Below are 49,908 nucleotides of genomic sequence, written 5' to 3'. Positions count from 1 at the left end.
TACACGCCGAAAGTACTTGGATGGAAACGTCCTGGGAGGTTAGGTAGATGCCAGTTATATTCCTTGATAGCTCAGTTGGTAGAGCAATCGGCTGTTAACCGATCGGTCGTAGGTTCGAGTCCTACTCAAGGAGCCAAAATTTTGCCTAGCTTTTGCTAGGCTTTTTATTTTATTAATTTGACTCATTTATAAATTTTTGCTATGATATAAAGCAATATAGTTTTAATGCAATGATTAAGAGAAGTAAAATGAATTTGTTTTTCAAAGATTTGACTGCATTCTTAGTTGCCACCGTAAAATAAAATGGTGGAAAAACGGTGCTTTAATAATAAAATACAGGTCAGCGACGATGGCGGTTATTCATTTATTTGGGTAACTGCTTTTTTATGTTATAAAAACAGCAACAGATGAAGCTGTAAAAGAAACACTGGGCGAGGTAGAGAATGAATTAGTTGATTATGCAAAGAATATATTAGTTAGTCAGCTAATTAATCGTAAAGATTTATTGGTTGAAAGATTAACGAATGAAATTGCGGAAAGTAATAATTATTGGATTAAGGCAAGGGATGCATTATATATATTAGTTGTTGAGATTGTAGAGAAAATCTTTAGTAAAATCGAAAAACAAGTAATAAATTTATAAAGAATAAAGCACCTGTAAAATTGCAGACGCTTTTATTTTATCTATTAAATAGGAGTTGTTATTATATGAAAATTTGTATTAATGCAGGTCATTGTATTGGATTAGATTCTAGGGCAGTAGGATCTTTTTTATCTTTAACGATGTATATTTTTTTAAACATTTGTAAACAATTTAAAGAGACATAAAAAAGGGTTTACAAAGGGTTTTGAAACCGTTATAATGAAGACATAAAAAGAAGCGAACCACAATGATGGTCGCCACAAACAATTTTTCTAAAAAACAAAGATTTTATTTTTCAAGACTGTCCGCTTCTGGCAAAGCGGATGGTCTTTTTCGTTCTGAACTTCTTTCTCCTGTGATACTAATTTTCATTCCACTACCCCAATTAGCGTTCATTTCACAAGAAATCTTATCTGCTGGTGTAGCTTTATCTACATATAGTAAAAACGCACATCCTACAAGAAGTATCGCTATACCAACAGTACATAATACGAAATTTTTCATATGAATATCACCTCTTTCCCCGACTGTTAATAGAAGGTTGCAAAGATAGGATGATATTTTATGAACGACCATCACGCATAAATCATTTATCAATCTATCAAGAAATAGATTGTGTTCGCTTTAATATTTTTATTATAACATATAATAAAACAATTTTTACATTAATTGATAATAAATATAATATTTTTTCCAATAATCCTACTTATATTGGTAGGACTATTTTTTTATTCAAATTTATTTTTACATTAACTTTATGTGCTATAATAATAGTATTATTTGTAGAATGAGGGATAAATTTAAATATTTTAATTATAGGAAATGGTTTTGATTTAGCGCATGGATTACCAACTAAATATAAAGATTTTTTAGAGTTTATAATGATATTAAAAAATTCATATGAATATGAATATAATAAGATTTATAAAGATATCCTTTTAAGTGATGATAAAAAAGTAATATTAAAAGAGTTTATAAAAAGTGAAAAATTATCATATGAATATTATGCGAAAAATGGACAAAATTTAAAAGCAGAATATCTTTATATTAAAGAAGAATTAAACCCAATAGATTTATGTATAAACCTATTTAAAAAGAAATGCGAGAATCAATTTAATCTGGAAATTAAAGATTCAAATCAGAATTTATACAATAAATATAAAGAATATAATCCGAAGTTAGAATGGTTATTTTTTAAAGAAAATTTATGGTTGGAATATTTCTACAGTAAAATTAAGCCTAAAACAACTATAGGGGAAAATTGGATTGATTTAGAATCTGAAATTGCAAAAGTTATAAAATGTTTAGAAGAAAATGAAAAAAATCCAAAGCAACCTTTGATATCTTTTAAAGATTTGAAAAAGATTGGAGAGTTGTTTAAATATAATAATGCTATCAATATTGAAGGTAGAGAAAAATATATAAAAAAACTGGAAGATGATTTAAATAATTTTATAGATTGCTTAGAGTTATATATATTATTATTTGATGATAATATTTTATTAAATGATATTTCTATAGAAAAGATTATTTTTAGTAAAATTATCGATACGGTAATAAGTTTTAATTATACTAATACTTATTGTAAAATTGTAAAGAATGTAGATGTTGATTTTATTCATGGGAAAGCAGGAGAACATAATCTAGTTTTAGGGATAGATGAAACAATAGAAAAAGATGAAGATATTAAAAAAGATATTTCCTGTATTCGATTTAAAAAATATTTTCAACGAATACACAAGAAGACTGGTTTAAAATATAAAGATTGGTTAGAAAATGCCAACGACAAAAAACCTGATGGATTTTTCAATAATTCAACGGCTGATAAAATAAAGCATAATATTTGTATTTTTGGACATTCTTTAGACGTTACAGATAAAGATATTTTAAACTATATAATATTACATAAGAATGTAGGTAAAACAACTATTTACTATCATAATGAAGAAGCATATGCCCAACAAATAGCGAATTTGGTTAAGGTTATAGATAAAGATAAATTAATAGAATTTGTTGGAGATAAAAAGATAGAATTTATTAAACAATCGGATGATAAAGTGAAAATATAATATTTGTTAAAATACTCCTGCCTTATTATTAGGGCAGGTTTTTTTGTCTCCCTAGAATCAATTCTAAGCAGTTTATTTTTATATACACTTATCATTTTATCAGAAATAAGATAAAAATAAATATAGAGGAAGTGAGAGTGCTTTAAATTAATTTTTGCTATATCCACATAAAAAGATGGATTTATATACTCACCTATGGTATGGTGGTGGTGTCGCGAACCTGTCTTATGTTGGAGGGCATAGAAAAATGACAGGAAAAGAAAATATGAAATATATAACCTACAGGGAAAATAGGGAAATCTATCAGATAAAAATAAACATTCGATTAGGCGATATAAAAAAGCAAGTAGTCAAACAAGCTAAGACATTAGATAAGGCTATATTAATTAGGAAAGAATTATTAGAAATCTACAAAATGACGGATAAGTTACAAGAGGATAAACCTCAACAAACAGAACCGCCAATCGTAAAAAAGTCAGCAAAGCAAACTGTTAAAAAAGAACCTACTAATAACATAGAACCAAATAATTTTCCTACTCTAGGACAGGGTATGCTTCTATGGCATGAACAAGAAAGAAAACCATTCACCGAAATACAAACGCAGATTAAAAACGAAGCTATGATGACCAATCATATATTTCCTACGCTTGGACATTTGAAGGTGAATGAAATAACAAAGGCAGATATAAAAAGCCTTGCCTTGAAAATGCAAAGTGTAGGAGGCAATAGGCGGAATAGAAAGTCCTTGTCCGCACGTTATACAAAATCAACGATTGGGCAGATTAAACTCTATTTCGATTATTTAATTGATAATGGAGTAATAGAAAAAAATCCATGTTTTAATATTAAATGTAAGCCGACTATACCAAAGCAAAAAGATGTATTTAATGAGATGGAAAAGCAAAGATTTTTAAAGTACGTTAAATCAAAAAGCTATGATTACTATTTACTATTTAAAATATATTTTGAGTCGTGCAGTAGAAGATCAGAATTAATAGGACTGCCTTGGCGCAATGTTGATTTTAAAAAGAGTGGTATTCTGATTCAGCAAACAATCGTAAAGGCTAGAAAAGGAAAATATGAAGTAAAGCAATATCCGAAAAATAAAAATATCCATTTTGTTTATTTATCTGATAAAACTATGTTTTCGTTAAGGATGAAATATGAATCAGTGAAGCGTAAGGATAACTTTGATTTAAATGATTTTGTTTTTCAACAAGAAAATAAACAACACCTTTTTCCTGATACAATTACGAAGTCATTTAAATCATATGTTGACGAATTAAATATAAAAGGAAATATAACACTTCATAGTATAAGGCATACAACTGCAGCAGAGTTAATTATGAAAGGCATTCCTGTGCCAGTAGTACAAGCAATAGGCGGTTGGAAAAATCCAGATACATTAATGAAAATATATACTCACGTACAGACGGAAAACATTAAAGAAGCACAAGAAAAGCTATTTAGCACCCATATATAAAATGGTGGCAAGTGGACAAAATAGGGTGGCAAAATCAAATCTATAATAAAGATTATCTAATGTAAGTGGGCAATCTAATAATAGTATAGTAAAATTATAGTATAAATTTGACTATACTATTATAATATGATACATTATTAGCAATATAGTTTTAATGCAATGATTAAGAGAAGTAAAATGAATTTGTTTTTCAGAGAGCTACGGGAAGGTGAAACGTAGTAAACGATTTATTTGAAGTACACTTATGAGCAAGAAATCGAAAGTTATTTTTATTGAGTAATGAGTAGATGGATTCGGTTGGCTCCGTTACAGGCTGCAAAGTCGTATTTGTAAAAATACTATTTGGGTGGTACCGCGGGTGTTATTTATCTCGTCCCTTTTTAGGGGCGAGTTTTTTATTTTATTAAGGGACTAGGGGCTGAATGAAGAAAATCTTAATTCCTAAATAAAATCTTATTTATAAAACTTTGGAGGGTTTATTGATGAATGTAATTAATGTATTAAAAGAACGTGGCTTTATTGCACAAATGACGCATGAAGACGAGATTATTGAGCTATTTGATAAGGAAAAAGTTACGTTTTATATAGGTTTTGATCCAACAGCGGATAGTTTACATGTTGGTCATTTTCTTGGTATGATGGTTATGGCACATATGCAACGTGCGGGGCATAGACCTATTTGCTTAGTTGGTGGAGGGACAGGGACTATCGGAGATCCATCAGGAAAGTCTGATATGCGTAGAATGTTAACGGATGAAGTTATTCAACATAATTGTGATTGCTTTAAAAAACAAATGCAACGTTTTATTGATTTCTCTGACGATAAAGCATTTATTGTAAATAACGGAGACTGGTTAAGAAATTTGAATTATATTGAATTATTACGCAGTGTAGGAACTCATTTTACTGTCAATCGTATGTTGGCAGCAGAATGTTATAAACAGAGAATGGAAAAAGGTTTAACATTTTTAGAATTTAATTATATGATTATGCAAGCTTATGATTTTTGGGAATTAAATAATCGTTATAACTGTAAATTAGAAATGGGTGGAGATGATCAGTGGTCAAATATCATTGCCGGAGTTGAACTGATTAGACGTAAAGAAAGCAAACCTGCATTTGGTTTAACATTTACTTTACTTACGACAAGTGAAGGTAAAAAAATGGGAAAAACAGAAAGTGGAGCATTATGGTTAGATGCGGAAAAAACTTCTCCATATGAATTTTACCAATATTGGAGAAATGTGAATGACGCAGATGTAGAAAAATGTTTATCCTTATTGACATTTTTACCAATGGATGAAGTTAGACGACTGGGTGCATTAAAAGATCAAGAAATCAATGAAGCTAAAAAAGTTTTAGCTTTTGAGGTAACAAAATTAATTCATGGGGAAGAGGAAGCGCTTAAAGCCGAAGAAGCGGCAAAAGCTTTATTTTCTGGACAAGGAAATTTAGAGAATGCACCAACAATTGAGATCACTAAAGCAGATATAGGTGCAAAATTATTAGATGTTTTAACAAGAGAGTCAGTTTTTGCGTCAAAAGGGGAAGGTCGTCGCTTGATTACGCAAGGGGGGCTGTCCATAAATAATGAACGAGTAAATAGTATTGAATTAGAAATTGCGGAGAATATGTTTACCGATAATACGGCATTGATTAGAAAAGGAAAGAAAAATTACTTTAGATTAGTTATTGTTGAAAAATAAGAAATTTTGCGATTGATTCTATAGTATGGTAAAATATATCTTGCAATTTTATTAAAGGAGTGCGTATTTATTTATGTCAGGACATTCTAAATGGGCAAATATTAAACATAAAAAAGGTAAAATGGATGCTGTACGTGGGAAAATAACAACGAAAATAGCTCGCGAAATCACTGTTGCTGTTCGCATGGGAGGCAGCGATCCAACAGGGAATATGAAATTAAAACTTGCTTTAACAAAAGCAAAAGCGAACAATATCCCAAAAGAAAACATTCAAAGGGCAATCCAGAAGGGGTTAGGAGCTTTAGAAGGCAGCAACTATGAAGAAATGCTTTATGAAGGGTACGGCCCTGGTGGTAGCGCGGTTATGATCGAAGTCATGACAGATAATCGCAATCGTACAGCGGCTGATGTACGTCATATCTTTTCAAAAAATGGCGGTAATTTAGGCGAAACCGGATGCGTAGGGTGGATGTTTAAAAAGAAAAGTGTATTTGTTGTCGAGAAAGAAAACTTTGCAAATGAAGAAGAGTTGATGATGCTGGCTTTAGAGGCTGGTGCTGATGATTTTCAAGTCGAAGAAGATTCCTTTGAAATTACAGGTGAACCAGAAGTATTTGATGAGATTGAAAAAATGCTAGAAGAAAACAATATTGAATCTTCCGTAGCCGAAATTAGCATGGTTCCTGATACCACAGTAAAATTAGAAGGCACGGATGCGACTAAAATGTTAAAATTAATTGAAGCCCTTGAGGATCATGATGATGTACAAGAGGTTTATGCAAATTATGATATTGATGAAGATTTAATGGATTAATTTTATTCAACAATTAAAAGATCATCTAGCGAAAGTACGTAACTGACATACAATCAAAACCTTTGTTTTTATGTGAATAAGCCTACAGTTTTTATAAGTGGAACTTAAGAGGGCTTGAGTCTTTAAAGTAGTTGGACTAGAATGAAGATAGAGTTAAGTTTCTATTTGAATTCTAGTCTTATTTTATCAATGATTTGTATAAAATTAATATTTTTGGTAATAATTATTGCAATATACTTTATAATGAGGTGTTTATGTTGGATGATATTACCTTAAATAAGAAAAAATATATGATGATGGCGGGTATAAGCATTTGTTTTCTCTTATTGCTTGGGATCGGTTACCTTTTTATGACAAGAACAGCTGAGCATAACGATCAAGTTGTAAGTAAATTTGATAATGATATTCGCGTAAAGCAATCGACACAAATAGAGCAAGTATATTTTTATACAAAGTGTAAGGATGAACTTGTTCAAGAAATAATTCCTAACAGTGAATGTATTGGGATAGATTATAAAAGTTTTCAACAAGTTTATCCGCAATGGAATATTGAATTATTTACAGAGGATAAAATAAGAATGAGTTTGCAGGTAAATGATTATTGTGAATGGCATAAGAATAATAATTTCATTGGTATTCATGAGGGGCGTATCGCTATTTTTTCTGGAATGCCAGATAATAAGCCTTTGCTACGTGAACAAACAATGATTTCTGTCGATCAACTGCACCCACAGGCGCTGGAGGAAATTAAAAATGGTTTAGTATTTTCATCGAAAGAAGAAATGCTTCAATTTTTAGAAGGTATACAGTCTAAATAATAAAAACAGTTAACAGCATCACGTTTTATTAGCTATCTGATAGATATTGACATTAACTGAAGAATGCAATAGTTTACACAAAAATTAAAGATTTTGTAAATTTCTAGATTATGCGTCTGATTTTCGGAAAAGTTAAAAATTTTTCGGAAATCAGGCTCGTTTTTTTGTTGTACTAGTTTGTGATGATAAAAAGGAATAGAACATATATTTGTCGAAGTAATATCTTTTGGTAGGGGGATAAGAAATGTTAGTATTAGGAATTGATCCTGGAACTGCAATTTGTGGTTACGGGTTGGTAGAAATGCGGGGAAATCATTTAAAAGCGATTCATTATGGTGCAGTTATTACAAGCCCTAAGAGTAAACCACAGGATAGGCTGTTAAAAATACATACAGAAATAGATACTTTAATAAAAGAATATCAACCTGATATTATGGGAGTAGAACAACTATTTTTTAATCGAAATATTACTACGGCAATTCCTGTAGGACAAGCAAGAGGGGCTGTGCTTTTGACTGCGGCAGCAAATAATCTTGAAGTCGTAGAGCGAACGCCTCTACAAGTAAAGCAAGCTGTTGTTGGCTATGGTAAAGCAACAAAAGAACAAGTAATTTATATGGTAGAAAAATTGTTGAATTTACCGAAAAAACCTCATCCTGATGATGTAGCTGATGCTTTGGCAGTTGCTATTTGTACAACCCATTGTGTAAATAATATAGTTTGGAGAAATAAATTATGATTGGATATTTAAGAGGTACGGTAAATCAGTTGTTTATTGATTGCTGTTTTATAGATGTTCAAGGGGTAGGATATAGGGTTTTTATCGCTACAACTACCCGTAACCAATTGATCATAAATAATGAGGTTACTTTATTTACATATTTAAATGTACGTGAAGATGCTATGCAGTTGTATGGATTTTACACACAGATGGAGTATGATATATTTATCAAGTTGATTTCAGTATCTGGTATTGGCCCTAAGGTTGCATTGGGAATTTTATCTGCGATAACGGTTGAAAAGCTTTGTCAGGCACTTGGACAAAAACAGGTAAGCATTTTAACTAAGTTGCCTGGTATTGGTAAAAAAACGGCGGAACGTCTTATTTTAGAACTGGCAGATAAAATTGGAGCAATTGCTGAGCAAAAAGATGCGTTGGAAAATGTAGATTCTTTAGAATTTGAAGGAAAAGAAGACGTTGTAACAGAGACAACACAGGCATTGATTTCTTTGGGGTATACACAAGCTGAATTTATGCCAATTTTAAAAAATTTAAAATCGATAGATTCTGTAGAATCTGCGATAAAATTTGTACTTAAGGAGTTTGCTAAAAGGTAATGATGGATTTACAAGAAGAACGAATAGTCATTGGCGAAGAGCAAAGTGCTGATCAATGGCAGTATAGTCTAAGACCACGATATTTACATGAATATATTGGGCAGGATAAAGTAAAAGACAATTTATCCATATTTGTACAAGCTGCATTATCGCGGAAGGAAGCTTTAGATCATGTCTTGCTATATGGACCACCAGGATTGGGAAAGACTACGTTGGCAGGGATTATTGCAAATGAAATGGGCGTTAATTTTCGAGTTACTTCTGGCCCGGCAATTGAACGGGCTGGGGACTTGGCTGCTTTATTAACCAATCTAGGAGAAAAAGATGTACTTTTTATTGATGAAATTCATCGATTATCGCGAAATGTAGAAGAAGTACTTTATTCGGCGATGGAGGATTTCGCACTCGATATCATTATTGGTAAAGGGCCAAGTGCTCGTTCGATTCGATTAGATATTGCTCCCTTTACCTTGATTGGGGCAACGACAAAAGCTGGTGCATTGGCAGCGCCGCTTCGTGATCGATTCGGTGTAATTTCGCGATTAGAGTATTATCAGCCAGAAGCCTTAATTCATATTATCAAACGGGCTGCAGAAATTTTAAATATTGCTATTGAAGAGCGAGGGGCTTTAGAGATTGCCAGGCGCTCGCGAGGAACACCGAGAATTGCAAATCGCCTGTTAAAACGTGTAAGGGATTATGCGCAAATTACTGGGGATGGAATTATTACGGATGCTATTGCAGATCAAGCATTAGCTATGCTTGAAGTAGATAAATTAGGTCTTGATGAAATAGATCGTACAATGTTACTTACAATTATAGAGAAATTTGGTGGTGGGCCTGTTGGCGTTGATACTTTAGCAGCAGCGATAAGTGAAGAAACGGATACTATTGAAGATGTATATGAACCATATCTCTTGCAGCTAGGTTTTATCAATAGAACGCCACGAGGAAGGGTTGCGACTTTGGCAGCTTACAAACATCTAGGAATCCCAATAAAAACAGAAGAAAAATAGAAATCAGGTGATAAAATGAAGTTGCTTTTACATATGTGTTGTGGTCCGTGCTCTGCTTATCCTATAAAAAGATTGCGTGATATGGGTTATGAACCAACAGGGTATTTTTTTAATCCTAATATTCATCCATATAAAGAATTCAAACATCGTCTAGAAACCGCAATAGAATTTGCAGAAAAAGTGCAGTTGCCGATTACAGTTGATCGCGAATATACACTAGAAGCATTTCTAATGAGTGCGTTAAATGCACCAAATGGCAGATGTATAGTGTGTTATGAACTTCGTCTTAGACAGGCTGCAAAATTTGCTAAAGAGAATGGATATGAGGTCTTTACGACAAGTCTTTTAGTAAGCCCGTATCAAAATCATGAAGTCATTACAGCAACAGCCAAAAGAATTGCGGAAGAAGAAAATATTAAATTCCTTTATGAAGATTTTCGTACTGGTTGGTATGAAGGGGTAGATATAAGTAAGAATTTAGAATTATATCGCCAACCATATTGTGGGTGTATTTTTAGCGAACGGGATCGTTATTATAAAAAGAGAAATAAGAAATAATTTATGCGGAAATAGTTAAGGAGTATAAAAACATGTTGTTATCGGAATTTGATTATGATTTACCTGAATCTTTTATTGCGCAAACACCTTGTGAACCAAGAGATCATTCAAAACTATTAATATTGGATAGTCAAACAGGAAGAATAGAGCACAAAATTTTTTATCAACTGAAAGAATATTTAAAACCGGGCGATACGATAATTTTTAATGATACGAAAGTAATTCCAGCGAGACTTATTGGGACGAAGGATGAAACCGGTGCAAAAATAGAGGTTTTTTTATTGTCGCGGAAAACTGGTGATGAGTGGGAAGCACTAGTAAAGCCTGGGAAAAAAGCAAGAGTTGGTGCAAAAATTAATTTTGGTGAAGCGTTATCTTGCGAAATTATAGAGAATACCGACTTTGGCGGTAGAATTGTAAAATTTCATTATGAAGGAATTTTTGAGGAGATTCTTGATCGATTAGGAGAAACTCCATTGCCTCCATATATTCATGAAAAATTACAAGATAAGGAACGCTATCAGACAGTTTATGCAAAAGAAAGAGGTTCAGCAGCTGCACCAACTGCAGGGCTCCATTTTACAAAAGAGATGCTAACTGATTTAAAAGAAAAAGGGATAAATCTTGGATTTGTTACATTACATGTTGGGTTAGGAACATTCCGACCAGTAAATGTAGAAAAGATTGAAGAGCATCAGATGCATCGTGAGTATTATTCCTTGCCAAAGAAAACAGCAGATTTAATTAATTTAACGAAACAAAGGGGAAACCGTGTCATTGCGATTGGAACAACCGCAATTCGTACATTAGAATCTGCAAGTGAAAAGAAAGATTTTATAGAAGCGAAGAGTGGTTGGACAGATATTTTTATTTATCCCGGATATGAGTTTAAAATTGTAGATGCGCTGGTAACGAATTTCCATTTGCCAAAGTCAACGTTACTTATGTTAATTAGTGCGTTTTCAGGAAAAGAAAATATTTTTCATGCTTATGAAGAAGCAAAAAAGCATAAGTATCGCTTTTTTAGTTTCGGTGATGCAATGTTCTTGTTAAACCAGAAACCTAAATAATAGAAAAAGTCCTGTATCTAATAAGATACAGGACTTTTTATTAGATCAAAAAAGTCAGATGAACCAAGAGCATTAGATTTTGTAAAAAATCAACAGCTGGTTAAAATAGGAAAAAGAGTGTGTTACTGCAAGCAGAAAACAATACTCTTTTCCTAAATAACTTTTATGAACTTATCTTCTTCTGGTCACAAAGAAGATAGGAGGCAAGAAGGTGTTAAATCCCTCTATGAACAAAACATAACATAGTTCGACAAATTTCTCAATAGAAAAAGTAAGTTTATTTTAAAAATAAACTAAAACTCTACAAAAGTAGAAGATGAAAGGGATTTGAAGATTGATTTCTTATTCTTCCTTACATCTATGAGAAGTCCGGTAATGGTAGCAATATGATAAAAATAAATTGAAATTGAATTTTAAAATGAATGAAAACGTTCTATTTCTATTTGTAGATTTTGAATATAGTCTTTTATTTTTACGGTGGTATTTTTTGGAGCTATATATAAATTCTTAATGAATGGTGAGGTTTAGTTGGTTAATGAAATTTTTAATTTTGTATTTAATTTTGAAACTGGGGGAAAATATATTAATTAATTTTTTTAATTTGGATAGATACTGAACATAAGAAATCTTATTAGTCGGTTTATTAATCTAGAAGGATGTCTTGAAAATATGTTTAGATACTGATATACTTTCCTAATATATGCGTATAAGCGCGAAAAGTGGTATTTTGTAAATTGGATATGAGTTGTAATAGGAGGATATATTTTGGCTGTAAAATATGAGTTAATTAAACAATGTTCGAAGACTGGAGCGAGGGCGGGGAAATTACATACTCCGCATGGAACATTTGATACTCCAATCTTTATGCCAGTTGGAACGCAAGCAACTGTAAAGTCAATGTCCCCAGATGAATTGAAAGATATGGGAGCAGGTATTATATTGAGTAATACATATCATTTGTTTTTGCGTCCAGGACACAGCTTGGTAAAAGAAGCTGGAGGCTTGCATAAATTTATGAACTGGGATCGTGGGATACTTACAGATAGTGGGGGATTTCAAGTTTTTAGTTTAGGCGATCTAAGAAAGATTACAGAAGAAGGCGTAACATTTCGTTCGCATATAGATGGATCAAAGCAATTTTTATCGCCAGAGCGTGCTACAGAGGTACAAATGGCATTAGGTGCAGATATTATTATGGCTTTTGATGAATGTGTACCTTATCCTGCGGATTATGATTATGCAAAGAAATCTACAGAGCGTACAACGAGATGGGCACAAAGATGTAAAAATACGTTAACACGTGAGGACCAAGCCTTATTTGGTATTGTACAAGGTGGAATGTACAAAGATTTACGTTCTATGAGTGTTCATGACTTAGTTAAGATGGATTTTCCTGGGTATGCTGTTGGTGGTCTTAGCGTAGGAGAACCAAAAGACTTAATGTATGAAATTCTTGAACATACTGTTTGTCAGCTTCCAGCTAATAAACCGCGCTATTTAATGGGCGTTGGAACTCCCGATTGTCTAGTAGAAGGTGTATTGCATGGAATTGATATGTTTGATTGTGTTTTTCCAACCCGTGTGGCTAGAAATGGTACCGCAATGACTGCTAAAGGGCGGCTAGTGATAAAAAATGCAGAGTATGCGCATGATTTTAGACCGATTGATGAAGAATGTGATTGTTATGCATGCCGAAACTTTTCGCGTGCATATATCAGGCATTTAATGAGAACGGATGAGATTTTTGGGTTACGTTTAATGACTACTCATAATTTATATTTCTTGATTAATTTTATGAAAAAAATGCGTGAGGCCATTTTAGAGGATTCCTTTGTAGAATTTAGAAGTGATTTTATAGCGAATTACAAGAAATAAAGGAATTTTAGTAGTATTGTCGAATAGATAAATGTTCGTGTTTATAAATTTTTTTGGAGGTTTTTTTATGGAATTAAGTCCGGAGATGTCAAGCTTGATCATGTCATATGGTCCAATACTGTTAATGGTGGTTTTGTTTTACTTTTTATTGTATAAGCCACAAAAAAAGGAACAAAGTCGTATAAAAGATATGTTAGGAAATCTGAAAAAAGGCGATAAAATTATCACTATTGGTGGTTTGTATGGAGAGATTAGTACAATAAAAAATAATACTGTCTTGATGAAAGTCGCAGAAAAAGTTGAGATTGAAGTTGCAAAGGCATCTATCAGTAAAAATATTAGTCATGAAAAGAGAATACCTGAAGAATAAAATGGAAGATGAAATTATTCAGTGCAAAAAATCTTTACGTAAAAAAATGTTAGAGATAAGGCATTCTTTATCAGAAGATATCAAAGCATCTGAAAGTAAAACTATTTATCAAAATATTATTAATTCAGATTATTATAGAAACTCTAATCTGATTATGGCTTATGTCTCTCTAAAAGATGAAGTCCAAACTTTGTCTTTGATGAAAACAGTGATAAATGATGGAAAAAAATTATGCATTCCTTTTGTTCGTGATAGATCTGGAATTATGATTGCTGCTTATATAGAAGATTTATCTGATCTAGTTATTGGGGAGTTTGGAATTCTTGCGCCAGATTCAAATAAACTTCGTATAGTGGATCCTAAGAAGATTGAGCTTATTTTGCTACCTGGAGTCGCTTTTGATTATGCAGGTCATCGCTTAGGAATGGGGTTAGGATTTTACGATCGTTTTCTATCAAAAGCTATTTCTGCTAAGTTAGTAGCTTTAGCTTTTTCATGTCAAATTGTATCTGACGTTCCTTCTGAAGCACATGACTATGTAATGGATTATATTGTAACAAAAGATTGTATTACAGATTGCAAAGCAGGCAAAATATAGCGATTTAGCTATATTTTGCCTGCTTTTCGATAGGAGATAGGTTATGGAAATAAAAGTCGGAATGGCAAAAACAACGAAGTATGCTGTTTCTCATTCTGGTGATAGTGCTGAGGTGGCGGAAAGAGCACAAGGTGGAATATCTGCTATACTTGCTGATGGGCAAGGGAGTGGTAAATCTGCTAAAAATACGAGTACGTTAGTTGTAAATAAAGCTGTAACACTTATAACAGATGGTGCACGTGATGGTGCTGTTGCCAGAGCTGTACATGATTTTTTATATGCAGTTAAAAGCGGACAAGTATCTTCAACGCTAACAATATTAAGTGCTGATTTGGATACAGAGACAATTGTAATTAGCAGGAATTCAAATTGTCCGGTTATTGTAAAAGCCAATGAATATTTAACAGTATATGATGAATGGGTTAATCCCATTGGTGTACATAAGCATACAAAGCCTTTAATTTATCAGATACCATTAGAAATTGGAACGATTTTAGTTTCATATACAGATGGAATTCATTCAGCAGGAAAAAAGCGTGGAAAACAAATTGATTTTAAACATATTATTAAAATAATTGAAGAAAATAATGTTGATGATGTTGATTTTATTGCAAATGCAATTTTAGAATATGCACTAGAACTAGATGATAATAGGCCAGGAGATGATATGACAGTTGTGGTTATGGGAATAAGTGGGAAAGAATATAATAACAAAATAAGGCGTGTTCATGTTTCTTTCCCATATTGAGGGTGATTAAGGATGTTGGTTGCGATTGTTGGTGTCTGTGCATCAGGGAAAACTACTTTAGTTGAGAGTCTACGCTCCAATGGTATTGAGGCATACAATGTAGCACAAGAACACTCTTGTATTAAAAAATTTTGGCAAAAAAGAAATCCGGATTTTTTAATTATGATTGATGCTACTTTAGAGACTATTAAAAAAAGGCGAAAAGTAACATGGGATCAAGGGCGGCTTGTTGTTCAACATGAACGATTAAAAGATGCTAGAGAAAATGCTGATTTATATATCCAAACAGACTCATTAAGCAAAGAGATGGTTGTTCAAAAAGTATTAGACTTTATTAGGAGGACAAACAATGTCGAGAATAACGATAGAAACGCTTAGAAAAGATGAGGAAATTGGTGTGTATTTAAAATGCAGTACTGAATATTTAGGAACATTAGGTTTCACTGAGCACGGGAAACGTCATGTATCAATCGTTGCTAGACGTGCTAGAAATGTTTTAAAGGATTTAGATTTTTCTGAACGTGATTGTGAACTTGCAGAGATTGCAGGATATCTGCATGATATTGCAAATATGATTAATCGATTTAATCATGGTGGTATGGGAGCAGTTATGGCGTATAATATTTTATCTAGATTAAAAATGCCACCTGAAGAAATTGCGTTGGTTATTTCAGCGATTGGAAATCACGAAGAAGAAAGAGGAAATGCTGTAAATCATGTTGCATCAGCTTTAATTTTGGCAGATAAATCGGATGTACATCGTACGCGTGTAACAAACACTGATTTCGCAACCTTTGAAATTCATGATCGAGTAAATTTTGCGGCTGAAAGTGCAGATCTTGAAGTAAATAAAAAGGATAAAACGATTAAATTACTATTATCAATTGATACTAAGATTTGCCCGGTTATGGAATATTTTGAGATATTTTTAGCAAGGATGATGATGTGTAGACGCGCGGCTAATTTTTTAGATTGCCGCTTTGGACTTGTGATAAATGGAAATGAATTATTATAATTATTTATCTTTTCATTTGACATCGCTATTCAAACATCGCTATAATGAACAGGTACAAATTGGAGAGTATTTGGAGGGAGACGCAGTTGAGAAAGAATAGTTTCGCTAAACTTGTAGCAATAATTGCTGTGATTGTTGGTGTGTTTTTTTATTATGTTTCACCACTAGCACACTCAATTAAGCAAGGGTTAGATTTACAAGGAGGGACACATGTTGTTCTTGAAGCAGTTGACACACCAGAAGCACAGGTAAATGAAGATGCGGTGCAAAGAGTTGTCAAAATTATTGAAAAACGTGTTAATGAGCTGGGATTAACAGAACCGATTATTCAAAGACAAGGCGAACGAAGAATTATTGTTGAATTGCCGGGAATTAAAGATCCTGAAGAAGCAATTGCTGTTTTAGGGAAAACAGCAATGTTAGAATTTCAAGATGAACAAGGTAATACTGTATTAACAGGTACTGATCTAAAAGATGCGAAAGCGCAAATTGATCATGCGAATCAAAATATGGTTGCGTTAGAGTTCTCTGATGAAGGCGGTAAAAAGTTCGCTGAATTAACAGCAAAAAATGTCGGTAAGACAATTGCTATTTTATTAGATAAGCAAATGTTGACGAATCCTCGCGTAAACGAACCGATTACAGGTGGAAAAGCTGTTATTACTGGTTCTAGAACAATTGAGGAAGCGCAGCACTTAGCAATTTTATTACGTTCTGGTTCTCTTCCTGTAAAAGTAGATATAGTTGAGACTAGAACTGTAGGTCCAACATTGGGACAAGACTCAAAAGATAAGAGTGAGTTTGCATTTACTGTAGGTATCGCAGCAATTATCATTTTTATGCTGGCGTTTTATCGTTTGTCTGGCTTTATTGCCAATATAACTTTAATGGCATATGTTCTCATGCTATTATTTTCTTTAAAAATGCTAGATGCGACATTAACTTTACCTGGTATAGCAGGTATTATACTATCTGTTGGTATGGCGGTCGATGCAAATGTACTTATTTTTGAGAGATTTAAAGAGGAGCATAGAGCTGGAAAAACTTTAATGGCAGCAATGGATGCTGGTTTTTCTAGAGCATTTGCTACGATTCTTGACTCTAATGTAACAACTTTTTTAGCGGCAGTTGTATTGTTTTTTATGGGAACTGGTACAATAAAAGGATTTGCAGTTACTTTAGGATTAGGAATTGTTCTTAGTATGTTTTCAGCGGTTACATTTACTCAATATTTATTGAAATTATTGATTGCTTCTAGAGTTGTTACGAATGATAGATTTTTTGGTGCACCGGGGGTGAAGAAAAATGATGAAGTTTGACATCATCGGTAGACGTAAGATTTGGTACATACTTTCGATTCTAATTATTCTGCCGGGAATTTTTTCTATATTTACACAAGGTTTTAATTTAGGAATTGATTTTACTGGTGGAGTTCTTGTTGATTTAGAATTTAATAAGCCAGTCACTGTTCAGGAAGTTAGAGATGTTTTAAAAGATTATGGGCTTGACAATAGTATGATTCAATTAGCTGGTGCAGAAAATGGAAATTCGGCTAAAAATGTTATGATAAGAACTTCAGATTTAGAAGAAATGCAAAAACGTGAAGTTTTGGATGCTTTGAAAGAAAAAATTGGTGACTATAATGTATTGCGAACAGAACGTGTTGGCGCTGTTATGGGCTCTGAATTAACATGGCAAGCAATATGGGCAACTTTATTATCTTGGGTGCTGATTGTGGCATATATTTCCTATCGATTTGAATTAAAATTTGCAATTGCGGCAATTGTAGGATTAATTCATGATATTTTTATTGTATTAAGTGTTTTTTCTATATTCCAAAAAGAGATTGATGCATCTTTTGTTGCTGCATTAATGACAATTGTTGGATATTCTACGAATGATACTATTGTTATTTTTGATAGAATTAGAGAAAATCTTAAGCTGCATTACAGAAAGGGCGGAGACTTAGTTGAACTAGCAGATAATAGTATCTGGCAGACGATGACAAGATCTATTTACACAGTTCTTACTGTATTGTTTACTACGGCAGCTCTATACTTTTTTGGTGGAGAAACAACGAAGAATTTTTCCTTTGCATTATTAATTGGTTTTACTTCTGGTGCGTATTCTTCTATTTTTACGTCTACACCACTATGGGTTACATTTAGACATTATGCAGATAAAAATCGTACGTTAAAGGCTTAATTGAACGCTAAGATACGATAATACAAAAATAAAAGCATCTACTAAAATGTGGATGCTTTTATTTTTGTAGAGGATTTTGTCATGATTGCGCGAATATTATAAAATTAAGTTTTTTTAAGATAATAGTTTTATTTTTCGGTTTTGTAATAAAGGTTTGGTGATGAGAATGATAAAGCAAATGAAAAAATGGATTTTGCCTGAAGAAAAAATTGATTTAAAGAATGAGTTGGCTTCGATTTTAAATATATCTGAAATTTTAGTGGAATTATTAATTCAACGGGGCTATACAGATATAAAAAAAGTAACGGAATTTTTATATCCCCAAAAGCAGAAGTTTCATGATCCTTTCTTGATGAAAGGGATGGATAAAGCTGTTGAGAGAATTATTAAAGCGATTTCAAAACAAGAAAAAATCATAGTTTACGGAGATTATGATGTAGATGGAATATCTGCAACTTCTTTACTCGTTAAAGTATTAAGGAGTTTGGAAGCAAATGTGGACTTTTATATACCAGAACGGCAAAGCGAAGGATATGGAATAAATCTAGAAGCGTTAAATAATTTTATTGCGGAAGAAATTAAGTTAATTGTTACTGTCGACTGTGGAATTAGTTCAACTTATGAAATTGGCGAAACAAGTAGAAAAATAGATATTATCGTTACAGATCATCATCAGCCGCCAGAAAATTTACCTGCTGCATTTGCAATTTTAAACCCGCATCAGATGGGGTGTGAGTACCCAGAAAAACATTTAGCTGGTGTAGGTGTTGCTTATAAACTTTGTCAGGCGCTATGGTTACGTTTGAAAAATGAAGAGTTTAAAAATTTTTTAGATATCGCAGTGTTAGGAACTGTTGCAGACTTGATGCCATTAATTGGAGAGAATCGTTTGATTGTTGCATTGGGAATAGAGCAATTGCGGCAGACATCAAATTTAGGATTAAAAGCATTATTGCAAAATTGTAATTCTAATCATCGTGAGATAAATACAGCTACAATAGGATTTGGTATTGCGCCGCGATTAAATGCAGTGGGGCGTTTAAGTAGTGCGTTTAGTGCAGTACAGTTACTTTTGACTGATGATTTAAATGAGGCTGGAATGCTAGCAGAGCAATTAGAAAATGAAAATAAAATGCGTAGAGCCATTCAAGAAGAGCTATTAAAAGAGGCTGAAGATTATGTTACTAGATTTCATTTGTGTAATGAAAATGTACTTGTAATCGTTGGCGAAGATTGGAATTCAGGCGTAATTGGTCTTGTAGCGTCTAATTTATTGGAAAAATATTATAAGCCGACAGTTGTTATATCTATGATAGATGGGATAGGTAAAGCTTCTTGTCGTAGTATTGAAGGGTTTAATATTCATAGAGCTTTAGCAGAATGTGAAGATATATTGATTAAGTATGGTGGGCATGAAGCTGCTGCAGGTTTTAGTATTTTGTCCGAAAATATTAAATTGCTTCGACAAAGATTGAATGATATTGCCAAACGCGATTTAAATGATGATGATTATATTCCCAATTTATTTATAGATAAAAAAGTAAATTTATCTGAGGTAGACGAAGAATTATTAAATGAGTTAAATTTACTTGAACCTTATGGAATAGGAAATAAGAAACCTGTTTTTATTTCCTATGAGAATACGATAGATTCAACTTTTCTGTTAGGAGCAAATAGGAATCATTTGAAATTTAAAATTCGTAATGGAATCATAAACAGAGATTGTGTATTTTGGCAACGCGGTGATTTAATTGATTCCTTATTGCCAGATACTAAAATAGATATCGTTTTTAAACCGATTATTAATGAGTGGCAAGGACGAAAAAATCTTCAATTTATTATTGAAGATATAAGGGATAGTCAAATAAAAAAATCTAAATTGGATCAACTATATTTAACTGCAAATCAAATTGAAAAATATGCAGATATTGGTTCAGCAAAACAGTTTTTCACGAAATTGGTTGGAGTTACGTTTGATAATCGTCAAGATATAATACGTAACTTAAAGCCGGGGGAAGAACTTTTCTTAGAAAGGCAGCCAAATAATTCATTTGATGCAAATGCAATTTTAATTAAAGATGTAAAGGGTAAAGACGTAGGATTTTTAAAAGCTGATTTAGCAAAATTTTTAGCGAAGGAAATTGATCAAGATTTAGCGGAATATGAAATTATTGTTACCGCGATTACGGGACGAGAAAATCAATCTTACGGAGTTAATGTATTAATTAGTAAGATTGAAAATAACTTTGATAAACTTAAGAAGAATTTTTTTAAGGAAAAAGAGTTTACGTTTAGACAGATAAAAGAAGCTTTGATCGGAAGCTTTGAATATCATGGGAAGCAAATAGATACATTAAAATCTTTATCTGATGGAAATAATACACTAACTATTATGGGAACTGGACGAGGAAAATCAGCGATTTTTCAAAGTTATGCGGCTGAAATGGCCTTAATGCGGGATCAAATGACGATTATTGTATATCCTCTAAGGGCCCTAGTTAATGACCAATATATCGGTATTACAAAAAAATTAATGGCGTTTGATCTTAACATATACAAAGGAAATGGAACGTTACTAACTAAGGAACGTGCGGAGTTATTTACAGCTTTACAATTTGGGAAAGTCGATATATTATTGACTACACCAGAGTTTTTATTAGCCCATTTAGATTTTATTTCAAATACAAAGAGAAAAATTGGATTTTTAGTAATAGATGAATGTCATCATATTGCAGATGGCGCAAAGAGATCTGCTTATAAATTACTAAATACTATTATAAATAGACTAAATCATCCGAAAGTTTTGGCTGTTACGGCAACAGCGGACAGCAAAACTGTAAAATGTATAAAGCACACTTTATCAATAAAGAAAATAATTATTGATAAAACAGTTAGAGAAAATTTAATGATATCTGATTTACGTAATATGAGTGATAAAATAGAAGAAGTTAATCGAATTATCAATAAAGAAGAAAAAGTTTTAGTTTTTGTAAATAGTAGAATGAAAGCCGTAGAAATAGCAAGTCAGTTACGAGAAAAAAATATTTTGATGCGAGAAAAAATCGCTTTTTATCATGCGGGACTTAGTAATGAGTGGAGAGTTCAAATTGAAGATTGGTTCCGCAATGGTGAAATAAATGTTGTTGTTGCAACAAGTGCATTTGGAGAAGGGATAGATTTACCTGATATTCGTCATATTGTTTTATTTCATTTACCATTTGATATGGTTTCTTTTAATCAGCAATGTGGACGTGTAGGAAGAGATGGTATTCGTGGTATGATTCATTTGTTATATGGTAAAAATGATATTAGTTTTAATCAGTTAATTTTAAAAGAGAAAGCACCGATTAGAGATTTAATTGCTAGAGTTTACATGAATTTGAAAGCGAACTTAAATAACGAGCAGGCTATTACATCTACAAATGAAGAATTAGCAAAGCAAATAGAAAATCGATATCATGAGGCTGTTAGTAGCGCTAGTATTAGCATTTGTTTGCGCATATTAGAAGAATTAGGTTTAATCTGGCGTGAAACTTTTGGGAATAAAAGAAAAATAGTTTTTAATCCACAACCGGATCAAAAACTGGATTTGGAAAGTTCCAGTACTTTTTGTGAGGGAATTCATGTTAGGGCTGAATTTGAGTCTTTTGCAAATTTCGCGATGACAGCTACAAGCAATAGATTATTAAATTGTGTTAATCGACCTATCTATCCATTAGATGAAGAGACTATTATGTAGTGGAAGAGATCGAATGACAATAAAATAATATATGATTCAGGTAGAGTTTTATAAGTAGAAATCAAAATCTTTGATTTCTGGTGAATTGCTTATTTTATTAGATGAACGGATTAGTCATTGGAAAATCTAATGTATAATAATGTAACTTTAGTATAATGGGGTTGAACAAAATGAAAAATCATATAAATACTATAGAAGAACTAGTCAAGAAAATTGAAATTTATCAAACAGAAGAATCTGTTGCACTTGTCAAAAGAGCTTATGATTTTGCTAACAATGCACATAAAGGACAATTTAGGATGTCTGGAGAAGATTATATACATCATCCAGTTGGTGTTGCGCAAATTTTGGCTGGACTTCAAATTGATGCATTAACGATTAGTGCTGCATTATTACATGATGTTGTTGAAGATACATCTTATACATTAGATGAAATGCAAGAAAATTTTGGCGAAGAAATTGCCATGCTGATTGACGGTGTTACTAAATTAAATCGAATGGAATATAAATCAAAAGAAGAGCAGCAGTTGGAAAATTACAGGAAAATGTTCTTAGCAATGGCAAAAGATATTCGAGTAATTTTGATAAAGTTAGCGGATCGATTGCATAATATGCGTACATTAAAGTCTATGCCTTTAGCCAAGCAACAGCGAATTGCACGTGAAACTTTAGAAATTTTTGCTCCTTTAGCAAATCGCTTGGGGATTTCAAGCATTAAATGGGAGCTCGAAGATTTGTGTTTACGATATCTTGAACCAGAAATGTATTATGACCTGGTAGAGAAGGTAAAACAAAAACGTCAGGAAAGACAAGCCTTTATTGATGATGCTATTCAAGTGCTAAAGGAAAAACTCGATAGTGTTTCGATAAAAGCTGAAATTCAAGGGCGGGCAAAACATTTTTATAGTATTTATAAAAAAATGAAAAAAGGCAATAAAGATATAAGTGAAATTTATGATTTATCGGCAGTTCGAGTTCTAGTGGATAATGTAAAAGATTGCTATGGCGTTTTAGGAATGGTACATACATTATGGAAACCTATCCCTGGCAGATTTAAAGATTATATAGCAATGCCGAAATCTAACATGTATCAATCTTTACATACAACGGTAATTGGCTCACGTGGCTGTCCTTTAGAGATTCAAATTAGGACCTTTGCTATGCATAAAGTTTCTGAATATGGGGTTGCGGCACATTGGAAATATAAAGAGAGTGGAAAAAGTGCTGGCGCAGCAAAAGATTATGATCAAAAAATGTCATGGTTGCGTCAAATTGTAGACTTACAGCAGGAAGTAAGTGATCCTAAAGAATATGTTGAAGCATTAAAAGTTGATGTGTTTTCCGATGAGGTCTTTGTGTTTACTCCTAAAGGGGATGTAGTCGATTTACCAGCAGGTTCTATTCCTATCGATTTTGCTTATCGTATACATACAGATGTAGGTCATCGTTGTATTGGGGCGAAAGTAAATGGCAAGATTGTTCCTTTGGAATATAAATTAGTAAATGGAGATATTGTATCTATTATTACAAATAAACAAAATAATGGACCAAGTATGGATTGGCTGAATATAGTTGCATCTTCTGAAACTAAAAATAAAATTAGACAATGGTTTAAGAAAGCAAAACGTGAAGAAAATATTGAACGTGGACGAGATTTGATTGAAAAGGAAAGCAAGCGACTTGGCTATGAAAGTAAAGAGCTATTAAAGGATGATCGACTAAAAGAAGTTGCAAAAAAATTAAATATTTTGAGTGAAGATGATTTATTAGCATCTATTGGCTTTGGTGGTGTGACAGTCAATGGAATTATGACAAAATTAATTGAGTTGTATAAAAAGGCCGTTAGGAGCGCAACTCCTCCAGATATTTCGCAAATGCTAGAGGGGCTAAAGCCTCGAAATGTAAAGAATAAAGCAAATCATGGAATATTAGTGGAAGGTGAAGGTGGCTTATTAGTTCGCTTGGCAAGATGCTGTAATCCTATTCCTGGGGATTCAATAACTGGATATATTACTAGGGGGAGAGGTGTTTCTGTTCATAGAGCGGATTGTCCGAATGTTTTAAATTCGCATGATGAAGTTGATAGAATGATTGAAGTTTCATGGGATATTAATGTTGATAAACTTTATACGGTGACAATTGAAATTATTTGTAATGACGAAGCTGGTGTTTTAACTTCATTGATGATGGTTCCTGCCGAATCGAAAATTAATATAAGCTCGATCAATGCGCGGACACACAAAAATAAGACGGCAACAGTAATCATGGGCCTCAATGTAAGTAATGCTGAGCAAATTGAACATATTATGACGAAATTTAGGCGGCTAAAAGATGTTTATAGCGTTTATCGATCGATTGGTAATGTTGATAAATAAATTGAATTCAGATGATTAATCTAGAGCTTACGGTGTCTAATTTTGTCTAAAGAGGTGCTCGTAGCGAAGCACAATGATTCCGTTAGCTATTGCATTAAATGAATATAAGGAGAAATTTATGAAAATAGAACAACTGGTAGTGGGTGATTTAGGTGTGAATTGCTATATTGTTTCATGTGAAAGAACTAAAGAAGCGGCAGTAATCGACCCTGGTGCTAATGCAAAAGCGATACTAGATAAAATAGGGGATCTAAAGGTTATTGCAATTATTAATACACATGGGCATGCAGATCATATCGGTGCAAATAAAAAAATAAAGGATGCAACACATACCGATATATTAATTCATCGCGATGATGCACAAATGTTATTAGAGTCGCGCTTAAATCTATCTGTTTTCTTAGGCGAAAGTATAGAATCTTATCCAGCTGATAGAATCTTAAATTCTGGAGATACTGTAAATATTGGTGATATTATTTTAAAAGTGATTCATACGCCAGGCCATACAAAAGGTGGAATTTGCTTATATACAGATGGTATACTATTTAGTGGAGATACATTATTTGCAGAATCTATCGGTAGAACGGATTTTCCAGGTGGCTCTATGCAAGGATTAATACATAGTGTTACGGAAAAACTTTTAATTTTGCCTGATGATACACGTGTCTTACCGGGACATGGTCCTTCTACGACGATAGGCTGGGAGCGTATGCATAATCAATTTTTGTCATAAATAATGATTGCCAATAGATTTACTTGGAGGTTCATCTAAGATGAAAGTATCTTCAACATTAGTCTTTAAGGCAATTGTTATTGTAAGTTTTTTTTATGTTTTTATGGAAGCTAAATCTATATATCTTCCTATTTTAGCTTCTGTTGGTTTATCATTTATTCTTTATCCTATAGTGAACAGGCTGACAAATATAAAGGTTTACAAATTAAAAATAGGAAAGATTCCAGCTATCTTTATTGCTTTTTTATTTGCAGTAACCATTGCAATTGGGCTTTTAAGTATTTTAGTTATACCTTTAGTTGAGGAAATAGAAAAGTTATACAAAAATGTTCCGCAAATGTTAGTTACGATAGATCAATTGCTTGATCTTATCAAAGATAATGTAATTATTCCAATTGTAAACAGTGGGATATATCGTGAGCAATCGGAGCAAATTTTTATCATGCTACAACAAGCAATTTCTAAAAGCGCAGTATTTTCTTTTAATCTATTAAAAAACATAGCTAGCCTTTCATTTTCCTTTTTATCACGGAGTGTGGAATTAATTGTTATTCCTGTTTTAACTTTTTATTTATTAAAAGACTGGAATGTAATTGTAGATTGGGTAATAAGCTTATTTTCCCTGCGAAGCCAATCACAAGCAAAAAAAATTATTTATGAAATGGGAACAGTTATTAGCGATTTTTTAACAGGTCAATTCTTGTTATGTATAATTATTGGTACGATTTCATTTATAGGATTTTATCAAATGAACATAGGATATCCCTTTGTTTTAGCTACTTTAGCAGCTATGGCGGAAGCTATCCCGATTATTGGACCGATTCTTAGTGCTGTTCCTGCAATTATATTAGGACTGGCCGTATCTACTAAGTTAGGACTAAAAGTAGCGATTTTTTGTTTTTTTCTACAGCAATTAGAGAATCATGTAATTTTACCACGCGTTATGGGGAAAAGTGTAAATTTACATCCGGTGATAATTATCATCAGTTTACTAATTGGTGGACAATTTTTGGGGGTTTTAGGAATGCTTTTGGCGTTGCCTGTGACAGCGCTACTTAATATTTTTATGCAACATTTTTGGATTGAAGAGGAGAAATCTTAATGACTGTTATGATTACAATGGAAGAGTTGAAGAAAAGATTACAAGAACGGCAATGTAAATTAACTCCGCAACGGCAAATTGTATTGCAAGTTTTTATTGAAAATCATGATGAACATTTAAGTGCTGAAGAGGTTCATCAGATTTTGCGGGAACAAGGATCGGAAATTGGATTAGCAACCGTTTATCGGAGTCTTGAATTATTGAGCGATATGGATATCTTGCAAAAAATTGATTTTGGTGATGGAAGAAGTCGATATGAAATTAATAAAAGAGATGAAAAACAACATCATCATCATCATATTATTTGTTTAGAATGCGGAAACGTTAAAGAATTTGAGGAAGATTTATTGGAAAATTTAGAAGAGTTAATTTCAAAAAAAAGCAATTTTAATATCGTAGATCATCAAGTTAAGTTTTACGGTTACTGTCAGGAGTGCCAAAAAAAACGTGAAAATTAAAAAGTTTAGTTTGAATAGTAAAGATCAAGTTATTGTTAAAATAGTAAATGAAATATTAAATCTTTTTAATATTAAAATTACAAATGAAGAGTCGATAGATTATGCTTCTTTTTCTGTTAAAAATATAGTAACTGAGAATGAGTTAAATACGAAGGTTAAAACAGAATTTATCGCTGTGAGTTTAAATGGAAAATCAAAGTATTTTATTGAAGAAAATCAAGTTCACTCTGATGAAAATCTAAAAGCAGGTGTAAGAAGATTAATCAAGTTAAATTTATATAAAGTATTTAGTTCTTTTTTATCAATGCCTTCAGCCCCGTGGGGAATTTTACATGGAGTTCGTCCGACAAAAATTGTTCATAAATTCATTGATAGAAATTTTTCAAAAGAAGAAATTATTGAAAGGCTGAAAAATGATTATGCAGTAAGTGATAGAAAAGCTAATTTAATTACTAATTTGGCTTTTAAACAACGGAGTTTTTTAAAGACTTCATCATTTCGCAAAGTAAGTGTTTACATAGGAATTCCATTTTGCTTATCTAAATGTTTGTATTGCTCGTTTCCTTCTTATGTTTTGCCGAAAAAAGATATATTAGAAGGCTTTTTGCAAACTTTAAAAAAAGATATAATGAATGCTTATGAATCAATAAAAAAACATAATCTTATTGTGCAAAGCATTTATATTGGTGGGGGAACACCAACTAGCCTGCCAAATGAAGAATTTGAAAATTTATTAGAACTTGTTCATAAAAATTTTTTTGTGTCAGAAACTATAGAATTTACTGTCGAAGCAGGTAGACCAGATAGTGTAAATAGTGGTAAAATTGCAAGTATGGTTCGTTATGGTGTAAATAGAGTTAGTGTGAATCCGCAAACTATGCAAGAAAAAACTTTACAATATATTGGACGAAAGCATACTACACAGGATATAATAGAACTATTCGATAATTTTCGTCAGGCAGGCATGCAAAATATTAATATGGATGTTATCATAGGTTTACCTGGTGAAACGGTGAATGATGTTGAGGATACGATGCAAAAGATAAAAGGATTAAATCCGGACAATTTAACAGTACATACATTAGCCTTAAAAAAGGGATCTAAGCTTAAGTTAAATGTAGATACTTATCAGTTGCCAGATGATGATACTGCTTTGAAAATGTTTGATGTTACAGAGCAATATGCAAAATTAATGGATATGGAGCCTTATTATTTATATCGACAAGGGTATATGCGAGGAAATCTTGAAAATATAGGATATAGCAAGGCTGGTGCGGAAGGACTTTATAATATTCAAATTATGGAAGAACGTCAAACGATTATAGGAATTGGTCCATCAGCAACGACAAAAGTTGTTGACACAGAGAATCTGACAATGGAAACAGCATTTGAGCCAAAAGATTTAATTACCTATATGCAAAATATAGATAAATATATGCAAAGACGACAAGAATTGTTGCAATTTTTGTTTGGTTAATAAGGAGGAGATTTTACTTATGCTAACTACAGGACCGCGTGGAACGCAAGATATTTTACCAAGCGTTAGCGGACAGTGGCAATATGTAGAAAAAACGATTCGCAATGTATGTGATTTATTTGGGTATAAAGAAATTCGTACCCCTATTTTTGAACATACAGAATTGTTTTTAAGAGGTATTGGAGAAACTACGGATGTAGTTTCTAAGGAGATGTATACGTTTAAGGATCGTGGCGAAAGAAGCATTACACTACGTCCAGAAAATACAGCTGCGACGGTTCGCGCTTATTTAGAACATAAACTATACGCAGATACAACATTAAACAAGTTGTTTTATATCGGGCCGATGTTTAGATATGATCGACCACAGGCTGGCAGATATCGTCAGTTTCATCAATTTGGAGTTGAAGCAATTGGTACTGCAAATCCAGCGATTGATGCAGAAATTATTATTTTGGCTACGCAATTTTTAAAATCTCTTGGCCTAAATGAGCTGAAATTACAGCTAAATTCAGTAGGATGCCCAAAATGTCGTCCAGTATATAGAGAAAAATTGCAAGATTTCTTGCGTGATAAAGTAAAGGATTTGTGCCCGGATTGTCAATCGCGTTTTGAGAGAAATCCGATGAGAATTTTGGATTGTAAAAATGAGAAATGTACGACTTTGTCTCAAGGCGCTCCAGAAATGGCGGATTGCCTATGCGAGGATTGTCATGATCATTTTGATCAACTTAAAGAGTTATTAAGAGCTGTTGATATAGAATTTATCTTAAATCCCCGATTAGTTCGAGGACTTGATTATTATACAAAAACGGCTTTTGAGATACAATATTCGCCGCTTGGCGCACAGAGTGCAGTTTGCGGGGGTGGGCGTTATGATGGTTTAATTGAAGAGTGTGGTGGATCATCTACACCGGGCATTGGTTTTGCAATTGGAATTGAACGCGTAATGCTTGCACTGGAAAAGCAGGGGTTAATACCGAATGAAAATGCGTCTTTAGCTGCGTTGGTAGTACCTCTTGGGCTAAAGGCACAGGCAGCTGCATTTAAAGTATTATATAACTTACGCTTGGCTGGATATAGAGCAGACATGGATTTTGCGGGTAGAAGCTTGAAGGCACAGATGAAGCAAGCGAATAAGTTGGGCGCAAAATATGCAATTATTATTGGTGAAGATGAAGTTCGTGAAAAAAGTGTTATGCTTAAAAACATGTTTACAAGTGAACAAACAAAAATTCAAGCAGCAGAAGTAGTGAAGAACTTAAATTTTGAGGTGAAAGATTAGAATGGAAACATTAGCAGGATTGGAAAGAACACATCATTGTGGAGATTTAAGAGCAGTAAATACCGACAATGAAGTTGTTTTATGTGGCTGGGTTGCAAGACGACGTGACCATGGTGGATTAATTTTCGTAGATTTACGTGATCGTTCTGGTTTTGTACAAGTTGTATTTTCTTCTGAAATGGGAGAAGATGAGTTTAAGAAGGCTGAGACTTTACGCTCAGAATTCGTTGTTGCAGTTAGGGGTATTGTTAATAAAAGAGATCAAGCAACAGTAAATCCGAATATGGAAACTGGAGAAATTGAAGTTAATTGTTTAGAGCTTAGAATTTTAAATAAAGCCAAAACTCCACCGTTTTATATTCAAGACGATATTGATGTGGATGAAACATTGCGTTTAAAATATCGTTACTTAGATTTACGTAGACCAGAGATGCAAAGAAATCTTATGCTTAGACACCGCGTGACAAAAGTGATGCGTGATTTCTTAGACAAACAAGGATTTGTTGAAATTGAAACACCAATGTTAACGAAAAGCACACCAGAAGGTGCTAGAGATTATTTAGTGCCTAGTCGTGTAAATCCAGGTAAATTTTTTGCCTTACCACAGTCTCCGCAAATTTTCAAACAGATTTTAATGGTTGCTGGCTATGAAAAGTATTTCCAAATCGTACGTTGCTTCCGTGATGAAGATCTGCGTGCTGATCGTCAACCGGAATTTACACAATTGGATATTGAAATGTCCTTTATTGATAGTGAACATATTCTTACGATGATGGAAGATATGACAAAAGAAATGTTTAAACAGGCAATTGATGCAGAGATTGAATTGCCATTTAAACGTCTTACTTGGGATGAAGCTATGGACAAATATGGCTCGGATAAACCAGATCTTCGTTTTGGTATGGAATTAATGAATTTATCTGAAGCTGTAAAGGGGTCTGATTTCAAAGTATTTGAATCTGTACTTGAAGCTGGCGGACAGGTAAAAGCAATCAATGTTAAAGGCTATGCAGGAATTCCACGTCGTGAGCTAGATGGACTAGTTGAGTATGTTGGGATTTATGGCGCGAAAGGCTTAGCTTGGATTTGTTATACTGAAGATGGGGTTAAATCTCCAATTGCTAAATTTTTCTCTGATGATATATTAGCGAAAATTAAAGAAACAACACAAGCTGAAGCCGGAGATTTATTGTTAATTATTGCAGATAAACCTTCAGTAGTTGCACATGCTTTAGGCGAATTGAGACTAGAGATGGGACGCCGTCGTAATCTTATTGATCCAGATAAATTATCTTTCCTATGGGTTGTTGATTTCCCAATGTTTGAATATAATGAAGATGCAAAACGCTGGGTAGCAATGCACCATCCGTTTACTGCGCCTAGAGAGGAAGACATTCAATATTTAGAAACAGATCCTGGTAGAATAAAAGCAAAAGCATATGATATGGTTCTTAATGGAACTGAAATTGGTGGCGGTAGTTTACGTATTTATAATCGTGATATACAAGAACGTGTATTTAAAGCAATTGGTATGCAAGAAGAAGATGCAAGATTGAAATTTGGGTTTATGCTTGATGCATTTGAATATGGAACGCCTCCACATGGCGGAATTGCTTTTGGATTAGATCGTTTGATTATGTTAATGGCAAAACGTTCATCTATTCGCGATGTTATCGCATTCCCTAAAACACAAAGTGCAACTTGTGTAATGACACAAGCTCCTTCAGAAGTGGCGCCAGAACAATTAAAAGAGTTATCTATTAGAACATCTGTACTTACCAAGAAAAATTAATTAAATTTAATAGTAATAAATGTAAACGCAAGGTATACTAGAGTAAAGATAGTATACTTTGCGTTTTTTTATTGTAATATATTTATGATATAAAAAAGGAGGATTTCGATGCTAAAAATATTTATTACAATGATTTTTTTAGCGCTCGGGAGTTTTGCCTATGTTTTTAGTGGGCTTCCGGATGCGCAGGATATGAATCAGTTAAAGCTAATGTCAGCATCACAAGTATATGATATTCATGGAGAGTTAATTGCTAAGCTATTTGAAGAAAATCGTGTTGTTGTACCTTTAAATAAAATGTCTCCTTATTTAATAGATGCAATTATAGCAAATGAAGATACAAGATTTTATCAGCATCGTGGAATTGACCCTATAGGGATTGCTCGTGCTTTAGTTGTAAATATAACAAGTGGAGATATCGCAGAAGGCGGAAGTACAATAACGCAACAGTTAGCTAGAGGAATGTTTCTCAATCAAGACCGTACGCTGCTTAGAAAAATTAGAGAAGCAATTTTAGCTATAAAATTAGATGTAAGATTTTCTAAAGAGGAAATTTTACATGCATATTTAAATCAAATTTATTTAGGTGAAGGAGCATATGGTGTTGAAGCGGCATCACAAGCTTATTTTGGAAAGAGTGCAGGTGATTTAGATTTAAGTGAAAGTGCAATGATCGCTGGTTTAGCAAAAGGGCCAATCTATTATTCTCCATATAATAATATAGAACGAGCGAAAGAAAGAAGAGATACCGTTATAAATGGGATGTACTTACAAGGATATATCACAGAAGCGATGAAAGCGGATGCGACTCAAGAAATTTTGAAAATAAAATCAAAGCGAGAAAGAAGTGTAAAGGCATCTTATTTCCTCGATTATGTTGCAAAGGAATTAGTTGATTTATATGGGGAAGAAAAGGTTTATACTGGTGGATTGAAGATTTATACTACGTTAGATATGCGCTTGCAAAAAATTGCCGAACAAACATTAAAAGAGTATCAAGGTGCTGTTGTAGCAATTAATCCAAGTAATGGATATATTCATGCAATGGTTGGAGGTAATAATTATAGTGAAAGTCAGCTAAACCGAGTTACTGATGAATATCGACAACCTGGATCAGCTTTTAAACCAATTGTTTATGCGACTGCAATAAACAAAGGAATGAAGACAAATACAGTAATGGTTGATGAACCTATTAATATTGCTGGTTATAAGCCACAAAACTATGATAATAAATATCGTGGTGCAATGACGTTGAAAAAGGCTTTAAGATGGTCAGTTAATACTGTTGCAGTAAAGGTTGGGCAGCAGGCAGGTATGCATGATGTTATTCAATTAGCTAATAACTTAGGCCTTAGTACGATTACAAAAGCAGATGAACATTTAGCGACTGTGTTGGGGGGAGTAAGTGCTGGAGTAAATTTATTAGATTTATCAACTGCGTATACAGCATTTGCGAATGGAGGAATCTTATCAAAACCGATTGCTGTGTTAGAGGTTCGTAATGAGCATGATCAAGTTTTAGATACTTTCACAACGCAACAAAGTGCAGTATTAAGTCCAGAAACAGCATATATTATGACGGATATGCTAATGGGAACGATTTATAATGGAACTGCAAGTGGGGCAAATATAGGCAGAGAGGCAGCCGGAAAAACCGGTACAACAGATAATTATGAAACTGCGTGGTTTATTGGTTACATTCCTGATTTATTAGTTGGAATTTATGTGGGAAATGATAATCGAGTACCTACAGATTTATCGGGTACACAAGTAGCCGAAATGTGGGGAGAATTTATGAAGCAGGCGATTTCTAATAAGCAAAAAAAAGATTTTTCTGTTCCAGATACGATTATAAAAGGTATCGATATTTGTGCGAATACAGGAGAGCTGGCAGAGGCGAATTGTAAAGATCATGAATATAGTGCATTTATAAAAGGAACCGAACCAAAACGATTTACGGATAAAATAATAGAGAAAATTTTACCGAAAGAAGAAAAAGGAAGCGAAAGAGAGAAAAAGAATAAATGGTGGTTTAATTTTCCTGGATTGCCGAAGCTATAATCTTATGATACAATGAAAATAATGTTTAAAATTTGGATAATAAATGAGGAGTATAATTGTGTCAAGAAAAAAAGTATCTGTTTTAGATGTAGCAATTAATATTATTACGATGAACGATGCTATAGATGTTATTATCGATGATTTTTTAAAATCTGATAAAATACATTTAATTGCTACGGCAAATGCGGAAATGGTTATGATGGCAAGCAAGGATAAAGAATTGCAGGAAATTCTTAATTCGGCTGATTTAGTTGTCCCTGATGGAGCTGGCGTTGTTTGGGCTTCTAACAAATTAGGTTATCCGATGAAAGAGCGTGTGGCAGGATATGATTTAGTTCAGCACCTTTTAAACAAATTGAAAAATGGAAAGGAAAGTTTTTACTTTCTAGGATCATCTCCAGGTGTTGCGGAAAAAGCGAAGGTTTATGCTGAAACCAAATATCCGGGTGTAAATATTGTAGGAACGCACGATGGTTATTTTTCTGTAGAGGAAGAAAAAATGGTAGTGCAGGAAATTCAAAAATTACGTCCGGATATTCTTTTGGTTGCATTAGGTGTTCCTCGACAAGAAAAATGGATAAAAAAACATTTTGATGAACTAAATGTGCCAGTTACCATTGGTGTTGGCGGGACTTTAGATGTAATGGCTGGTGTAGTAAAAAGAGCTCCATTATGGATGCAAAAGGCAAAATTAGAATGGCTATATCGAGGGATGCTGCAACCGAAAAGAATTTGTAGATTAATAGCTTTGCCTAAATTTGTAATCAAAGTCTTGCAGGACAAAAAATATTAGACAAGAATGGTATACTGTATTATAATAACTTGGGAAATGAGCGCGAACTTTATTAAATTTAGAAAGATGTAGAAGCTAACGCTTAAAGATATAATAATTTAGACATGGCTCATCATAATAGTATAAAATTGTTGTTAAGTGGAGGTGGATTCCTATGGTTAAAGCTCCTGTGATAAAAGAAGGATATATATTTATTGCAATTGCTTTACTGCTTGCTGTTTTAGTCGGGTATTTTATAGATCCATTATGGACTGTTTTTCCGATTGTTTTAGCAGCCTTTTTTACATTTTTCTTTCGCAATCCGCAAAGACAAATACCGACTGATAAGAATTTAATTGTTTCTCCAGCTGATGGTAAGGTTATGGGAATTGTGGAAGTAGATGAAAATGACTTCGTAAATGAACGCTGTAATAAAGTAATTATTTTTTTATCCGTTTTTGATGTTCATATCAATCGAAGTCCAATGAACGGTGAGATTAAGTTTCAGCAATATACCTGTGGTCGATTTATTCCAGCATATAAAGATTCAGTAGGTTTTGAAAATGAACGTCATACAATAGGTATTGAAAATGGCAATATGCGTATTATTGTTACACAGATTGCCGGTATTTTAGCGCGTAGAATTGTTTCATGGGTTACATTAGGAAATGTATTAGAAAAAGGAGAGCGCTATGGTCTGATTAAATTTGGATCATGTACGGAATTAGTAATGCCTAAGAATGTTGAAATTTGTGTAAAAAAAGGCGATAAAGTCGTTGGTGGCGAGACAGTCATTGGGAGGATTAAGGAATGAAAAGTTTAATTCCTAATATGTTAACATCATTGAATTTGGTGCTTGGCATGGGATCAATAATTTCTACGTTTCAAGGAAATTTTTATCAGGCTGCAATTTTAATTGTTTTAGCAATGGTTGCAGATGGTCTTGATGGTCGTGTAGCAAGATTTTTTAATGCGAGTAGCGATTTTGGCAAGGAGCTTGATTCATTATGTGATTTAGTTTCTTTTGGTGTTGCCCCGGCTATTTTAGCATATGCTTTTTATTTGAAAGATTTTGCAGAGTTTGGTTATGTAGCGTCCATTTTTTTTGCGACATGTGGTGCTCTTCGGTTAGCTAGATTTAATGTGAATACTAGTGTTGTAAAAGGATATTTTATGGGGTTGCCTATTCCTGCTGGCGGATGTGTACTTGCTACTTTTATTATGTTAAATATTAAGCCACAAGGGATTATTTTCCCTTTGATGGTTTTAATTTTTGGGTACTTAATGGTAAGTAAAGTGAAGTATCCTGATTTTAAAGGTAAGGGAGAGCGAATTAGAATTTTTCCTGCTCTTTTAGCTGCTTTTTTAGGGGCATACATTTTATTTGTTCGGTTAGATGCGGTTCTATTTGTACCATTTATTGTTTATTCTGTTTTTGGTATATTAAATACTCTTTTTGGATTAGTTGAATCTAAATAATGAAAATAAGCATATATTGTTTATTTATATTTTAGTATGTAAAATTTATCTTCTATACAAAAGGATTTTAAAGGAGAAAAATCCATGAACTATATTTTTGATTATATCATGATACCAATGCAGGCTATCATAGTATTCTTCACAATTTATTATTTTATAATTGCTTTTTTTGGAGTTTGGAAAAGAAATGAGAAAAAAATATTAACTCCGAAAAATACTTTTGCAGTTATTGTTGCAGCTCATAATGAAGAACAGGTAATTGGACAGTTAGTTGAAAATTTACAAGTCTTAGATTATCCTCGTGATATGTATGACATTTATGTTGTTGCTGATAATTGTACAGATAATACAGCAAACGTGGCTCGTGAATGTGGTGCAATTGTTTGTGAACGCACCAACAATGAAGAACGTGGTAAAGGTTTTGCAATGGAATGGATGTTTAGAAAGTTATTTACTCTTGAACGTAAATATGATGCTGTAGCTGTATTTGATGCTGATAATCTTGTGCATCCTAAATTTTTATTAGAAATGAATAATCGCCTTTGCAAAGGCGATAAATTAATACAAGGTTATTTAGATGCTAAAAACCCACACGATACATGGGTTTCGGGTACTTTTGCTATTGCGTTTTGGGTTACAAACCACATTTGGCATTTAGCAAAATCTAATATTGGTTTATCTAGTGTTTTAGGTGGTACAGGAATGTGTATCTCGACTGACATTTTAAAAGAATTTGGTTGGGGTGCTACTTGTTTAACGGAAGATATGGAATTTACGATGAAGGTATTAGCGCGAGGGATTCGAACAACTTGGGCGCATGATGCGATCGTTTATGATGAAAAGCCTTTAACTTTTATGCAATCATGGAATCAGAGAAAACGCTGGGCGCAAGGTCATTTTGATATTGCTGGGCGTTATATTCCTAAGATGATAAAGGAAGGAATAAAACAGCGTGACATTCGGATTGTTGATGGCTGTATTCATTTATTACAACCACATTTTTTATTAATTTCTACGGCATTTGTTATTGCAAGCTATATTCAGCTTCTTGTTCCGCCTTTTTATACAAATATTTACAGTTTAATGCCTTCGGAAATATTGACAATTATTATGATAGGGCAATATTTACTGCCTGTTATTATTTTGTTAAGAATAAGAGCTTCATGGAAGACTTGGTGTTATTTAATTTTGTACCCAATATTTATTTATAGTTGGATTCCAATTACTTTTCTTGGATTTTTAGATAGACATCAGCATGAATGGAGTCATACAAAACATACTAGGGCAATAAGTTATCAGGATATTTTACTCGATAAAACAGATACTAATCATAATAATGTACGCCGTGAGACGGTAAAGTAGATGAAAGGTGAGTGTATACTCACCTTTTCTTATAATTGAAAAAATAATGGTTGAGGTGATTGATTGTGTATGAATTAACTGTAATTGTAGAATTTGAGGCAGCGCATCGAATTGTTGATTATCCAGGAAAGTGCAATCGCTTGCATGGTCATAACTGGAGTGTAGAGGTTAATGTTATAGGGACTAAACTAAATGAATTAGGGATGTTAATTGACTTTAAAGAATTAAAAAAAGAGGTAAATAAAATTATTGAAGGTTTAGATCATTACTATCTTAATGAGCTTGATGCCTTTAAAGTGACGAATCCAACCGCTGAAAATTTAGCAAAATATCTTTATGATGAGTTAGCGAAAAGTTTGTTGTTGTCTGGCGATACTTGTGTGAAATCAATAAAGATATGGGAATCTCCAAAGTCAGCAGTATGCTATAGCCGAGGCAAAGAAAATGTCTAAAGAAACAAATGTTATTGAGATTTTTTCGTCAATTCAAGGCGAAGGGAAATATGTTGGTTGTAGGCAAATCTTTGTTCGTTTTTCAGGATGCAATCTTCGTTGTCAATATTGTGATACTATTGATTCGTATAATAAAGCATTCTATTGTAAAGTTGAAAAGACGGCAGGAAACCGTGAGTTTACAGAAATAGAAAACCCTCTTTCTGTTGCTGAAATTTCATCTAGGATAAATAATTTATTAAAGTTACCACATCACTCAGTTAGCTTTACTGGAGGAGAACCGCTTTGCCAAAGTGATTTTCTTAAAGAAGTGGCGAAAAAAATAAAAAGTGTGAAATATCTTGAGACAAATGGTACTTTGTCTCAAGAATTAGCTTCCATTATTGATGATATAGATATTATTAGTATGGATATAAAATTACCTAGTTTTACGAAACAGATATTATGGCGGGAACATGAAGAATTTTTAAAGATAGCAAATAAAAAAGAAGTATTTGTTAAAGTTGTCGTTTCAGCGGAAACAAATGAAAGTGAATTCAAAACAGCAATATCTTTGGTAGAAAGAATAAATAAGAAAATTACATTTATTATTCAACCTATAACACCCTTAAATGGATGTTGTGCAATAAGTCCAGAAGCTGTTATTCAATTTCAAAATTTAGCATTGCGAAGTTTAGAAGATGTGAGGGTTATCCCGCAAACCCATAAATTTATAAATCAGATGTGATAAATATTGTTTTATGAAAGTTTATCTGAGGCATTTAACAGGCTTTTTCCGCATATTGTTTAATGGGAAAATTGTATTTTACAATTAAACAATTGGGGGAAGTAGAATGAAGTCATATAGAAAACCAGGAAATTTAAAATTTTGGCGTAATGTTTCTAATGGGATGATCATTACTTTTCTTAGTACACTTATGTCTTTAGTTGGGTTAAGTTGCATTGTATTTTTCTCTGATTTTTCGATTTCAGAATCTATAATGTATTACTTAGTCATGGCAATTCATTGTTTTAGTATTTTTATTGGTAGTTTAATAGTTTCTTATTTCGTTGGGGAAAAAGGTTTTTGGCTAGGGGCTGCTATAGGATTTATCTATAGCATAATCATTTTGTTATTGGGATTTGGTTATGTACAAGAAATATTTTTTTACCAGGCTGTTTTATATAAAATAATTTTAGGCATAGTTGCTGGAGCTTTTGGTGGAATAGTTGGTGTAAATTTATGAGGTTAGGTGTGGTAAGGTGAAATTTAAAGCGATTTTATTTGATTTAGATGGTACACTATTGGATACTTCTGGACTCATTGTTGATTCTTTTAAACATGCATTTCAAATCCATTATCGCAAGGAAGTTGATGTTTCAAAAGTGCATGAGTTTTTTGGAAAGTCCTTACGGTCAGCAATGGAATATTTGGGACCTGATAAAGTGGATGAATTAATTGATACATACCGTGAGCATAATTTAAAATATCATGATGAATTAATTGATATATTTCCCAATGTGGTGACGACAATTGAATTTTTACATAAAAATAATATCAAATTAGGAATTGTAACATCGAAAACACAAAAAACAGCAATCCGTGGATTAAAAATCTTTGGATTAGATCAGTACTTTCCTGTTGTTATTGGAATTGAAGAGTGTATGAATCCTAAGCCACATCCGGAACCAGTGCAAACCGCGATGCGGCTTTTGTCTGTTAATTCAGAAGAATGCTTAATGATTGGGGATAGTACCGCAGATATAAGCAGTGGGAAAAGTGCAGGAGTGAAAACAGCAGCAGTAAAATGGACACATGTAAACTGGAATAATATTCTTGGGGAAAAACCCGATTATGTTTTAGAAAATATGGAAGACTTATTATATATTATGGAATAGAATATATATATTTATGATGTGATATAGTATAATCATTTTATATGGAAACTGAAAAATATAAAGAAAAGGTGATACAATGGTTCATATAGCGATTATTGGTGGGACTGGTGTTTATGATCCAAGTATATTAAAAAATGTCTATGATGATAAAATGAATACACCATATGGTGAAGTTGCATATAAAATTGGTGAATTTGGTGATAAAAAAATTGCTTTTATTCCTCGTCACGGCAGTCATCACTCCATTCCCCCGCATTTAATTAATTATCGCGCAAATATTTGGGCAATAAAAAAGTTAGGGGTAGGTCATATTATCGCAACGACAGCGGTTGGCTCATTAAATGAGCGGATGAAACCAGGCGATTTTGTTTTAGTAGATCAATTTTTGGATTTTACTAAAAATAGAGTAAGTACATTTTATGAAGGTGGAGACAGAGGAGTTGTACATTTGGATGTAACAGAACCTTATTGTCCTAAATTGCGTTCATTCATTGAGCAAGCAGCCCAGCAATTAAATTTACCAATTCATAATGGTGGTGTATATGTTTGTACAGATGGACCTCGCTTTGAAACTCCAGCTGAAATTAAGATGTTTAAACAGCTAGGCGGAGATTTGGTTGGAATGACAAATGTTCCAGAGGTTGTATTGGCAAATGAAGCTGAGATGTGTTATTCTACCATCTCCATGGTTACTAATTTTGCTGCCGGTATTTCACCACAGGTGCTTACCCATGCAGAAGTTTTAGAAATCATGGCGGAAAATGGAGAAAAGATTAAGAAGCTTATTATGAGAAGTATAGAAAATATTAATATAAAAGATGATTCATGCAAATGCCGAAAAATGTTAGCTGAGTATGGTGGCTTTAAATTATAGGGGGAATAAGAGTGCAATCAATGAGATGGAATCATGGTAGTTTAGAATTATTGGATCAAACGAAACTGCCAACAACGATTGAATACATTCAATGCGATAATTATCAGATTGTTGCTGAAGCTATCAAGAAATTAGAAGTTCGGGGGGCTCCTGCCATTGGCGCAGCAGCAGCTTTTGGTTATGTTTTAGGAGCAAAACAGTTTCAATCATTAGAGTTGAAGAATTTTATTTCGAGGCTTGAACATGTTAGTGAAGAATTAAGAGCAACTAGACCAACAGCAGTAAATTTATTTTGGGCATTAGATCGTATGGATAATCTACTTCGGCAACACCTACAAAAGAAAAGTAGCATGAAAGAGATTATTTTTTCGTTAGAAGAAGAAGCGATTCGAATTGCTGATGAAGATAAGAAAGTAAATTGTGCATTATCAAAATATGGAGCAGATTTATTTAAATCGCCAATGAATTTCTTAACCCATTGCAATGCGGGCGCTTTAGCTACTGTAGATATGGGAACTGCCCTAGGCGTAATAAGACAGACTTACGCTGATGGACATGTTAAGCGTGTATTTGCTGATGAGACAAGACCATTATTACAAGGGGCGAGATTAACAGCGTTTGAGTTAACGCAAGATAATATCCCCGTTACCTTAATTAGTGACAATATGGCCGGGTGGGTAATGAAAAATAAAATGGTAGATGCTGTGATTGTAGGCGCAGATCGTATAGCGGCAAATGGTGATGTGGCAAATAAAATTGGTACCTATAGTGTAGCTGTTTTAGCAAAAGAACATCATATTCCATTTTATGTTGCGGCACCATCGTCTACTTTTGATTTTTCATTAGACAATGGCGAGCAAATACCAATTGAGGAACGTAATAAAAATGAAGTTACTCACGTTTTAGGAACGCAGATTGCTCCACTAGAGGTTGATGTATTTAATCCTGCGTTTGATGTTACACCTCATGCATTGATTGCAGGAATTATTACGGAATATGGTGTATTAAAAGAAGATTATAAAAAATCAATACAAGAATTAAAACAAAAATTAGAAAAGTAAGGATGGGAGTTTTAAATTTATGGAATCAATGATTAAAGATATTAAACTAGCACCATCGGGTCATGATAAAATTAATTGGGTAAAAAACTTTATGCCGGTATTAAATTCTTTGAATGATGAACTTAGTAAAAGCAAACCTTTTTTAGGGAAAAAGATGGTAGTGACGATGCATTTAGAAGCAAAAACAGCATATCTTGGCTTAGTATTAAAAAATGCTGGTGCTGAAGTTGTAGTTACGGGGAGTAACCCATTATCTACGCAAGATGATGTAGCGGCAGCTTTAGTTGAAAGTGGCGTTACGGTTTATGCTTGGCATGCTTGCTCTGATGAGGAATATGAAACATTTTTACATAAAGCACTAGATTCTCGCCCTGATATCATTATTGATGATGGTGGGGATTTAGTTTCATTATTGCATGGTTCAAGAAGTGACTTGGCAGAAAATATTTTAGGCGGTTCAGAAGAAACGACTACAGGTGTCATTCGTTTAAAAGCATTGGCAGCAGAAGGCAAATTGAAGTTTCCAATGATTGCTGCGAATGATGCATATTGCAAGTATTTATTTGATAATCGCTACGGTACTGGGCAATCCACTTGGGATGGAATCATGAGAACGACAAACTTAGTAGTTGCAGGGAAAAATGTAGTGGTTGCAGGTTATGGCTGGTGTGGCAAAGGCGTTGCGATGCGGGCTAAAGGATTAGGGGCAAATGTTATTGTAACGGAAGTGGATCCAATTAAGGCAATTGAAGCTGTATTTGATGGTTTCAGAGTTATGCCGATGACAGAAGCAGCTAAATTTGGGGATGTATTTGTCACATTGACTGGATGTCGCGACATTATTACAAAAGAATCTTTTGCAGTAATGAAATCAGGGGCAATTATGGCGAATGCGGGGCATTTTGATGTTGAGATAAACAAAGACCATTTAAAATCTATGTCGGTATCGCAACGGACAGTGAGACAAAATATTGAAGAATTTGTTTTGCAAGATGGGCGTAAAGTTTATTTGCTAGCGGAAGGCCGCTTAGTAAATTTAGCAGCGGGAGACGGACATCCAACTGAAATTATGGATTTATCTTTTGCTGTACAAGCTTTATCAGCTTTACATATTATAAATAATCATGAAAAGATGAAAAAAGAAGTTTATATTATGCCGGATGAAGTGAATCAAAGAATTGCTGAGCTTAAGTTAGAAGCGTTAAATATTAGCATAGATCACTTAACAGAAGTTCAAAAAACATATTTAAGTCAGGCTTAATTCTTATTTGATAGCAAGGGCATACGATCCTTGCTATTTCATTATTTGGAGTGGAGGTCGTTCTTTATGGCAAAAATTCTATTGAAAAATGTACAAGCTTTATTGGAAGATGGCAGTGTTGCAGAAAAAAATATTGCGATTGAAAATGATAAAATAGTAAAAATTGGTGAGGTAGATACAAGTTGGGTACCTGATCAAGTTTTAGACGGTAAAGATAAATTGGCGATACCAGGATTTATTAACACGCATACCCATGCATCTATGACGTTGTTAAGAAGTTATGCGGATGATATGCAGTTAATGGATTGGCTGCAAAATAAAATTTGGCCGATTGAAGCTAAAATGAGCAGCAATGATATTTATTGGGGGGCAATGTTAGCTGTTGCTGAAATGATAAAAACGGGGACAACGACATTTGTTGATATGTATTCTGAGATGCATCGTGTAGCAGAGGCTGTAGAGGAAAGCGGTATGCGGGCGGTTTTATCCCGAGGCATGATAGGCGTTGCGCCGAATGGGCAAGAAGCATTAGCTGAATCAAAAAAATTATTTAGAGATTATCATCAGACAGCAAATAACAGAATTAGAGTTATGCTTGCACCTCATGCGCCATATACTTGTCCACCAGCATATTTAAGACAAGTTGTTGATTCGGCAAAAGAACTTGGAGCTGAGATTCATATTCACTTATCTGAAACATTAGGTGAAGTTGAAGATTGCAAAAAACAATATGGAAAGTCGCCGATTGCCTTAATGGAAGAAGTTGGAGTTTTAGATTGTGGAGTTTTGGCGGCGCATTGTGTACATGTTTCATCAGAAGATATTGCTTTGATGAAAAAATATAATGTTAGAGTTGCACATAATCCGGGAAGTAATATGAAATTGGCGAGTGGTATTTCGCCTGTAGCTAAAATGTTGTCAGCTGGAATTTCCATTGGGTTAGGAACTGATGGAGCTTCAAGTAATAATAATTTAGATATGCTGGAAGAAGTGCATTTAGTATCCTTATTACACAAAGTTCATCACTTAGATCCATTAGCAATCCCTGCCTTGACAAGTATAAAAATGGCAACAGAATATGGAGCAAAAGTTGCAGGATTTGATGATATTGGAGTATTAAAAGAAGGGTATAAAGCCGATATCACCTTATTTAATATGAATTCTACGCAATGGTTCCCGCGCCATGATCTTTTATCATTATTAGTGTATTCAGCCAATTCTAGTCATGTGGACACAGTTATCATTGACGGAAAAATTGTTTTAGAAAAAGGAATTTTAACTATAATTGATGAAGAAAGAATTTTATACGAAGCAAATAAAAGAGCACAGGATTTAATTCGCAAATAATCTAATTTACATGTTAATTATTATTTTGTTTTTAGTTAGAAAAGCTTTTGTATTTCAATCGTAAAATGTAAAAGGAGTTATTAAAATTTAATAACTCCTTTGTTACGCTACTTCATAGAATAAGATATGTGAGGTGTGTAAAAATGACGATGAAAAATAAAAGTTTGAAAATAGGGGTTGCTTTAAGTGGCGGAGGTATAAGAGGTCTAGCGCATATAGGCGTACTTAAAGCTTTAATTAATAATGGAATTCACGTAGATTATATATCAGGAACAAGTGCAGGAGCTATAGTTGCAGGTTTATTTGCTTGCGGATACACGCCGCATCAGATGGAAGAATTGGCAAGAAATATTAAAAGTGCAGATTTAATTGATTTAAAAATTACTGTTTCTGATTTATTTAAATATGGAATCCAATCTTTATTAGGAACACAGACCAGATTTTGGTCTGCAATTCCTAATGGAATTGTCAAAGGCGATAAAATAGAAAAATATTTTAGATCATTATGGAGCGATAGATCATTTCAAGAAACAATTATACCACTAGCTGTTACAGCGGTAGATATTCATACTGCTGATACTATATTTTTTTTGACGAAACAAAAGAAAAAACGTGCAATATTAAATGCAAAATATATACATAATGCATCTTTAACAGAGGGAATAAGAGCTAGTATATCTATTCCCGGAGTATTTCATCCCAAAAAATATCAGGAAATGGCTTTGGTAGATGGTGCTGTAAAAAATAATTTGCCAACGGATATTTTAGCATATATGGGAGCTGATGTTATTATTGGGGTAGATTTAGGTTATGCTGGGCAATCAGTTTATGATTTGCATTCTGTAGGAGAAATATTAATGCAATGTATTGATATTATGGGTCGTGAAGTGACTCTTTTAAAGGGGGAACAATATGCGGATGTTATTATTCGCCCTAATTTAGTTGATATAAACTTCCGTGATACGAAACAGGCGATGCTGGCGATTAAACGCGGCAGTGAGTGTACAGTGAATCAAATTTCCAATATATTTGAGATATGTAACGATAGGCTAAGGAGCATGTGATTTATGGAAAAAAAATATTATGCAGTTAAAGAAGGAAAAAATATTGGTATTTTTTCTACTTGGGATGAGTGCAAAAAACAAGTTCATGGGTATAAGGGTGCACTATACAAAAGTTTTTCTTCTTTACAAGAGGCTGAAGAATATTTAAAGGGTGATATGAAACGGACAACAAAAATTGAAGAATTTTTGAATGGATATCATATTTATGTAGATGGAAGTTACTTAAATAAACAATATAGCTGGGGCTTCGCAGTTTATTTAGATGATAAACTGATTTATACGGGCAAAGGAATTGGAGAAAATTCAGCTGCGGCAGCACTTCATAATGTTGCAGGGGAGTTAGAGGCAGTAATAAAAGCGATTATCTGGGCAAAAGAAAATAAAATTAGCCCAATAATTATTCATCATGATTATATTGGAATATCAGAATGGGCTGAAGGCAGATGGAAAACGAATAATGAAATAACAAAACAGTATTCGCTTTTTATGTCAGGTGAATTAGAGTGGGTTAGTTTTCAAAAGGTAGCCGGCCATACAGGGATAGAGGGAAATGAATTAGCAGATCAATTAGCTAAATCCGCATTGGGTATAGATTAACTAATTTTATAAGCAATTTTTACTATGCTTTTTTTGCAGGATTTTATGATGAGATGTAGAAATGCACGTTAAGGAGTGGTATGAGTTGCGTAAAAAATGGTCGAAACTTAATAATAATTTAAAATATGAGCTTTTAGGAATCGTGTTAATCACTACAGGGATTATTGGATTCATTAGTTTATTAGGATTAAATGCAGGAATTATAGGGTCTTTTTTAGTTAAGACACAAAAATATCTCTTTGGGATAGGGGCTATTATATTACCTTCATTAATGGTTTTAATAGGGTTTCGTTATATATGGAAAAGACAAAAAATCGTATACTCGGTGAAATTTTTTGCTATTTTAATCTTATATATTTCGCTATTAAGTATTTACCATCATTTTAAGATAGATGTTGGATCAGAAATTTTACCGAGTAGCCTAATCAATGGTGGGGGATTATTTGCTGGCGGATTTTTATTTTTATTACGTAAACTTTTTGGCTATGATGGGGCAATCATCGTTATTTTTTCTGTAACCCTGATTTCGTTATTGCTTGCTTCTACCTGGTCATTAGGGAATGGATTAATGAAGACTAAGAAAAGGGCTGAAAAGGGAATCCATGCAGCAAAGGAAACGATTGCAGCAACCTATGAGAAAGTAAAAGATAAATCTACAGCCAATGAAATGAATGAAGATGCTTTTGATCCAGCAGAAGAAGCGAAAAATCTTCTGATATACGATCAAGAAAAAGACTTAGAGGTTAATAGTTATCAAAAAAATAATATAGAGCAAGTCGATTTTTCAATTGACAATAATTTTGAGGAAGAAATTAAATCCAAAAGGATGGAGAAGAATATCGAGCTTGAAGAAAGAACTTTAACGGAACCGGAAGTAAATAGCAATTATCATTACGATTATATTGTCCCTTCAATAGCGGCTTTGCTCAAAGATTTACCAAAAGTAAAAAATTCAAAAATGAATAAAGAAATTGCTGAAAATGCAAAAATTTTAGAACAAACATTAGCAAGTTTTAATGTAAAAGTGAAGTTGCTTAATGCATGTAGTGGGCCAGCCGTTACGAGATATGAATTAGAGCCAGCAGCAGGAGTAAAAGTAAGTAAAATTGTAAATTTAGCCGATGATATTGCCTTAAAGCTTGCTGCATCTGGCGTGCGTATTGAAGCACCAATTCCAGGAAAGGCTGCAATTGGGATTGAAGTTCCCAATAGAGAATTGTCAGGAGTTCATTTACGTGAAGTTTTAGAGTCAAAACCATTCTTAGAAGCTAAATCAAAATTATCGGTAGGCTTAGGGAAAGATATCGCAGGACAAGCTATTGTAGCAGATTTGGCAAAGATGCCGCATTTATTAGTCGCTGGTGCAACGGGATCGGGGAAAAGTGTGTGTATCAATACATTGATTACAAGTATTTTATTTAAAGCGAGACCTGATGAGGTGAAATTTATCTTAATTGATCCTAAAATGGTTGAGCTATCCAATTATAATGGAATCCCGCATTTGATGGTTCCGGTAGTTACAGATTCGAAAAAAGCTGCTGCTGTGTTAAATTGGGCAGTGCAAGAAATGGAACGGCGATATGCAATGTTTGCAGCGAATGGTGTGCGTGATATGGAACGTTACAACAGATTTGTTGAAGCTGACGAAAAAATGGCCGCTATCGTTATTATTATTGATGAATTAGCTGATTTAATGATGGTTGCTCCGGGGGAGGTCGAGGATGCAATTTGTAGATTAGCGCAAAAAGCACGTGCAGCGGGACTTCATTTAGTTTTAGCAACACAACGTCCATCGGTTGATGTAATTACAGGAATTATTAAAGCGAATGTTCCTTCTAGAATATCCTTTTCAGTTTCTTCACAGATTGATTCACGGACGATTCTTGATGTAGCAGGAGCGGAGAAGTTATTAGGAAAAGGAGATATGCTATATTATCCCGTAGGTGCGCCAAAGCCATTACGGGTACAAGGTGCATTTATTTCTGATAGTGAAGTTGAAGCCTTGATTGAGTTTATAAAGGCGCAAGGGGAAGCATCAATTAATGAAGAAATTATTAATTTTGCGGAAAATGCAACAGCGCCTGTAGAAAAAGCGGAACATGATAATTCAGATGAATTGTTGGAAAAAGCTATTCGACTAGTTTTAGAAACGGGACAAGCTTCTGCATCAATGTTACAACGTCGTTTTAGAATTGGTTATACTAGAGCAGGAAGATTGATTGATACAATGGAGGAAATGCATATAGTCGGCCCTAATATTGGTAGTAAAGCTAGAGAAATTGTGATGACGGCGGAAGAGGTTAATCAAACTTATTTTAATAAATAGGCTACAAGTTTTTACTATATTAGGATATAATAGTGCCTAAGATAATGATTTTGCAATAAGTGATTGTGAATATAAGGGGGCTTTTATAAATGGTTGGGGATATATTGCGTGCTGAGCGTGAAAGAAGAGGATTAGCAATTAGAGACGTTGAAGAGGCAACGAGTATACGTGCCTTGTATATACAATCCATTGAGGAAAATAAATATGATATTATTCCCGGCGAGGTTTACTTAAAAGGATTTATTAAGACCTATGCAAACTTTTTAAATTTAGATGGCAATGCAGTAGTGAATCAATATAGACAAGAAAAAACTCCACCAAATGTTATATTGGATGATGTTGAAAGTAATGTAGTAGAAAATAAAGGTTTAAAACCTCAAAATAATAATAAAATAGAGTTTGGAAATATTATTAAACAAAAAATTGTAATTGGGGGATTGGCTTTTGCTTTGGTATGTGGATACTGGATGTTAAACTTAGATTCATCAGAAGCCCCTATGGAACAACCAAAACAAGAAGTAAAGACTGTAGTTGCAGTACCTAAAGAAGTTTCAGTGCCAGTTACAGCTCCACAATCAAAACCAATAAAAATATCGCTTAAATTCGAGGGAGCATGTTGGACTGAGGTAAAAGTTGATAATCATAATATTTATGAAGGAATTCCTAATCCAGGTGAAGTACTTACATGGGATGCAAATAATGATATCATTATAAAATTGGGCAATGCTGGTGTGGTTGATGTTACACATAATGGAAATGTAATTGGTAAACTTGGAGCTGTAGGAGATGTAATAGAAAAGAAATTTATTAAGGGACAAAGTTAATTAGGAGAATATAATGAAGGAATTTTTACCCATAAGCAAACAAGACATGGAAGCTAGAGGCTGGGATCAATTAGATTTTTTATTTATTACTGGTGATGCATACGTTGATCATCCTAGTTTTGGGCCAGCAATTATTTGTAGAGTATTAGAGAAAGCGGGATTTAAAGTAGGGATTATTTCTCAACCAGATTGGCGTTCTACTACTGACTTTAAAAAACTTGGAAGGCCTAGATTAGGTGTTTTAATTTCAAGTGGCAATTTAGATTCTATGTTAAATAAATTTACTGCTGCAAAAAAATATCGTAGTAAAGATAACTATTCACCAGGAGGAAAAGCCGGACTTCGGCCGGATCGAGCAACCATTGTATATTCTAATAGAGTACGCGAGTTGTGGAAAAAAACGCCTATTATAATAGGTGGAATTGAGGCTAGCTTACGTAGATTTGCACATTATGATTATTGGTCGGATAGTGTAAGACGGTCAATTTTAATTGATAGTCGGGCAGATATGTTAGTTTATGGAATGGGCGAAAAACAAATAAAAGAGATTGCATTACAGTTGAATTCAGGAATTGATATTTCTTTAATTACGGCGGTAAATGGAACTTGTTACTTAACTGATAGCTTAGATATCCTGTGGGATTATACTAAAATTCATAGTTTTGAAGAAGTAAGGGACAATAAAAAGAAATTTGCTGAGGCTTTTAAGGTACAATATCTAGAGCAAGATCCGATTAGAGGCAAGACTATTGTCCAGCCTAGCGGAGATATTTATCTTGTCCAGAATGCGCCGGCGATGCCACTTACTATGGAAGAAATGGATGAAATTTACGCACTTCCATATATGAGAACTTATCATCCCAGTTATGAGGAAGTGGGAGGGGTTCCGGCAATTGAAGAAGTTAAATTTAGTTTGGTCAGCCAAAGAGGTTGCTTCGGAGGCTGTTCTTTTTGCGCGATCGTTTCACACCAAGGAAGAATTATTCAAAATAGAAGTCATGATTCTATTTTACAAGAGGCACAAATATTAACTCAGTTACCGGATTTCAAAGGTTATATTCACGATGTTGGTGGACCAACAGCTAATTTTAGAATTCCATCTTGCCAAATGCAATTTGAACGAGGAACTTGTAAGGGAAAACCTTGTTTAGCACCTAAACCATGTAAAAATCTTACGGCAAATCATGGAGATTATATAACATTATTGAGGGCATTACGTAAGTTGCCGAAAGTAAAAAAAGTATTTATTCGATCAGGTATTAG

General features: G+C 33.5%; 45 protein-coding genes, 1 tRNA gene and 1 other annotated feature (1 of these 47 cut by a window edge). Of the genes, 45 read left to right on the top strand and 1 reads right to left on the bottom strand.

Annotated elements, in window-relative coordinates; genetic code table 11:
• Nucleotides 1-60 precede the first annotated feature (60 nt).
• A tRNA-Asn gene (locus tag ACWZFG_RS04030) sits at nt 61-136 on the top strand.
• A gap of 795 nt (nt 137-931) precedes the next feature.
• On the opposite strand, the gene ACWZFG_RS04025 is transcribed toward ACWZFG_RS04030, so the two are convergent.
• Nucleotides 932-1,147: a hypothetical protein gene (locus ACWZFG_RS04025; protein WP_177503215.1), complete on the bottom strand. Its 216-nt coding sequence runs from the start codon at nt 1,145-1,147 to the stop codon at nt 932-934.
• 290 nt (nt 1,148-1,437) lie between these two features.
• On the opposite strand from ACWZFG_RS04025, the gene ACWZFG_RS04020 reads away from it, so the two are divergent.
• The 44 genes from ACWZFG_RS04020 to ACWZFG_RS03805 all read left to right on the top strand — a co-directional run.
• On the top strand, nt 1,438-2,712 hold the full coding sequence (locus ACWZFG_RS04020; protein WP_455577131.1) for an AbiH family protein: 1,275 nt from the start codon (nt 1,438-1,440) through the stop codon (nt 2,710-2,712).
• A 247-nt stretch (nt 2,713-2,959) separates the two neighbouring features.
• Nucleotides 2,960-4,195, top strand: coding sequence for a tyrosine-type recombinase/integrase (locus tag ACWZFG_RS04015; RefSeq protein WP_455577129.1), 1,236 nt, complete (start codon nt 2,960-2,962; stop codon nt 4,193-4,195).
• A gap of 150 nt (nt 4,196-4,345) precedes the next feature.
• Nucleotides 4,346-4,576, top strand: a binding site (T-box leader).
• A 101-nt stretch (nt 4,577-4,677) separates the two neighbouring features.
• Nucleotides 4,678-5,901, top strand: a complete 1,224-nt coding sequence (gene tyrS / locus ACWZFG_RS04010; protein WP_177503211.1) for a tyrosine--tRNA ligase — start codon at nt 4,678-4,680, stop codon at nt 5,899-5,901.
• A gap of 73 nt (nt 5,902-5,974) precedes the next feature.
• Nucleotides 5,975-6,715, top strand: a complete 741-nt coding sequence (locus ACWZFG_RS04005) for a YebC/PmpR family DNA-binding transcriptional regulator (RefSeq protein WP_177503209.1) — start codon at nt 5,975-5,977, stop codon at nt 6,713-6,715.
• 254 nt (nt 6,716-6,969) lie between these two features.
• Nucleotides 6,970-7,533 (top strand): BofC C-terminal domain-containing protein, encoded by a 564-nt coding sequence (locus tag ACWZFG_RS04000; RefSeq protein WP_147668259.1) that lies wholly within the window; start codon nt 6,970-6,972, stop codon nt 7,531-7,533.
• A 244-nt stretch (nt 7,534-7,777) separates the two neighbouring features.
• Nucleotides 7,778-8,272 (top strand): crossover junction endodeoxyribonuclease RuvC, encoded by a 495-nt coding sequence (gene ruvC, locus ACWZFG_RS03995; protein ID WP_177503207.1) that lies wholly within the window; start codon nt 7,778-7,780, stop codon nt 8,270-8,272.
• Nucleotides 8,269-8,871, top strand: a complete 603-nt coding sequence (ruvA, locus tag ACWZFG_RS03990) for a Holliday junction branch migration protein RuvA (protein WP_177503205.1) — start codon at nt 8,269-8,271, stop codon at nt 8,869-8,871. The genes ruvC and ruvA overlap by 4 nt, the downstream gene beginning before the upstream one ends.
• A 2-nt stretch (nt 8,872-8,873) precedes the next feature.
• Nucleotides 8,874-9,887, top strand: a complete 1,014-nt coding sequence (ruvB, locus tag ACWZFG_RS03985) for a Holliday junction branch migration DNA helicase RuvB (protein WP_177503229.1) — start codon at nt 8,874-8,876, stop codon at nt 9,885-9,887.
• A 15-nt stretch (nt 9,888-9,902) separates the two neighbouring features.
• The gene (locus ACWZFG_RS03980) at nt 9,903-10,445 is read left to right on the top strand and encodes an epoxyqueuosine reductase QueH (protein WP_177503203.1); all 543 of its coding nucleotides are present in this window, start codon (nt 9,903-9,905) and stop codon (nt 10,443-10,445) included.
• Between the two features lie 32 nt (nt 10,446-10,477).
• Entirely contained in the window at nt 10,478-11,515 is a 1,038-nt protein-coding gene (gene queA, locus ACWZFG_RS03975) for a tRNA preQ1(34) S-adenosylmethionine ribosyltransferase-isomerase QueA (RefSeq protein WP_455577128.1), read from the top strand.
• 765 nt (nt 11,516-12,280) lie between these two features.
• On the top strand, nt 12,281-13,390 hold the full coding sequence (gene tgt, locus ACWZFG_RS03970; protein ID WP_455577127.1) for a tRNA guanosine(34) transglycosylase Tgt: 1,110 nt from the start codon (nt 12,281-12,283) through the stop codon (nt 13,388-13,390).
• Nucleotides 13,391-13,457: 67 nt separating this feature from the next.
• Complete coding sequence (gene yajC, locus ACWZFG_RS03965; protein WP_147668271.1) at nt 13,458-13,760, top strand: preprotein translocase subunit YajC; 303 nt, start codon at nt 13,458-13,460, stop codon at nt 13,758-13,760.
• Between the two features lies 1 nt (nt 13,761).
• Nucleotides 13,762-14,358, top strand: coding sequence for a 5-formyltetrahydrofolate cyclo-ligase (locus tag ACWZFG_RS03960; RefSeq protein WP_455577126.1), 597 nt, complete (start codon nt 13,762-13,764; stop codon nt 14,356-14,358).
• A gap of 43 nt (nt 14,359-14,401) precedes the next feature.
• Complete coding sequence (locus ACWZFG_RS03955; protein ID WP_177503197.1) at nt 14,402-15,106, top strand: SpoIIE family protein phosphatase; 705 nt, start codon at nt 14,402-14,404, stop codon at nt 15,104-15,106.
• Nucleotides 15,107-15,118: 12 nt separating this feature from the next.
• Nucleotides 15,119-15,484 carry a hypothetical protein gene (locus ACWZFG_RS03950; protein ID WP_147668277.1) on the top strand — a complete coding sequence of 122 codons (366 nt, stop codon included), beginning with the start codon at nt 15,119-15,121 and terminating at the stop codon, nt 15,482-15,484.
• Nucleotides 15,456-16,121: an HD domain-containing protein gene (locus ACWZFG_RS03945; RefSeq protein ID WP_147668279.1), complete on the top strand. Its 666-nt coding sequence runs from the start codon at nt 15,456-15,458 to the stop codon at nt 16,119-16,121. The genes ACWZFG_RS03950 and ACWZFG_RS03945 overlap by 29 nt, the downstream gene beginning before the upstream one ends.
• 86 nt (nt 16,122-16,207) lie before the next feature.
• Entirely contained in the window at nt 16,208-17,440 is a 1,233-nt protein-coding gene (gene secD, locus ACWZFG_RS03940; RefSeq protein ID WP_177503192.1) for a protein translocase subunit SecD, read from the top strand.
• Nucleotides 17,427-18,326 carry a protein translocase subunit SecF gene (gene secF, locus ACWZFG_RS03935; RefSeq protein ID WP_147668283.1) on the top strand — a complete coding sequence of 300 codons (900 nt, stop codon included), beginning with the start codon at nt 17,427-17,429 and terminating at the stop codon, nt 18,324-18,326. The genes secD and secF overlap by 14 nt, the downstream gene beginning before the upstream one ends.
• A 160-nt stretch (nt 18,327-18,486) precedes the next feature.
• On the top strand, nt 18,487-22,065 hold the full coding sequence (gene recJ, locus ACWZFG_RS03930) for a single-stranded-DNA-specific exonuclease RecJ (protein WP_455577125.1): 3,579 nt from the start codon (nt 18,487-18,489) through the stop codon (nt 22,063-22,065).
• A 170-nt stretch (nt 22,066-22,235) separates the two neighbouring features.
• Nucleotides 22,236-24,440, top strand: coding sequence for a RelA/SpoT family protein (locus ACWZFG_RS03925; RefSeq protein ID WP_177503188.1), 2,205 nt, complete (start codon nt 22,236-22,238; stop codon nt 24,438-24,440).
• A gap of 118 nt (nt 24,441-24,558) precedes the next feature.
• The gene (locus ACWZFG_RS03920) at nt 24,559-25,173 is read left to right on the top strand and encodes an MBL fold metallo-hydrolase (RefSeq protein WP_177503186.1); all 615 of its coding nucleotides are present in this window, start codon (nt 24,559-24,561) and stop codon (nt 25,171-25,173) included.
• 7 nt (nt 25,174-25,180) lie between these two features.
• Nucleotides 25,181-26,275, top strand: coding sequence for an AI-2E family transporter (locus ACWZFG_RS03915; protein ID WP_455577124.1), 1,095 nt, complete (start codon nt 25,181-25,183; stop codon nt 26,273-26,275).
• Complete coding sequence (locus tag ACWZFG_RS03910) at nt 26,275-26,733, top strand: Fur family transcriptional regulator (protein WP_147668293.1); 459 nt, start codon at nt 26,275-26,277, stop codon at nt 26,731-26,733. The genes ACWZFG_RS03915 and ACWZFG_RS03910 overlap by 1 nt, the downstream gene beginning before the upstream one ends.
• A complete protein-coding gene (gene hemZ / locus ACWZFG_RS03905; RefSeq protein ID WP_177503181.1) occupies nt 26,723-28,210 on the top strand; it encodes a coproporphyrinogen dehydrogenase HemZ in 1,488 nt (495 codons plus the stop codon). Before ACWZFG_RS03910 ends, hemZ begins: the two co-directional genes overlap by 11 nt.
• A gap of 19 nt (nt 28,211-28,229) precedes the next feature.
• On the top strand, nt 28,230-29,495 hold the full coding sequence (gene hisS / locus ACWZFG_RS03900; RefSeq protein WP_455577123.1) for a histidine--tRNA ligase: 1,266 nt from the start codon (nt 28,230-28,232) through the stop codon (nt 29,493-29,495).
• A 1-nt stretch (nt 29,496) separates the two neighbouring features.
• Complete coding sequence (gene aspS / locus ACWZFG_RS03895; protein ID WP_177503177.1) at nt 29,497-31,287, top strand: aspartate--tRNA ligase; 1,791 nt, start codon at nt 29,497-29,499, stop codon at nt 31,285-31,287.
• Nucleotides 31,288-31,395: 108 nt separating this feature from the next.
• Entirely contained in the window at nt 31,396-33,348 is a 1,953-nt protein-coding gene (locus tag ACWZFG_RS03890; protein ID WP_177503175.1) for a transglycosylase domain-containing protein, read from the top strand.
• Between the two features lie 58 nt (nt 33,349-33,406).
• Nucleotides 33,407-34,141, top strand: coding sequence for a WecB/TagA/CpsF family glycosyltransferase (locus tag ACWZFG_RS03885; protein ID WP_418626485.1), 735 nt, complete (start codon nt 33,407-33,409; stop codon nt 34,139-34,141).
• A gap of 154 nt (nt 34,142-34,295) precedes the next feature.
• Nucleotides 34,296-34,934 (top strand): phosphatidylserine decarboxylase family protein, encoded by a 639-nt coding sequence (locus ACWZFG_RS03880; protein ID WP_177503170.1) that lies wholly within the window; start codon nt 34,296-34,298, stop codon nt 34,932-34,934.
• A complete protein-coding gene (gene pssA, locus ACWZFG_RS03875) occupies nt 34,931-35,599 on the top strand; it encodes a CDP-diacylglycerol--serine O-phosphatidyltransferase (RefSeq protein WP_418626486.1) in 669 nt (222 codons plus the stop codon). Before ACWZFG_RS03880 ends, pssA begins: the two co-directional genes overlap by 4 nt.
• Nucleotides 35,600-35,683: 84 nt before the next feature.
• Complete coding sequence (locus ACWZFG_RS03870) at nt 35,684-36,961, top strand: glycosyltransferase family 2 protein (protein ID WP_177503166.1); 1,278 nt, start codon at nt 35,684-35,686, stop codon at nt 36,959-36,961.
• Nucleotides 36,962-37,026: 65 nt separating this feature from the next.
• Entirely contained in the window at nt 37,027-37,413 is a 387-nt protein-coding gene (gene queD, locus ACWZFG_RS03865) for a 6-carboxytetrahydropterin synthase QueD (RefSeq protein ID WP_147668312.1), read from the top strand.
• On the top strand, nt 37,406-38,140 hold the full coding sequence (locus ACWZFG_RS03860) for a 7-carboxy-7-deazaguanine synthase QueE (protein ID WP_177503164.1): 735 nt from the start codon (nt 37,406-37,408) through the stop codon (nt 38,138-38,140). Before queD ends, ACWZFG_RS03860 begins: the two co-directional genes overlap by 8 nt.
• Nucleotides 38,141-38,246: 106 nt before the next feature.
• Nucleotides 38,247-38,639 (top strand): TIGR04086 family membrane protein, encoded by a 393-nt coding sequence (locus tag ACWZFG_RS03855; protein ID WP_455577122.1) that lies wholly within the window; start codon nt 38,247-38,249, stop codon nt 38,637-38,639.
• Nucleotides 38,640-38,655: 16 nt separating this feature from the next.
• Nucleotides 38,656-39,291, top strand: a complete 636-nt coding sequence (gene ppaX / locus ACWZFG_RS03850; protein ID WP_147668319.1) for a pyrophosphatase PpaX — start codon at nt 38,656-38,658, stop codon at nt 39,289-39,291.
• Nucleotides 39,292-39,367: 76 nt separating this feature from the next.
• Nucleotides 39,368-40,165, top strand: coding sequence for an S-methyl-5'-thioadenosine phosphorylase (gene mtnP / locus ACWZFG_RS03845; RefSeq protein WP_147668321.1), 798 nt, complete (start codon nt 39,368-39,370; stop codon nt 40,163-40,165).
• Nucleotides 40,166-40,185: 20 nt separating this feature from the next.
• Nucleotides 40,186-41,226: an S-methyl-5-thioribose-1-phosphate isomerase gene (gene mtnA / locus ACWZFG_RS03840; protein ID WP_177503227.1), complete on the top strand. Its 1,041-nt coding sequence runs from the start codon at nt 40,186-40,188 to the stop codon at nt 41,224-41,226.
• A 19-nt stretch (nt 41,227-41,245) separates the two neighbouring features.
• Nucleotides 41,246-42,487: an adenosylhomocysteinase gene (locus ACWZFG_RS03835; RefSeq protein ID WP_177503159.1), complete on the top strand. Its 1,242-nt coding sequence runs from the start codon at nt 41,246-41,248 to the stop codon at nt 42,485-42,487.
• Nucleotides 42,488-42,553: 66 nt separating this feature from the next.
• On the top strand, nt 42,554-43,834 hold the full coding sequence (locus ACWZFG_RS03830; RefSeq protein ID WP_147668325.1) for an amidohydrolase: 1,281 nt from the start codon (nt 42,554-42,556) through the stop codon (nt 43,832-43,834).
• Between the two features lie 143 nt (nt 43,835-43,977).
• Nucleotides 43,978-44,898 carry a patatin-like phospholipase family protein gene (locus ACWZFG_RS03825; protein WP_147668327.1) on the top strand — a complete coding sequence of 307 codons (921 nt, stop codon included), beginning with the start codon at nt 43,978-43,980 and terminating at the stop codon, nt 44,896-44,898.
• Between the two features lie 3 nt (nt 44,899-44,901).
• Entirely contained in the window at nt 44,902-45,495 is a 594-nt protein-coding gene (locus ACWZFG_RS03820; RefSeq protein ID WP_455577121.1) for a ribonuclease H1 domain-containing protein, read from the top strand.
• Between the two features lie 61 nt (nt 45,496-45,556).
• On the top strand, nt 45,557-47,821 hold the full coding sequence (locus ACWZFG_RS03815) for a DNA translocase FtsK 4TM domain-containing protein (protein ID WP_455577120.1): 2,265 nt from the start codon (nt 45,557-45,559) through the stop codon (nt 47,819-47,821).
• A gap of 89 nt (nt 47,822-47,910) precedes the next feature.
• The gene (locus ACWZFG_RS03810; protein ID WP_418626784.1) at nt 47,911-48,645 is read left to right on the top strand and encodes a helix-turn-helix domain-containing protein; all 735 of its coding nucleotides are present in this window, start codon (nt 47,911-47,913) and stop codon (nt 48,643-48,645) included.
• A gap of 13 nt (nt 48,646-48,658) precedes the next feature.
• On the top strand, nt 48,659-49,908 hold the 5' portion of the coding sequence (locus tag ACWZFG_RS03805) for a YgiQ family radical SAM protein (RefSeq protein ID WP_455577119.1). Its footprint extends 622 nt past the window's final position; the window shows 1,250 of its 1,872 coding nt (coding positions 1-1,250); its start codon is at nt 48,659-48,661; the stop codon falls past the right edge of the window.

The organism is Anaerosinus sp., from assembly GCF_965318445.1.
This window is presented reverse-complemented; position numbering and strand designations above follow the sequence as displayed.

Excerpts from the sequence above, each read along its gene's own strand:
- ACWZFG_RS03810 (WP_418626784.1), top strand. The coding sequence starts at position 47,911 with ATGGTTGGGGATATATTGCGTGCTGAGCGTGAAAGAAGAGGATTAGCA.
- ACWZFG_RS03980 (WP_177503203.1), top strand. The coding sequence starts at position 9,903 with ATGAAGTTGCTTTTACATATGTGTTGTGGTCCGTGCTCTGCTTATCCT.
- ACWZFG_RS03945 (WP_147668279.1), top strand. The coding sequence starts at position 15,456 with ATGTCGAGAATAACGATAGAAACGCTTAGAAAAGATGAGGAAATTGGT.
- ACWZFG_RS03855 (WP_455577122.1), top strand. The coding sequence starts at position 38,247 with ATGAAGTCATATAGAAAACCAGGAAATTTAAAATTTTGGCGTAATGTT.
- secF (WP_147668283.1), top strand. The coding sequence starts at position 17,427 with ATGATGAAGTTTGACATCATCGGTAGACGTAAGATTTGGTACATACTT.
- ACWZFG_RS03815 (WP_455577120.1), top strand. The coding sequence starts at position 45,557 with ATGCACGTTAAGGAGTGGTATGAGTTGCGTAAAAAATGGTCGAAACTT.
- ACWZFG_RS04025 (WP_177503215.1), bottom strand. The coding sequence starts at position 1,147 with ATGAAAAATTTCGTATTATGTACTGTTGGTATAGCGATACTTCTTGTA.
- hisS (WP_455577123.1), top strand. The coding sequence starts at position 28,230 with ATGCTAACTACAGGACCGCGTGGAACGCAAGATATTTTACCAAGCGTT.
- ACWZFG_RS03960 (WP_455577126.1), top strand. The coding sequence starts at position 13,762 with ATGGAAGATGAAATTATTCAGTGCAAAAAATCTTTACGTAAAAAAATG.
- ACWZFG_RS03870 (WP_177503166.1), top strand. The coding sequence starts at position 35,684 with ATGAACTATATTTTTGATTATATCATGATACCAATGCAGGCTATCATA.
- ACWZFG_RS03835 (WP_177503159.1), top strand. The coding sequence starts at position 41,246 with ATGGAATCAATGATTAAAGATATTAAACTAGCACCATCGGGTCATGAT.
- ACWZFG_RS04000 (WP_147668259.1), top strand. The coding sequence starts at position 6,970 with ATGTTGGATGATATTACCTTAAATAAGAAAAAATATATGATGATGGCG.
- pssA (WP_418626486.1), top strand. The coding sequence starts at position 34,931 with ATGAAAAGTTTAATTCCTAATATGTTAACATCATTGAATTTGGTGCTT.
- queA (WP_455577128.1), top strand. The coding sequence starts at position 10,478 with ATGTTGTTATCGGAATTTGATTATGATTTACCTGAATCTTTTATTGCG.
- ACWZFG_RS03830 (WP_147668325.1), top strand. The coding sequence starts at position 42,554 with ATGGCAAAAATTCTATTGAAAAATGTACAAGCTTTATTGGAAGATGGC.
- ACWZFG_RS03955 (WP_177503197.1), top strand. The coding sequence starts at position 14,402 with ATGGAAATAAAAGTCGGAATGGCAAAAACAACGAAGTATGCTGTTTCT.
- ACWZFG_RS03820 (WP_455577121.1), top strand. The coding sequence starts at position 44,902 with ATGGAAAAAAAATATTATGCAGTTAAAGAAGGAAAAAATATTGGTATT.
- ACWZFG_RS03920 (WP_177503186.1), top strand. The coding sequence starts at position 24,559 with ATGAAAATAGAACAACTGGTAGTGGGTGATTTAGGTGTGAATTGCTAT.
- ruvC (WP_177503207.1), top strand. The coding sequence starts at position 7,778 with ATGTTAGTATTAGGAATTGATCCTGGAACTGCAATTTGTGGTTACGGG.
- ACWZFG_RS03925 (WP_177503188.1), top strand. The coding sequence starts at position 22,236 with ATGAAAAATCATATAAATACTATAGAAGAACTAGTCAAGAAAATTGAA.
- mtnA (WP_177503227.1), top strand. The coding sequence starts at position 40,186 with ATGAGATGGAATCATGGTAGTTTAGAATTATTGGATCAAACGAAACTG.
- mtnP (WP_147668321.1), top strand. The coding sequence starts at position 39,368 with ATGGTTCATATAGCGATTATTGGTGGGACTGGTGTTTATGATCCAAGT.
- yajC (WP_147668271.1), top strand. The coding sequence starts at position 13,458 with ATGGAATTAAGTCCGGAGATGTCAAGCTTGATCATGTCATATGGTCCA.
- ACWZFG_RS04015 (WP_455577129.1), top strand. The coding sequence starts at position 2,960 with ATGACAGGAAAAGAAAATATGAAATATATAACCTACAGGGAAAATAGG.
- ACWZFG_RS03860 (WP_177503164.1), top strand. The coding sequence starts at position 37,406 with ATGTCTAAAGAAACAAATGTTATTGAGATTTTTTCGTCAATTCAAGGC.
- tyrS (WP_177503211.1), top strand. The coding sequence starts at position 4,678 with ATGAATGTAATTAATGTATTAAAAGAACGTGGCTTTATTGCACAAATG.
- ACWZFG_RS03880 (WP_177503170.1), top strand. The coding sequence starts at position 34,296 with ATGGTTAAAGCTCCTGTGATAAAAGAAGGATATATATTTATTGCAATT.
- ruvB (WP_177503229.1), top strand. The coding sequence starts at position 8,874 with ATGGATTTACAAGAAGAACGAATAGTCATTGGCGAAGAGCAAAGTGCT.
- recJ (WP_455577125.1), top strand. The coding sequence starts at position 18,487 with ATGAGAATGATAAAGCAAATGAAAAAATGGATTTTGCCTGAAGAAAAA.
- ACWZFG_RS03890 (WP_177503175.1), top strand. The coding sequence starts at position 31,396 with ATGCTAAAAATATTTATTACAATGATTTTTTTAGCGCTCGGGAGTTTT.
- ACWZFG_RS03825 (WP_147668327.1), top strand. The coding sequence starts at position 43,978 with ATGACGATGAAAAATAAAAGTTTGAAAATAGGGGTTGCTTTAAGTGGC.
- ACWZFG_RS04005 (WP_177503209.1), top strand. The coding sequence starts at position 5,975 with ATGTCAGGACATTCTAAATGGGCAAATATTAAACATAAAAAAGGTAAA.
- ACWZFG_RS03910 (WP_147668293.1), top strand. The coding sequence starts at position 26,275 with ATGACTGTTATGATTACAATGGAAGAGTTGAAGAAAAGATTACAAGAA.
- aspS (WP_177503177.1), top strand. The coding sequence starts at position 29,497 with ATGGAAACATTAGCAGGATTGGAAAGAACACATCATTGTGGAGATTTA.
- ruvA (WP_177503205.1), top strand. The coding sequence starts at position 8,269 with ATGATTGGATATTTAAGAGGTACGGTAAATCAGTTGTTTATTGATTGC.
- ACWZFG_RS03950 (WP_147668277.1), top strand. The coding sequence starts at position 15,119 with ATGTTGGTTGCGATTGTTGGTGTCTGTGCATCAGGGAAAACTACTTTA.